Annotated in this window: 50 protein-coding genes, 1 tRNA gene and 1 pseudogene (2 of these 52 running past the window's edge); 28 read left to right on the top strand and 24 right to left on the bottom strand. The window is 64.6% G+C overall.

All coding sequences use genetic code 11. The features are described 5' to 3' along the window. Positions 1–257, bottom strand: partial view of a Maf family protein gene (locus BJ122_RS11470; RefSeq protein ID WP_110781149.1) — the 5' end (the start) only. The gene continues 352 nt to the left of window position 1, outside the view; only the first 257 of its 609 coding nucleotides appear in the window; the start codon lies at positions 255–257; its stop codon lies beyond the left edge, outside the window. After that, complete coding sequence (locus BJ122_RS11465; protein ID WP_110781148.1) at positions 254–1,093, bottom strand: pyruvate, water dikinase regulatory protein; 840 nt, start codon at positions 1,091–1,093, stop codon at positions 254–256. Before BJ122_RS11465 ends, BJ122_RS11470 begins: the two co-directional genes overlap by 4 nt. Before the next feature lie 460 nt (positions 1,094–1,553). On the opposite strand from BJ122_RS11465, the gene hemJ reads away from it, so the two are divergent. From hemJ to BJ122_RS11430, 8 genes are all read left to right on the top strand, one after another. Then, complete coding sequence (gene hemJ / locus BJ122_RS11460; RefSeq protein ID WP_110781147.1) at positions 1,554–1,988, top strand: protoporphyrinogen oxidase HemJ; 435 nt, start codon at positions 1,554–1,556, stop codon at positions 1,986–1,988. A 277-nt stretch (positions 1,989–2,265) separates the two neighbouring features. Then, positions 2,266–3,531, top strand: a complete 1,266-nt coding sequence (gene rho / locus BJ122_RS11455; RefSeq protein WP_027278898.1) for a transcription termination factor Rho — start codon at positions 2,266–2,268, stop codon at positions 3,529–3,531. 116 nt (positions 3,532–3,647) lie between these two features. Then, the gene (gene mnmE, locus BJ122_RS11450) at positions 3,648–4,994 is read left to right on the top strand and encodes a tRNA uridine-5-carboxymethylaminomethyl(34) synthesis GTPase MnmE (RefSeq protein ID WP_110781164.1); all 1,347 of its coding nucleotides are present in this window, start codon (positions 3,648–3,650) and stop codon (positions 4,992–4,994) included. 173 nt (positions 4,995–5,167) lie between these two features. Further along, the gene (gene mnmG / locus BJ122_RS11445) at positions 5,168–7,045 is read left to right on the top strand and encodes a tRNA uridine-5-carboxymethylaminomethyl(34) synthesis enzyme MnmG (protein ID WP_110781146.1); all 1,878 of its coding nucleotides are present in this window, start codon (positions 5,168–5,170) and stop codon (positions 7,043–7,045) included. A 528-nt stretch (positions 7,046–7,573) separates the two neighbouring features. Further along, positions 7,574–8,305, top strand: a complete 732-nt coding sequence (gene rsmG, locus BJ122_RS11440) for a 16S rRNA (guanine(527)-N(7))-methyltransferase RsmG (protein ID WP_110781145.1) — start codon at positions 7,574–7,576, stop codon at positions 8,303–8,305. Next, positions 8,302–9,156, top strand: a complete 855-nt coding sequence (locus tag BJ122_RS11435; protein ID WP_027278902.1) for a ParA family protein — start codon at positions 8,302–8,304, stop codon at positions 9,154–9,156. The genes rsmG and BJ122_RS11435 overlap by 4 nt, the downstream gene beginning before the upstream one ends. 26 nt (positions 9,157–9,182) lie before the next feature. Further along, complete coding sequence (locus tag BJ122_RS19270; protein ID WP_181418933.1) at positions 9,183–9,356, top strand: hypothetical protein; 174 nt, start codon at positions 9,183–9,185, stop codon at positions 9,354–9,356. Positions 9,357–9,381: 25 nt separating this feature from the next. Beyond that, positions 9,382–10,260, top strand: coding sequence for a ParB/RepB/Spo0J family partition protein (locus tag BJ122_RS11430; RefSeq protein ID WP_110781144.1), 879 nt, complete (start codon positions 9,382–9,384; stop codon positions 10,258–10,260). 365 nt (positions 10,261–10,625) lie between these two features. Here the strand turns inward: BJ122_RS11430 and holA are convergent, their stop codons facing one another. The 4 genes from holA to BJ122_RS11410 form a co-directional block, all read right to left on the bottom strand. Then, positions 10,626–11,654, bottom strand: a complete 1,029-nt coding sequence (holA, locus tag BJ122_RS11425; protein WP_110781143.1) for a DNA polymerase III subunit delta — start codon at positions 11,652–11,654, stop codon at positions 10,626–10,628. Between the two features lies 1 nt (position 11,655). Further along, on the bottom strand, positions 11,656–12,207 hold the full coding sequence (lptE, locus tag BJ122_RS11420) for an LPS assembly lipoprotein LptE (protein WP_110781142.1): 552 nt from the start codon (positions 12,205–12,207) through the stop codon (positions 11,656–11,658). After that, the gene (gene leuS, locus BJ122_RS11415) at positions 12,194–14,836 is read right to left on the bottom strand and encodes a leucine--tRNA ligase (RefSeq protein ID WP_110781141.1); all 2,643 of its coding nucleotides are present in this window, start codon (positions 14,834–14,836) and stop codon (positions 12,194–12,196) included. Before leuS ends, lptE begins: the two co-directional genes overlap by 14 nt. Positions 14,837–15,068: 232 nt before the next feature. Then, on the bottom strand, positions 15,069–16,751 hold the full coding sequence (locus tag BJ122_RS11410; RefSeq protein WP_110781140.1) for a sensor domain-containing diguanylate cyclase: 1,683 nt from the start codon (positions 16,749–16,751) through the stop codon (positions 15,069–15,071). Positions 16,752–16,934: 183 nt separating this feature from the next. Here BJ122_RS11410 and BJ122_RS11405 point away from each other — a divergent pair, with 183 nt between their 5' ends. Then, the gene (locus BJ122_RS11405; RefSeq protein WP_110781139.1) at positions 16,935–17,636 is read left to right on the top strand and encodes a YggS family pyridoxal phosphate-dependent enzyme; all 702 of its coding nucleotides are present in this window, start codon (positions 16,935–16,937) and stop codon (positions 17,634–17,636) included. Positions 17,637–17,642: 6 nt separating this feature from the next. Here the strand turns inward: BJ122_RS11405 and BJ122_RS11400 are convergent, their stop codons facing one another. Further along, entirely contained in the window at positions 17,643–18,203 is a 561-nt protein-coding gene (locus BJ122_RS11400) for a L,D-transpeptidase family protein (protein ID WP_181418937.1), read from the bottom strand. A 188-nt stretch (positions 18,204–18,391) separates the two neighbouring features. On the opposite strand from BJ122_RS11400, the gene BJ122_RS11395 reads away from it, so the two are divergent. Beyond that, positions 18,392–19,075, top strand: coding sequence for a response regulator transcription factor (locus BJ122_RS11395; RefSeq protein WP_027278909.1), 684 nt, complete (start codon positions 18,392–18,394; stop codon positions 19,073–19,075). A 66-nt stretch (positions 19,076–19,141) separates the two neighbouring features. Continuing rightward, entirely contained in the window at positions 19,142–19,588 is a 447-nt protein-coding gene (locus BJ122_RS11390; protein WP_110781138.1) for a cyclic nucleotide-binding domain-containing protein, read from the top strand. A gap of 197 nt (positions 19,589–19,785) precedes the next feature. Here the strand turns inward: BJ122_RS11390 and BJ122_RS11385 are convergent, their stop codons facing one another. The 7 genes from BJ122_RS11385 to tesB all read right to left on the bottom strand — a co-directional run bounded on the left by BJ122_RS11385 (position 19,786) and on the right by tesB (position 29,083). Then, positions 19,786–20,598, bottom strand: a complete 813-nt coding sequence (locus BJ122_RS11385; protein WP_110781137.1) for an exodeoxyribonuclease III — start codon at positions 20,596–20,598, stop codon at positions 19,786–19,788. 99 nt (positions 20,599–20,697) lie between these two features. Next, positions 20,698–21,459, bottom strand: coding sequence for an outer membrane lipoprotein carrier protein LolA (locus tag BJ122_RS11380; RefSeq protein WP_110781162.1), 762 nt, complete (start codon positions 21,457–21,459; stop codon positions 20,698–20,700). Between the two features lie 238 nt (positions 21,460–21,697). Then, positions 21,698–24,169 carry a DNA translocase FtsK gene (locus tag BJ122_RS11375; RefSeq protein WP_430694778.1) on the bottom strand — a complete coding sequence of 824 codons (2,472 nt, stop codon included), beginning with the start codon at positions 24,167–24,169 and terminating at the stop codon, positions 21,698–21,700. Positions 24,170–24,171: 2 nt separating this feature from the next. Next, complete coding sequence (locus BJ122_RS11370; RefSeq protein ID WP_110781135.1) at positions 24,172–25,404, bottom strand: aminotransferase class I/II-fold pyridoxal phosphate-dependent enzyme; 1,233 nt, start codon at positions 25,402–25,404, stop codon at positions 24,172–24,174. A 291-nt stretch (positions 25,405–25,695) separates the two neighbouring features. After that, positions 25,696–27,138 (bottom strand): ammonium transporter, encoded by a 1,443-nt coding sequence (locus BJ122_RS11365; protein WP_181418932.1) that lies wholly within the window; start codon positions 27,136–27,138, stop codon positions 25,696–25,698. 34 nt (positions 27,139–27,172) lie between these two features. Continuing rightward, positions 27,173–27,511, bottom strand: coding sequence for a P-II family nitrogen regulator (locus tag BJ122_RS11360; RefSeq protein ID WP_027278916.1), 339 nt, complete (start codon positions 27,509–27,511; stop codon positions 27,173–27,175). 696 nt (positions 27,512–28,207) lie between these two features. Then, the gene (tesB, locus tag BJ122_RS11355; RefSeq protein WP_110781161.1) at positions 28,208–29,083 is read right to left on the bottom strand and encodes an acyl-CoA thioesterase II; all 876 of its coding nucleotides are present in this window, start codon (positions 29,081–29,083) and stop codon (positions 28,208–28,210) included. 166 nt (positions 29,084–29,249) lie between these two features. Between tesB and BJ122_RS11350 the strand changes: the two genes are divergently transcribed. Beyond that, positions 29,250–30,470, top strand: coding sequence for a ubiquinone biosynthesis hydroxylase (locus BJ122_RS11350; protein WP_110781133.1), 1,221 nt, complete (start codon positions 29,250–29,252; stop codon positions 30,468–30,470). Between the two features lie 20 nt (positions 30,471–30,490). On the opposite strand, the gene BJ122_RS11345 is transcribed toward BJ122_RS11350, so the two are convergent. From BJ122_RS11345 to trxA, 4 genes are all read right to left on the bottom strand, one after another. Continuing rightward, positions 30,491–31,477 carry an alpha/beta hydrolase gene (locus tag BJ122_RS11345; RefSeq protein ID WP_245407702.1) on the bottom strand — a complete coding sequence of 329 codons (987 nt, stop codon included), beginning with the start codon at positions 31,475–31,477 and terminating at the stop codon, positions 30,491–30,493. Further along, entirely contained in the window at positions 31,478–31,678 is a 201-nt protein-coding gene (locus BJ122_RS11340) for a Trm112 family protein (RefSeq protein ID WP_110781131.1), read from the bottom strand. Positions 31,679–31,857: 179 nt separating this feature from the next. After that, positions 31,858–32,532 (bottom strand): LON peptidase substrate-binding domain-containing protein, encoded by a 675-nt coding sequence (locus BJ122_RS11335; RefSeq protein WP_110781130.1) that lies wholly within the window; start codon positions 32,530–32,532, stop codon positions 31,858–31,860. A gap of 17 nt (positions 32,533–32,549) precedes the next feature. Further along, the gene (gene trxA / locus BJ122_RS11330) at positions 32,550–33,473 is read right to left on the bottom strand and encodes a thioredoxin (protein ID WP_110781129.1); all 924 of its coding nucleotides are present in this window, start codon (positions 33,471–33,473) and stop codon (positions 32,550–32,552) included. 328 nt (positions 33,474–33,801) lie between these two features. Here trxA and BJ122_RS11325 point away from each other — a divergent pair. Then, a tRNA-Gly gene (locus tag BJ122_RS11325) sits at positions 33,802–33,876 on the top strand. Positions 33,877–33,989: 113 nt separating this feature from the next. On the opposite strand, the gene BJ122_RS19020 is transcribed toward BJ122_RS11325, so the two are convergent. After that, on the bottom strand, positions 33,990–34,337 hold the full coding sequence (locus BJ122_RS19020; protein WP_146227182.1) for a hypothetical protein: 348 nt from the start codon (positions 34,335–34,337) through the stop codon (positions 33,990–33,992). A gap of 614 nt (positions 34,338–34,951) precedes the next feature. Beyond that, on the bottom strand, positions 34,952–35,725 hold the full coding sequence (locus BJ122_RS11320; protein WP_103011879.1) for a HAMP domain-containing protein: 774 nt from the start codon (positions 35,723–35,725) through the stop codon (positions 34,952–34,954). A 724-nt stretch (positions 35,726–36,449) separates the two neighbouring features. Here BJ122_RS11320 and BJ122_RS11315 point away from each other — a divergent pair. After that, positions 36,450–37,232, top strand: a complete 783-nt coding sequence (locus BJ122_RS11315; RefSeq protein ID WP_245407701.1) for a cobalamin B12-binding domain-containing protein — start codon at positions 36,450–36,452, stop codon at positions 37,230–37,232. Positions 37,233–37,545: 313 nt separating this feature from the next. Next, on the top strand, positions 37,546–38,637 hold the full coding sequence (locus BJ122_RS11310) for a phytanoyl-CoA dioxygenase family protein (RefSeq protein WP_110781127.1): 1,092 nt from the start codon (positions 37,546–37,548) through the stop codon (positions 38,635–38,637). A gap of 194 nt (positions 38,638–38,831) precedes the next feature. On the opposite strand, the gene BJ122_RS11305 is transcribed toward BJ122_RS11310, so the two are convergent. Then, the gene (locus BJ122_RS11305; RefSeq protein WP_110781160.1) at positions 38,832–40,085 is read right to left on the bottom strand and encodes an Hsp70 family protein; all 1,254 of its coding nucleotides are present in this window, start codon (positions 40,083–40,085) and stop codon (positions 38,832–38,834) included. Between the two features lie 241 nt (positions 40,086–40,326). Between BJ122_RS11305 and BJ122_RS11300 the strand changes: the two genes are divergently transcribed. The 7 genes from BJ122_RS11300 to BJ122_RS11270 all read left to right on the top strand — a co-directional run bounded on the left by BJ122_RS11300 (position 40,327) and on the right by BJ122_RS11270 (position 48,732). Beyond that, positions 40,327–42,663 (top strand): Tex family protein, encoded by a 2,337-nt coding sequence (locus BJ122_RS11300; RefSeq protein WP_110781126.1) that lies wholly within the window; start codon positions 40,327–40,329, stop codon positions 42,661–42,663. A gap of 90 nt (positions 42,664–42,753) precedes the next feature. Next, a complete protein-coding gene (locus BJ122_RS11295) occupies positions 42,754–43,389 on the top strand; it encodes an HAD-IA family hydrolase (protein ID WP_110781159.1) in 636 nt (211 codons plus the stop codon). 305 nt (positions 43,390–43,694) lie between these two features. Beyond that, the gene (locus tag BJ122_RS11290; RefSeq protein ID WP_110781125.1) at positions 43,695–44,672 is read left to right on the top strand and encodes an alpha/beta fold hydrolase; all 978 of its coding nucleotides are present in this window, start codon (positions 43,695–43,697) and stop codon (positions 44,670–44,672) included. Between the two features lie 88 nt (positions 44,673–44,760). Further along, a complete protein-coding gene (locus BJ122_RS11285) occupies positions 44,761–45,852 on the top strand; it encodes a hypothetical protein (RefSeq protein ID WP_110781124.1) in 1,092 nt (363 codons plus the stop codon). Next, a complete protein-coding gene (locus BJ122_RS11280; protein ID WP_110781123.1) occupies positions 45,852–46,958 on the top strand; it encodes an AAA family ATPase in 1,107 nt (368 codons plus the stop codon). Before BJ122_RS11285 ends, BJ122_RS11280 begins: the two co-directional genes overlap by 1 nt. Next, positions 46,951–48,312: a vWA domain-containing protein gene (locus tag BJ122_RS11275; protein ID WP_110781122.1), complete on the top strand. Its 1,362-nt coding sequence runs from the start codon at positions 46,951–46,953 to the stop codon at positions 48,310–48,312. Before BJ122_RS11280 ends, BJ122_RS11275 begins: the two co-directional genes overlap by 8 nt. A 111-nt stretch (positions 48,313–48,423) precedes the next feature. Next, entirely contained in the window at positions 48,424–48,732 is a 309-nt protein-coding gene (locus BJ122_RS11270) for a hypothetical protein (RefSeq protein ID WP_027278933.1), read from the top strand. Between the two features lie 134 nt (positions 48,733–48,866). Here the strand turns inward: BJ122_RS11270 and BJ122_RS11265 are convergent, their stop codons facing one another. Next, positions 48,867–50,162, bottom strand: a complete 1,296-nt coding sequence (locus tag BJ122_RS11265; RefSeq protein ID WP_110781121.1) for a RuBisCO large subunit C-terminal-like domain-containing protein — start codon at positions 50,160–50,162, stop codon at positions 48,867–48,869. A gap of 4 nt (positions 50,163–50,166) precedes the next feature. Beyond that, positions 50,167–50,595, bottom strand: a complete 429-nt coding sequence (locus BJ122_RS11260; RefSeq protein WP_110781120.1) for a secondary thiamine-phosphate synthase enzyme YjbQ — start codon at positions 50,593–50,595, stop codon at positions 50,167–50,169. A gap of 293 nt (positions 50,596–50,888) precedes the next feature. Here BJ122_RS11260 and BJ122_RS11255 point away from each other — a divergent pair, with 293 nt between their 5' ends. Then, a complete protein-coding gene (locus BJ122_RS11255; protein WP_110781119.1) occupies positions 50,889–51,278 on the top strand; it encodes a YchJ family protein in 390 nt (129 codons plus the stop codon). 103 nt (positions 51,279–51,381) lie between these two features. Then, entirely contained in the window at positions 51,382–53,004 is a 1,623-nt protein-coding gene (locus BJ122_RS11250) for an ABC-F family ATP-binding cassette domain-containing protein (protein ID WP_110781118.1), read from the top strand. Between the two features lie 284 nt (positions 53,005–53,288). Here BJ122_RS11250 and BJ122_RS11245 read toward each other — a convergent pair whose 3' ends face one another. Beyond that, on the bottom strand, positions 53,289–53,957 hold the full coding sequence (locus tag BJ122_RS11245; protein ID WP_181418931.1) for a TetR/AcrR family transcriptional regulator: 669 nt from the start codon (positions 53,955–53,957) through the stop codon (positions 53,289–53,291). Between the two features lie 146 nt (positions 53,958–54,103). Here BJ122_RS11245 and BJ122_RS11240 point away from each other — a divergent pair, with 146 nt between their 5' ends. From BJ122_RS11240 to BJ122_RS11225, 4 genes and pseudogenes are all read left to right on the top strand, one after another. After that, positions 54,104–55,294, top strand: a complete 1,191-nt coding sequence (locus BJ122_RS11240) for an ABC transporter permease (RefSeq protein WP_110781116.1) — start codon at positions 54,104–54,106, stop codon at positions 55,292–55,294. Between the two features lie 107 nt (positions 55,295–55,401). Continuing rightward, a pseudogene (locus BJ122_RS11235) lies at positions 55,402–56,049 on the top strand (ABC transporter ATP-binding protein); the annotation flags it as partial. Next, complete coding sequence (locus BJ122_RS11230; RefSeq protein WP_110781114.1) at positions 56,049–56,957, top strand: HlyD family secretion protein; 909 nt, start codon at positions 56,049–56,051, stop codon at positions 56,955–56,957. The pseudogene BJ122_RS11235 and the gene BJ122_RS11230, both read left to right, overlap by 1 nt. A 124-nt stretch (positions 56,958–57,081) precedes the next feature. Further along, positions 57,082–57,410 carry the 5' portion of a ribonuclease D gene (locus BJ122_RS11225; protein WP_110781113.1) on the top strand. Its footprint extends 286 nt past the window's final position, so only the first 329 of its 615 coding nucleotides appear in the window; it begins with the start codon at positions 57,082–57,084; its stop codon lies off the right edge, out of view.

Genomic DNA, 57,410 nt, shown 5'->3' with positions numbered 1-57,410 from the left:
TCGCCCAGCGCCAGCGTCTGATCGGCGCCGAGCACCAGCCGGCCGGGATGGCGCGCCGACACGGCGGCGGCTTTTTCTTCGGCGAGCCGCACCGCGATTTCGCCGGGCGTGGTCAGGCCACTGGCGTGCTGCACCGCCCGTTCATCGATGGCAGCGGGGAAAGCATCAAAGGGAATCCCGGCATTGAGCAGCAACGCTTGGCGCGCCAGGCTCTGTGATGCCAGGACCAGCGGTTGGGATCCGAGCCAAACTGTCATTCCAAGGGCCGTTGCCGTTGCCGATCGGCGAGCAGTTTCATCACCGCCGCCGCGGTCTCTTCAATCGAGCGTCGCGTCACTTCCAGAAGGGCCCAACCATATTTGGCGCTGAGGCGTCTTGCATAGGACACTTCGTCGCTCACCGATTGCCGGTCAGTATAGTCGTCATTGCCGACCGGGGCGCCCAGGCTCAACAAACGGTTCTGGCGCACCTGAATCAGCCGTTCCGGCGACGCGTGCAGACTGACTACCAGCGGCTTGGTCAGGGTTTCAAGCTGATGCGGAATCGGAATGCCCGGCACCAGCGGCACATTGGCGGTGCGGATGCCGCGATTGGCGAGATAGATCGAGGTCGGCGTTTTCGAGGTGCGCGACACCCCGACCAGCACGACATCGGCCTCTTCCAGCCCTTCGACGTGCTGACCATCGTCATGCATCATCGAATAATTGAGCGCGTCGATCCGCTTAAAATATTCGGCGTTGAGCGTGTGCTGCGCACCGACCCGGCCGGTGGTCGAAGAGCCGAGATAGGCCTGAAACAGCTGCATCACCGGCCCGATGATCGACAGGCTGGGGATGTTGATGTCCTGGCACTTTTGTTCGAGCCGCTCGACCAGCTCCTGTTCGAGCAGGGTGAACAGCACGATGCCGGGCGCTTCCTCGATTTCGGCCAGCACCCGATCGAGCTGCTTCTGGCTGCGCACCAAGGGATAGACATGCTCGACCGGCGTGACATTGGCGTATTGCGCCGACACCGCGCGCGACACGGTGATCAGGGTTTCGCCGGTGGAGTCCGAGACCAGATGAAGGTGGAAATAGCTGCCGTCGGTAGGCATGCGGACGCCTGTATATCCTGTGAATCGCTGTGGGTTCTTGTGCCGGACGTGCCGGTCGGCTTGTCCGCGCCGGGACAAGTCCAAGAATTCTGCACAGGGCTCCTCGTGTGAATCAATCAGGCAGCCGCCGCCAGGATAGCGGGGTTAGTCGCCCTTGTCTTTGGATAAGGGCGTGCCAGACGTCGGCAAGTGCTTTCGCTGCCGACGATTTTTCCCGCTGTGGAGAAGCGGGACAGCGCCGCGCGCAATGTGGAAGACACGCGGATCGGCGCAGGACGAATCCTGATCCGGGCAATCCACGTTCAATAAGACTCAAACCTTAAGAATCTATAACTATTGGTTTAGGAAAGGATCGCTTGCGGAGAACCGCGACTTCGCGCATTCCCTAGGGGGCCTTGGCAGCCGAGTGGTTCCGGGAAGTCTGGAACGCCATGCCTCCGAGAGCGCAACGAGAGTTCGGATGTTCGACACGATCTATCTTTGGTTGAAGGCGCTGCATGTCATCGCGGTACTCTCGTGGATGGCGGGTATGCTCTACATGCCGCGGTTGTTCGTCTATCACTGCGATGCCCCGGTCGGCTCCAAGCAGTCCGAGACTTTCAAGATCATGGAACGGCGCCTGTACAAGGCGATCATGAATCCGGCGATGATGGTCGCCTGGGTGGTCGGGCTCTACATCGCCTACGAGCAGAACTATTTCACCGACGGCTGGTTCCACGCCAAGCTCGCCGCCGTGGTGCTGATGACCGTGATCCACCTGATGCTCGGCCGCTATGTGCGGGCCTTTGCCGCCGACCAGAACCGGCACACCCATAAATTCTATCGCGTTATCAATGAGATTCCGACGCTGCTGATGATCGGCGCGGTGATTTTCGTGGTCGTGAAGCCGTTCTGAACGAAACTTCCGTGACGCTCGGAAATTCTTGCGTCACGGCTTTCGATTTTCTATAGTTCGCCCATTCCCACCCACGCAGGCGGACTGTGCGCGCATTTCGGTTTCAGCCGAATCGGTTGCCGCAGCGGGTTTGAAGCCTACTGACCGGTCCTATCTGAGCGAGACTCTCCGGGTCAGCACTTCAGCCTGAAGACCTGCGGACCTTCCTGACCGTACCAGCGTCCGCTTGTTCGATCCCCTCGCAACTGCTCCCCCGTTTTTCGACAGGACTCTCCCAATGCGGGAAATAAAGCTTCAAGACCTCAAGGCAAAAACCCCAGCCGAGCTGGTGTCGTTTGCGGAAGAACTCGGGGTCGAAAACGCCAGCACGATGCGCAAGCAGGAACTGATGTTCGCCTGTTTGAAGCAGCTGTCGGCGAAGGAAACCGACATCATCGGTGAAGGCGTGGTGGAAGTGTTGCCGGACGGGTTCGGCTTCCTGCGCTCGCCCGACGCCAATTACCTGCCGGGTCCGGACGATATTTACGTCTCGCCCTCGCAGATCCGCCGCTTCGGCCTGCGCACCGGCGACACCATCGAAGGCCATATCCGCAGCCCGAAGGAAGGCGAACGCTATTTCGCGCTGCTCAAGGTCAACACGCTGAACTTCGAGGATCCCGAGAAGTCCAAGCACAAGGTCAATTTCGACAATCTGACGCCGCTGTTCCCGGATGAGCGGTTCCGGCTCGAGCTGGAAGACTCGACCCGCAAGGATCTGTCGGCGCGGGTGATCGACATCGTGGCGCCGATCGGCAAGGGCCAGCGCGCTCTGATCGTGGCGCCGCCGCGCACCGGCAAGACCGTGCTGATGCAGAACATCGCGCACTCGATCACCGCCAACCATCCGGAATGCTATCTGATCGTGCTGCTGATCGACGAGCGGCCGGAAGAAGTCACCGACATGCAGCGTTCGGTGAAGGGCGAGGTGATCTCCTCGACCTTCGACGAGCCGGCGGCCCGTCACGTCCAAGTCGCCGAAATGGTGATCGAAAAGGCCAAGCGCCTGGTCGAACACGGCCGCGACGTGGTGATCCTGCTCGACTCGATCACCCGTTTGGGCCGCGCCTACAACACGGTGGTGCCGTCATCGGGCAAGGTGCTGACCGGCGGTGTCGATGCCAACGCACTGCAGCGCCCGAAGCGGTTCTTTGGTGCGGCGCGCAATATCGAAGAAGGCGGCTCGCTGACCATCATCGCGACCGCGCTGGTTGATACCGGCAGCCGCATGGACGAAGTGATCTTCGAAGAGTTCAAGGGCACCGGCAACTCCGAACTGATCCTCGACCGCAAGGTGTCCGACAAGCGCACCTTCCCGGCGATCGACATTTCGCGCTCCGGCACCCGTAAGGAAGAGCTGATCACCGATCCGCAGCTCCTCAAGAAGATGTATGTGCTGCGCCGCATCCTCAATCCGATGGGCACCATGGATGCGATCGACTTCCTGCTCGACAAGCTGCGCAACACCAAGAACAACGCCGAGTTCTTCGAGTCGATGAACACCTGATCGGCGGAATCGACAACGCAATCAGCAAGGGCGCCGCGCTGCCAGCCGGCGCCTTTGTTTTATCAGTACGATGGCTCCGAATCGGCATGGCCGTGATCAGCTCGCAAGAGAAAGCGATGCATCCAAGCGAACAGACTATCTTCGCGCTGTCGTCGGGACGATTGCCGGCGGCGATTGCGATCGTGCGCATCTCGGGACCACAGTCGAGTGCCGTGCTGAGCGCGCTATGCGGCCGCGTACCTTCGCCGCGACTGGCGACGCGGTGCCTGCTCAAGAGCCAGGCCGGCGAGCCGATCGATGACGCCATGGTGCTGTGGTTTCCGGGACCGGCAAGCGCAACCGGCGAAGACGTCGCTGAATTGCACATCCATGGCAGCCGCGCGGTGCTGGCAGCACTGATCGGCGAACTATCAACATTTGAACAGTTGCGGCCGGCCGAGCCCGGCGAATTCACGCGCCGCGCGTTTGAAAACGGCAAGATCGATCTGACCGGCGCCGAAGCGCTCGATGATCTGATCCATGCCGATACTGATCAGCAGCGCCGCCAAGCATTGCGGCAGTTGCAAGGATTACTCGGCGATCGCGCCCGCGCGTGGCGGCAGCAGATCATCGAAGCGGCGGCGCTGATCGAAGCTTCGATTGATTTCTCCGATGAAGGCGATGTACCCGATGAGTTGCAAGCGCCGGCCTTTGCCAAGATCGCGGCGCTTGCGGCCGAGATCGGCGAGGTACTCACGGCGCAGCATCATGGCGAGCGACTACGCGATGGTTTGGTGGTGGCGATCGTGGGCCGGCCCAATGTCGGCAAGTCGACGCTGATCAATCAGCTGGCGCGGCGCGAGGTCGCGATCGTGTCGCCCCACGCCGGCACCACGCGCGACGTGATCGAAGTGCATCTTGATCTTGGCGGCTATCCGGTGACGGTGATCGACACCGCCGGCATTCGCGACACGCTCGATGCGGTCGAGCAAGAGGGTGTGCGACGCGCACAGGCCCGGGCCGCGGATGCCGATCTTGTGCTGTGGCTCGCCGATGACGATGATGAGATGCCACCAGCGATCGGTAGCGACCAGGTGGTGGTCTGGCGGGTGCGCAACAAGATCGACTTGCAGTCGGAAGCCGGTGCTCGCGCCGACGGGAATCTTTCGGCAGCCAGCCAGAGCTTCGCGATCTCGGCCAAGCAGGGCGAGGGCGTTGCCGCCTTGGTTGGAGCGATCGGCGAATTCGCCGGGAACTATTTTGGCGCGGGCGAAACGACGCTGATTTCGCGGCAGCGGCATCGCGATTTGCTGCAGCAAACGGTCCAAATGCTGCAGTGCAGCATAGCGGACCGCGACCGGGGCGAAGAGTTGGTGGCGGAGGATTTGCGCTCGGCGTCGCGAGCGCTCGGTCGGCTGCTCGGCCAGATCGATGTCGAGGATCTGCTCGACGTGATCTTCAGCGAATTTTGTATTGGCAAATAGCGGTGCGTCTGATCATCACAAGCGATCGCAGGAAACCGTTGTCGGGGCTGGATTGTTTCACGTGAAACAAAACTCAGCCTCCAGATCGCCAACCCATTGTTTCACGTGAAACATCGCCCCGGATCATTCCGGCTTTGCGAAACCCGCGCATCGCGCTAGAAGCCGCCCTCATCATGACCCTTAAGTTTGACGTCATCGTCATTGGAGGCGGACACGCCGGCTGCGAAGCGGCCGCGGCCGCCGCGCGACTCGGCGCGCGCACCGCGCTGGTCACTCATCGGTTCGACACCATCGGCGCGATGTCGTGCAATCCGGCGATTGGCGGATTGGGCAAGGGCCATCTGGTGCGCGAGGTTGATGCGCTCGACGGCCTGATGGGCCGGGTGATCGATGCTGGCGGCATTCAGTTTCGAATGCTCAATCGTCGCAAGGGGCCGGCGGTGCGCGGGCCGCGCGCCCAGGCCGACCGCAAGCTTTATGCCCGCGCGATGCAGCAGGCGATCCGCGACACCAACAATCTGACCGTGATCGAAGGCGAGGCCGACGATCTGTTGTGTCACGGCGAACGGGTCAGCGGCGTGCGGCTGGGTGACGGCCGCGAATTGTCGGCCGGGGCGGTGGTGATCACCACCGGCACCTTTTTGCGCGGCTTGATTCACCTGGGCGAACAGAGTTGGCCGGCCGGCCGGATCGACGAGCCGCCGGCGCTCGGCCTGTCGAAAGCGTTTGAACGGATCGGCTTCCAACTCGGCCGGCTGAAAACCGGCACCCCGGCGCGGCTCGATGGCCGCACCATCGACTGGGCGGCGGTCGAGATGCAGCCCGGCGACGACCCGGCCGAGCCGTTTTCGGTGCTGACCGAGCGGATCACCACGCCGCAGGTCGAATGCGGCATTACCCGGACCACGCCGGCCACCCATGCCGTGATCCGCGATAATGTCCATCGCTCGCCGATGTATTCCGGGCAGATTCAGAGTTCTGGGCCGCGCTATTGTCCGTCGATCGAGGACAAGATCGTCAAATTCGGCGATCGCGACGGCCATCAGATCTTTCTGGAGCCCGAAGGGCTCGATGATCCGACCGTGTACCCGAACGGCATCTCGACCTCGCTGCCGGAAGAAGTGCAGCGCGCGATCCTGACCACCATTCCGGGGCTGGAGCGCACCGTGATGCTGCGCCCCGGCTACGCCATTGAATATGATCATATCGATCCGCGCGAATTGCAGCCGACCCTGGAAGCCAAGCGGTTGCGCGGGCTGTTCATGGCCGGGCAGATCAACGGCACCACCGGCTATGAAGAAGCCGCGGCGCAGGGGCTGGTTGCCGGCCTCAACGCCGCGCTGATCGCGGGTGGCGGCGTGGGCGTGCTGTTCGACCGTGCCGAGGGCTATCTCGGGGTGATGATCGACGATCTGGTGACGCGCGGCGTCACTGAGCCGTATCGGATGTTTACCTCACGCGCCGAATACCGCCTGACGCTGCGCGCCGACAATGCCGATCAGCGGCTGACCGCCAAGGGCATTGCGCTGGGGTGTGTTGGATCAGAACGGTCGGTATTCCATCATAACAAGATGGCGGCGCTGGCGGCGGCAAAATCGCTGGCGCAAAGCCTGACCATCACCCCGAACCAGGCCGGCAAGCACGGTCTGGCTCTCAATCGCGACGGTCAGCGCCGCTCGGCGTTTGAATTGCTGGCCTATCCTGAGGTCGGCTGGCCGGAAGTGCGGGCGATCTGGCCGGAACTGGCGACGATTACCTCGCAGATTGCGTTCCACCTTGAGATCGACGCGAAATATGACGTCTATCTGCAGCGTCAGCTCGCCGATGTCGCCGCTTTCCGTCGCGACGAGGGCCTGCTGCTGACCGATGTCGATTATGCGGTGGTGCCGGGTCTGTCCAATGAGGTCCGCGGCCGGTTGGAACGGGCGCGGCCGCGCACCGTCGGCCAGGCGGGCCGGCTCGATGGCGTGACGCCGGCGGCACTCGGCATTTTGGCGGCCTATCTGCGCCGCGAAGCCCGCAAACAGCCGGTTTCGGGCAAGGGCAACTGACCGGCGCTGACCCTTGTTTCACGTGAAACGAGGGGAGGGACCGCGCCGTTTCACGTGAAACAGAGCCGCCGAGGCTGGTTGTTTCACGTGAAACAGCGGCGCCAGGACACCCTCTTGGGCCGAAGCACAGCAAAAGCCCTTCCGACTCGCTCACCGGGGTGCCTATCCGGCCTCCCGACGTTCATTGGCTCAACATCGTCGGCGCAACGGGCGTTTTTCCCTCCGCCTTGTGGGGAGGGTGGCCGGCCGTAAGCCCGGACGGGTGGGGGTGAAGTGGTGAAGTATGCTGCGACCCCACCCCGGCGCTTCGCGCCGACCCTCCCCGCAAGGGGAGGGAAAGCCGGCGTCTCTCCGGCACCAAATCGCACCAACCAATCGATCGCGGAGGCCGAGAGGCAGTTCGTCCGGGTAGGGACCCCTCCAAACCTGCCCGATCTCCCTAAATCACCGCCGAGCGCTCGAATTCGATGGATGAATCCCGAGCGCGGGGCTATCACCACCCGATAACGGCTCATGGACTCATGCCGGATGGCTTCCCGATCACAAATGGACTCTTTGGCGCCCGCTCTGGCGGCCGATAAGGCTGCCGCGCTGCGCCTCACCCCTGTTTCACGTGAAACAGAGGCACGGCTCGACGCCTATGTCGAACTGCTGTTGCAGTGGCAGGCTAAAACCAATCTGGTGGCGCCCTCGACGCTGCCGCAGCTCTGGACCCGGCACATCGCCGACTCGCTGCAGCTGGCGGCGCTGGCGCCGACCGCCCGGACCTGGCTCGATATCGGCTCTGGCGGCGGCTTCCCGGGCGTGGTGCTGGCTTGTGTGCTGGCCGAGCGGGGCGGAACGGTGCTGCTGGTCGAGCGGATCGCCAAAAAAGCCGCGTTTTTGCGCGAGGCCTTGCGCGTTTCCGGCGGCGCCGGCCAAGTTATCCTCGCGGACATCGGGGATTGTGTGGATAGTTTGCCGCAGCCGCTCGATTGTATCACCGCGCGTGCGGTTGCTCCGTTACATCAGCTGATCGGGTTCGCGGAACCCCTGCTGCGGCCCGGCGCCAAGGCCTTGTTTCTCAAGGGCCAGGATGTCGACGCCGAATTGACCGAGGCAGCCCGTTATTGGAAACTGCAACCTCGGTTGCACGCCAGCCTGACCGGCGGACAGGGCTGGATCGTTGAAATCGACCGCATCGAGCGGCTGGAACAGTCCGCATCGGCTTCTGTCGCGCCGAAATCTGCCGCGACCGGCTCTGTTGGAACTGGCGAATGACCGTGATCGATCAAATCTATCAAGGCGATAAGGATGACAAGCGCGCTGGGCAGCCGCGCATCATCGCGCTCGCCAACCAGAAGGGCGGCGTCGGCAAGACCACCACCGCGATCAATCTCGGCACCGCGCTGGCCGCGATTGGTGAGCGGGTGCTGATCATCGACCTCGATCCGCAAGGCAACGCCTCGACTGGGCTCGGCATCGACCGCCGCAACCGCAATTATTCCACCTATGACGTGCTGATCGGCGAAGTCGGGCTGCGCGAGGCGGTGATCGCCACCGCGGTGCCGCGGCTGTCGATCGCGCCGTCGACCATGGACCTGTCCGGCCTGGAATTGGAACTCGGCAATGCCCGCGACCGCGCCTTCCGCCTGCGCGACGCCATTGCCGGTCTCAATCACAATGCCCAGCCGCCGGCCGACTATACCTATGTGCTGATCGACTGCCCGCCGTCGCTGAATTTGCTGACCGTGAATGCGATGGCGGCGTCGGACGCGATCCTGGTGCCGCTGCAGTGCGAGTTTTTCGCGCTGGAAGGTCTGTCGCAGCTGCTGCAGACCGTGGAACAGGTGCGCTCGACCCTGAACCCGGATCTCACCATCCATGGCATCGTGCTGACCATGTTCGACAGCCGTAACAATCTGTCGAACCAGGTGGTCGCCGATGTCCGGCAGTTCATGGGCAAGAAGGTGTACGACACCATGATCCCGCGCAACGTGCGGATCTCGGAAGCGCCGAGCTATGGCAAGCCCGTGCTGGTCTATGACCTGAAATGCACCGGCAGCGAAGCCTATCTGCGGCTGGCGACCGAAGTGATCCAGCGCGAGCGCGAATTGCGCACCACCCACTGATCCAATCTTTAGCACAGCGAGGCCCCATGGACCGCACCGCCAAGTGTTCGCCGTTGCGCGCGCAGCGCGCCACCACGGACCGACCGGACCTCGATTGTTTTGTGCTGTCGCTGCTGGCGCTGACGCCGTCGGTCCGGGGCATGGCCGGCAAGGCGCCGAGTTCGTCCAGCCCGTGCGATGATCGCCGAGCAGCGGAGTAGCGCCGTGAATCCAAGGGAGTTGGCAATGGCCGATGAGCAACGTTCGCGGCTGGGCCGCGGCCTGGCGAGCCTGATTGGCGATGTCGGCGGCGAGGCGGCGCATACCGAGCGGCCGCGCGCGCAGCGCAAGGTGCCGATCGAGTTTCTAAAACCCAATCCGCGCAATCCGCGTCGCACTTTTGCCGATGCTGAGCTCGCCGAGCTGTCGGACTCGATCAAGCAGCATGGCATCATTCAGCCGATCGTGGTGCGGCCGGTGAAGGGCTCGCAGGATCGCTACGAGATCATCGCCGGCGAACGGCGCTGGCGCGCGGCGCAGCGCGCCGGTCTGCATGAAGTGCCGATCGTGCCGGTGGAAGTGTCCGACGCCCATGCGCTCGAGATCGCGATCATCGAGAACGTGCAGCGCGAAGACCTCAACCCAATGGAAGAGGCGCTCGGCTATCACGCGCTCGCCGAGGATTTCAAACACAGCCAGGAAGAGATCGCAAAAATCGTCGGCAAGAGCCGCAGCCACGTCGCCAATATGATGCGGCTGACCAAGCTGCCCGACGACGTGCAGGCGCTGATTGCGTCCGGCGAACTGAGCGCCGGTCACGCCCGCGCGCTGATCGGCGTGCCCGATCCGTCGGCGGCGGCCAAGCGCATCATCGCCGAAGGTCTCAATGTTCGTCAGACCGAGGCGCTCGCCCATGAGCAGGGCGTGCCGGAGCGGGCGCCGCAAAAGCCGCGCGCCGCCAAGGTCGCCAAGGACCCCGATACGCTGGCGCTGGAAAAGCGCGTCAGCGACGCGCTCGGCATGAAGGTCACGGTTGATGATCGCGACGGCGCCGGCACGGTTCAGATCCGCTACGCCGATCTCGATCAGCTCGATGAGATCGTGCGCCGGCTCGGCGAGGGCTGATCGCTCGGCGCTGCGACGATTCTGAAACGTCGTTGTAAAACAATAGCTTAATAAAATGCCCGCGCCGGTCGCGGGCATTGTCGTTTGGGCAGGCATTGTCGTTTCGAACCAATGGCGATTACCACATTTGGCCGGGCTTGGTCCCGTCTGTCCATGTCTCTGATCTTGCTGCACTTTCAAGACGTGGATGCCCGCGACAAAGCGCGGGCATGACGGGTCAGTGGTAGGCGCTGGTAAAAGCGCGACTCAGTATTCGAGACGTCATGGCCGGGCTCGTCCCGGCCATCTACGTCTTTGTTTCTGAACGACTTTTACGACGTGAACATCCAAACGCGGGTCTGACGGTCATTGGTACGACCGGACGGTCAGCCGCGACGCCGTGCATTGACCGCGATCGACAGCATGGCGCGCTGCGCGATCACCGCGGCGAGCGCCGATTGCTTGCGGCTCTCCAGCGTGGCGCTGGCGAGCTGATCGATCACCTGCACTAGCCGGGCCGCGGTCCAGGCGCGCAGCGCCGTCTCCACTTGTGCCTTGCGTGAAAAATGCAGGCGCGGAAAACCACTCTCAATTGCAACTGACGGCGGCGTCCCTTGATCAACGGCCAGCGCGGCCTTGTGCAGCAAGGTCGCTTGCCGCAGCGCCGCCGACAGGATCAGCCCCGGATAGGTGCCGGCATTGAGCGCCTTGGTGAATTCGGTTTCGACCTGCGGCGGTTTGCCGGCAAACGCGAAATCGACCACCGGATCGAGTTTGAGATCGGAGGCATCGGAGACGCAGGCGATCACGTCATCGAGCGTGATCTCGCCCTGGCCATGGGCATAGAGCGTCAGCTTGCGCAGTTCATTGCGCGAGCTTTGCCGGTCGCCGCCGAGCAGCGAGGTCAGAATCGCGCGGGCATCCGAGGCGATCCGCAGATTGGCGATCCGCAATTCCTCGTCGATCAATTGGCCGAGCGCGCGCGCATCATCGAGATAACAGCCGATCGCGACCGCGGTTTTGGCGCGCTCGCAGGTTTTGCGTAGCGCGGCGTCGGGGCGCAGATCGCCGGCCTCGATCACGATCCGGCAATCCTTGATGGCGGCTTCCGTCAGCGCTTCGACGCTGGCGACAAAACTGCGCGAACCGGCACGGACTCTGATCGCGCGCCGGCCGCCGAACATCGGAATGGTCAGCGCTTCATCGACCAGACGCGACGGCTCGGCGGCGATGTCATCGCCGTCCAGTCGCACCAAGGAAAATGGATCATCGGGATTGTCGACCGCCGAGCGAATCAGCGCTTCGGCACGTTCGCGCACCAAGCCGGCATCGGCGCCGTACAGCAGAATGATCGGCCGGGCAGCGTCCGGCCGGGCAAGATAGGCGTCGACTTCTTTTCCGCGCAGCGCGACCAAGTCACATGCCGGCGTAGAAGAACGACGCCATCCGGGTCTGGATGTTTTCGGCGATCTCCTGCGCGGCGCGGTCTTCGGCGTCGCGGAACGCACGTGAGCGCGCGAAGCGTTGGGTCTGACCGGGCACGTCATAGGAGACGCGGGCAAACGTGTTGCCGGACATCACCACCTTGTCGGTCGCCGAATCCTTCAGCACGTAGCTGGCATCGATACCGTAGTTCTCGATGGTCGGCAGCGCGGTGTTGGGATCGACGATCAGCGACGACCGGGTTTGGGTCAGCCGAATTTCCAGCCGATGGGTCGGCGCCATACCGGTGGCGCTGCCATACAGCTTGAACATCAGCGCGTTGCGCACTTCCTGGCCGACCCGCGCGATACGGGCCGCGTTCGGCGCGGCGATCGGTGCCACTTCAACGCCCTGCAGCTTTTCGCGCAACGCCGGCTGGCCGTCGGTGCGCGTCGCATACATCGGTTGGAAGCAGCCGCCGGTCAGCGCCGCCAGGGTCATCACCGCAAAGAGCCGGGCGGCGATGCGGCCTTTAGCCCACGACATTCACGATCCTTTGCGGAACGACGATGATTTTGCGAACGGGTTTGCCGTCCAGCGCCTGTTTTACTGCATCAAGGGCCAAAACGGCAGCCTCAATTTGCGGATTATCCGCATCCCGCGGCACCGTGACCTCTGCACGCTTCTTACCGTTGACCTGCACCGGCAGCGTGATGCTGTCCTTGACCAGCAGCGCCGGTTCGACCGCAGGCCAGGGCGCTTCCGATACCAGACCGGGCTGGCCAAGCGCTTCCCAGCACTCTTCGGCCAGATGCGGCATCATCGGCGACACCAGCTGCACCAGGACGATCGCGGCTTCGCGAATCGCCCAGGCCAGATCGGGCGTCGGGGTGCTGGCCTTGCCGAGCGTGTCGGTCAGGTTGTTGGCGAATTCGCGGATATGAGCGAGGCAGACATTGAAATGCAGCCGCTCGATGCCGCTCGTCACCTTGTCGAGCGCGCCATGGGCCGATTTGCGCAAGGCGAGAGCCTCGGCGCCGAATTCAGCCGGACGGTCGGCCGGAGCCGAGCCGGCGATCGCCACTGATTCGTTGACCAAGCGCCACAGCCGCTGCACGAAGCGCGAGGCGCCCTTGACGCCTTCCTCGCTCCAGATCACGTCGCGGTCCGGCGGCGAATCCGACAGCATGAACCAGCGTGCGGTGTCGGCGCCGTAGGTGCCGATGATGTCGTCGGGGTCGACCGTGTTGCGCTTCGACTTCGACATCTTCTCGATCGGGCCGATCTCGACCGGGGTCTGGCCATCGAGCAGCACGGCGCGGCGGCGGTCGCCGTCGGCGGTGATCATCACCTCGGCCGGCGAGACAAAGCCGCCATCGGGCTTGCGATAGGTCTCGTGCACCACCATGCCCTGGGTGAACATGCCGGCGAACGGCTCGGGCATGCTGACATGGCCGGTGGCCTGCATCGCGCGCATGAAGAACCGGCTGTACAGCAGGTGCAAAATCGCGTGCTCGACGCCGCCGATATATTGGTCGACCGGCATCATGCGGTTGGCGACCTCCGGGGTGGTCGGCGCGTCTTCGTTCCACGGATCGGTGAAGCGGGCGAAATACCAGGACGAATCGACAAAAGTGTCCATGGTGTCGGTTTCGCGCTGCGCCTTGCCGCCGCATTGCGGGCAGCTGACGTGCTTCCAGCTCGGATGGTGGTCGAGCGCGTTGCCCGGCTTGTCGAAAGTCACATCCTCGGGCAGCGTCACCGGCAGGTCGGTGGCCGGCACCGGCACCACGCCGCAGCTCGGGCAATGGATGATCGGGATCGGGCAGCCCCAATAGCGCTGCCGGGAGATGCCCCAGTCACGCAGCCGGAAATTCACCTTGCGCTCGCCAACCGGCGCTTGCTCGCCGCTACCCGGCAGCGCGCGCAGCTCGGCTTCGAGGCGCTTGGCGACTTCTTCCTTGGCCTCGGCGATGGTCATGCCGTCCAGGAAGCGTGAATTGATCATGCGGCCATCGCCATCAAAGGCGGTGTCGGTGATCACGAAGCTCGCCGGGTCCTGGCCCTCGGGGCAGACCACCGGCGTGTTGCCGAGATTGTATTTGTTGACGAAATCGAGGTCGCGCTGGTCATGCGCCGGGCAGCCGAAGATCGCGCCGGTGCCATATTCCATGAGAACGAAGTTCGCCACATAGACCGGCAGCTGCCATTCCGGATCGAACGGATGCACCGCGCGGATGCCGGTATCGACGCCGAGCTTTTCGGCGGTGTCGATATCGGCCTGGGCGGTGCCGCGCCGTTTGCACTCGTCGACGAACGCCTTGACCTTGGGGTCCTTGGCGGCCGCGGCCTGCGCCAGCGGATGGTCGGCGGCGATCGCCATGAATTTCGCGCCGAACAACGTGTCCGGGCGGGTGGTGAAGATCTTCAGCTCGGTCTCGCCCTGCGGCGTGGTGGCGCTATCGAGCGCAAAGCGGATCAACAGGCCTTCCGAACGGCCGATCCAATTGCGCTGCATCAGCCGCACCTTGTCGGGCCAGCGGTCGAGCGTATCGAGCGCGTCGAGCAGGTCCTGGGCGTATTTGGTGATCTTGAGCACCCACTGGCTCATCTCGCGCTGTTCGACCACCGCGCCGGAGCGCCAGCCGCGGCCGTCGATCACCTGCTCATTGGCGAGCACGGTCATATCGACCGGGTCCCAATTGACCTTGCGCTTTTCCCGCTCGACCAGACCGGCGCGCAGGAAGTCCAAGAACATCTTCTGCTGATGCTTGTAATACGACGGGTCGCAGGTCGCGAATTCGCGCGCCCAATCCAGCGACAGACCCATGGTCTGCAGCTGCTTTTTCATCGCCGCGATATTGTCGTAGGTCCACGCCTTCGGCGCCACCTTGCGTTCGATCGCGGCGTTTTCCGCCGGCAGGCCGAACGCATCCCAGCCCATCGGGTGCAGCACATTAAAGCCGCGCGCGCGCATGGCCCGCGCCACCACGTCGCCCATGGTGTAGTTGCGGACGTGGCCCATATGGATGCGCCCCGACGGATAGGGGAACATCTCGAGCACGTAATATTTCGGCCGCGGGTCGTCGTTCCTGGTGGCGAAAATCTTCAGTTCGTCCCAACGGCGCTGCCATTTCGGCTCGGATTCGCGGGCGTTGTAGCGTTCGGAGGTCATTTGCGATTCAGGGGACGGCCGGCCGGTTCGGGCTCGTGATCTGATGGCACAGGGCGCGCGAAAGAGGTCGCAAACCGGTGCTCGCTCTGTCTTCGCTTCGCGCGTGAGGTCGGGGACTAGGCCACAAAAGCTGGTGGCCGGTCAATGGCTTGGAACAAGTCCGGCGGCTTTCTTGGGTCAGCCGGTTCCAATCGGCCGCAAGGCGGCCGGTCGGCGGCCTAGCACGTCAGCTTCAGCTCGCGAGCGCGACGCCGGTTTGCTCGAATGACGGCGGCAGGCCGTGTTCGGCGACCGCGTTACGGCCGCGGTGTTTGGCGGTGTAGAGCGCGGCGTCGGCCGCTTCGAGCAGGTCGCGCGGCGAGCCGGAACTGCTCGGATAAGCACCGGCGACGCCGATACTGATGGTGACGTGCTGGAACGGGCTGGTGCGGTGGGGAATCGCCAGTTCCTCGATCGCGGCGCGCAGCCGGTTGCCGACCTCAAGGCCACGGTCGATCTCGGTATGCGGCAGCAGCAGACAGAACTCCTCGCCGCCGTAGCGGGCCGCGAAGCCATTGGCATCATTGGCGATCATCGCCAGGGTGGCGCCGATCTGGCTGATGCAGGCATCGCCTTCCGGATGACCATAAGTGTCATTGAACGGCTTGAAATGATCGACGTCGATCATCAGCAGCACCAAAGCGGTCTCGGTCTGCTCGGCCTTCATCCATTCGAAATCGAGCCGGCTTTGGAAGCCGCGGCGGTTGGCGAGCCCCGACAGCACGTCGATCGAGGCCATCACCGTGAGGCGGTTGTTGATCGCCACCAGGCCGCGCTCGCGCTCGGCGAGCCGCGCCGCCATGGCGTTGAAGGCGCGCGCCAGCGGCACGAATTCAGCCGGCAGCCGCTTGTGTTCCACCCGGGCCGACCAATTGCCGTGCCCGAATTTGCCGGCTACGTCGGTGAGCATGTTGATGGGCCGCACGATCAGCCGTTCGGCGGCGAACAGCGCGCCGATCAGCGCGATCAAACACACCAGCGCCAATTGCAGATAGGCGTTGCGGATCGCGCCGTTGATCTGCGCCGACACTTCGCTTTCGTCGATGCTGACCACCAGCCGCGCCGTGGTGCCGCTGATCGGCGCGTACAGCACCGCACGGCTGCTGCCACGCTGATTGATCTCCAATGGCGGCAGTTCGGAGCTGGAATAGTCGCCTTCCGCCACGCCGTTCGGCGTTTCCGAAAACCGTTTGCCGACCCATTCCACCTTGTCGGGTGTCGAGGCCAGTACAATGCCGTGCCGGTCGACCAATGCCGCGGTGACGCCGGGGCGGCCGCCGAGGTTCGACATCACCCCCGACATCCAGTCGAGGTTGAGGCCGGCGATAATCACGGTCTCATCGCCCGGCGAGATCGCCGACACCGGATAGGCGGCCAGGATCGTGCCCTTGTTGGAGCGCTGGCCGACCATGAAGTCGCTCACGACGAAGTCGTTGGTTTCCTTCGCCTTCTGGAAATAGGGCCGGTCGCGGATCACGGTGCCGAGGAAGCTCGACGAGGTTGAGCAGCGCACCACGCCGTCTTTGTCGGCGGCCATCAGCATCCGGATCGAGGGCAGATCAACGCGCAGACTGGCGCGCATCGTCGCGCAGCTACGGCCGATCTCGGCCGCCGAGGCATGGATATAGGCCGATGATTTCAGCACCGCCTCGACCGAGGAGATGATCTCGCGCTGCGCGGCGGCGGAATGCTGCGCCAGACTCTGCAGCTCGCTCGATGCCGAAGCAATTTCCTTGGCGCGCTCGCCTTCAAGCGAACGCACCCGCTCCAACATCAAAGGCACAACCAGAATCATGGTGAGCAGCACCAGGCGAGCCTTGATGCCGTAAATACCCTTGAGTCTTGCGCGTTGCCGGTGGAAACCGATGCGTGACATCCGTTCGTCCCTCTCCCCGTAGTCACGCTAAGGGAAGAGGGCTCAAGAAGGCTTTCTGGAATTCGCTAAAATGCGATCGATCCAGTACAATTACCAAGGTCATGAACGATTGGTCGCGATCGCGCGTCGTCGGCAAGGCCAGCTTCACCATGTTCGTCATCACAATTCTGGAGCGATCGCGCGATGATCGATGATTCTGCCTGTGGGCTTGCTGCCGTCGAGCAAGAGATCGCCAGAGCCTGTGCCGACGCGAGGCGCGAGCGCAGCGAAGTGACGCTGATTGCGGTATCCAAGACGTTTTTCGCCGACGCCATCACGCCGGTGCTGGCCGCCGGGCAGCGTCATTTCGGCGAGAACCGGGTGCAGGAGGCCAAGTCGAAATGGCCGGCGCTGCGTCAGTCCCATCCGGAAACCACGCTGCATCTGATCGGGCCGCTGCAATCCAATAAGGCCAAGGATGCGGTGGCGCTGTTCGACGCCATCCATTCGGTCGATCGCGACAGCCTGTGTCAGGCACTCGCCAAGGAACTGCCGCAGCAGGACCGGCTGATCGAGTTGTTCGTGCAGCTCAACACCGGCGAGGAGCCGCAAAAGGCCGGCATCGCTCCGGCCGAGGCCGACGATTTCATCCGGCGCTGCCGCGAGCAGTATGGCCTTGTGATCTCCGGGCTGATGTGTATCCCGCCGGTCGATCAGGCGCCGGCGCCGCATTTCGCGCTGACCGCGAAGATCGCCAAGCGTAATGGCCTGACCAAGCTGTCGATGGGCATGAGCGCGGATTTCGCGATCGCGATCCAGTTCGGCGCCACCCATGTCCGGGTCGGCTCGGCGATCTTCGGCCATCGCCCGGCCGCTGCGGCGCCGACGGCGACGCCTGCGGCCTGACCCGGCTCAGCCGATCACGATCTGGGTGCGCGGGCCGATCCGCCGCAGCAATTGCTGCATCGCGCTTTTGCGCATCGCGATGCAGCCGGCGGTCGGCCCGAAATTGTCACGCGCCAGATGCACGAACACCGCGCTGCCGCGGCCGGCGACCCGCGGCCGCTGGTTGTGGTCGATTTCGATAATATAATCATAGAGATGATCATCGCGGCGCAGCCGGTCGCCGCTCTGGCCGGGCTGCAGCGTGATCGGCTGATTATAATGTCGGTCGGCGGGGTCCTCGCACCAGCCATCGCGGGGCGTGATGGCGCGCACCGGCAGCTTGGTGGCGGGCCGCGGCGCCCGGTCCGCTCGCCACCACAGCCGCAGCGGCCGGAACCGACCGAGCGGGGTGCCGCCGTCGCCCTCGCGCTTATTGGCGCGGATACCGCCGCGGCCAAGCGCCACCGGAATCGTCAGCGTTCCGCAGCTCAGCCAGCCGCGGCTGCGGTTACCGGCCGCCGCCCGCACCACAATCTGCGGCGTCGCCGCCGCGCGCCGCCGGGGTTTGGCGCGGGTTTGCAGTTTCATCATCATTCACCGGTCCGAAAGCTGTTCCGAACGCTCACAGGGACGTAAATTTCGTCGCAGCACAGTTCACTTCTGCGGTAACTGTTCCTATCTGCATTCGATAACCCAGCGCTTTCCAGCTTGGGAGCGCATTCATGGCCGGTCAGCCGTCATGGGTGCGTCTCCAGGCCCCGCCTAGAGGACCGACAATGCCGAACGCACGCAAGATCCTGATCGTGGATGACGACACTGATCTGCGCGAGGCGCTGGTCGAGCAATTGTCTCTGCATGAAGAGTTCAAGGCGTCGGCGGTCGACACCGGCGCCAAGGGCGTGCATGCCGCCAAGTCGGAAGCGCCCGACCTGGTGCTGATGGATGTCGGCCTGCCCGACACCGATGGCCGCGAAGTGGTGCGCAGCCTGCGCAAGGGCGGCTTCAAGGCGCCGATCATCATGCTGACCGGCCACGACACCGAATCCGACACCATTTTGGGGCTGGAATCCGGCGCCAATGACTATGTGGTCAAGCCGTTCCGGTTCGCGGTGCTGCTGGCGCGGATTCGCGCGCAGCTGCGCCAGCACGAAGCCAGCGAGGACGCGGTGTTCACCGTCGGGCCGTACAGCTTCCGCCCCGGCTCCAAGATGCTGACCACCAACACCAAGAAGGTGCGGCTGACCGAGAAGGAAACCGCGATCCTGCGATTCCTGTATCGCTCGGGGCTGATGCCGGTGTCGCGTGAGACCCTGCTGCAGGAGGTGTGGGGCTACAATTCCGGCGTCACCACCCACACGCTGGAGACCCACATCTATCGCCTCCGCCAAAAGATTGAGCGCGATGCCGCCAATCCGGAGATCCTGGTCACCGAAGCCGGTGGATACAAGTTGGTGCCGTGATACGATTCGGCCGACGATTCGTTACTGTGTGGCGAATTCTGAAAGGGTACGACCAGCCGGTCTTGCATGTCGATTGAAGAAGATGTTGCGCTGTTGGAGCGCGTCCCGACGCTGCAATTGTTGGGCGAGGCTTCGCTGCGCATGCTTGCGATCGGCTCGGAGCAAAAAGTGCTGGCGCGCGGCGACGTGCTGTTCAAAGCCGGCGATCCGTCCGACGCCGGCTATGTGGTGCAGCGCGGCCTGGTGCGGATCAGCGATGATGACGGCAGCCATGTCATTCTCGCCGAACCGGGCACCCTGATCGGCGAACTGGCACTCTTGGTGCCGTTGCCGCGGCCCGCGACCGCGATCGCCGAGGAATATTCCGTGGTGGTGCGGATCGGACGCAGCCTGTTTCAGCGGGTGCTGGAAGCCGACCCGGCGGCGGCCCGGCGGCTGCGTGACGCCTTTGCCGATCGCACCAGCCAGATCGCCAGCGAAATCCTCACCGCCGGCGCCAAGCTCGGCTCGTAGCAGCGGCCATCAACGGCTCTCACGTGTCATGGCCGGGCTCGTCCCGGCCATCCACGTCTTTGAACTTGCTCTGCTTTTAAGGCGTGGATACCCGCGACAAGCGCGGGCATGCCAGGTCATCGCGGCGTAGCACGGCAAGTAGCCCCGCGATCCGCAGTCGTTTGAGACTTCCGCCGAAGCATCGCTGACGTTGTGTCTTACAGCTCAAGCACCGTGGTCACCGGCACGTGGTCGCTCGGCCGCTCCCAGCTACGGGCATCGCGCAAAATCGAAAAATCCTGCACGCTGCCGCGCAGCGCCGGTGACACCCAGATGTGGTCGAGCCGACGGCCGCGATTGCCGACCGTCCAGTCGGCGGCGCGATAGCTCCACCACGTATAGACCTTCTGATCGAGCGGGATGCGGTCGCGCGCGACGTCGATCCAGTTGCCGTGCTGCTGCGCGGCCAGCAGCTTTTCGCATTCGATCGGAGTATGCGACACCACCTTGAGCAGTTGCTTGTGTGACCAGACGTCGTGCTCATGCGGCGCGACGTTGAGATCGCCGACCAGAATGTGCCGTTGATCACCTTGCGGATGCAGCGGCGCGCACTCGCGGATCTCATCGAGAAATGACAGCTTGTGCGCGAATTTCGGATTGAGCTCGGGATCGGGCACATCGCCGCCGGCCGGCACATAGAAATTGTGTAGCAGCAGCGGCGCCTTGGTCGATTCCGCGGCGAACGACACCGAGATGTGCCGCGAATCGAGATTGTCGCAGAACGATCGGATTTCCGTGCTGGCAAAGGGCAGCTTCGAGATCACCGCGACGCCGTGATAACCCTTCTGGCCGTTGAGCGCGATGTGCTCATAGCCGAGCCGGCGAAACTGTTTGAGCGGAAAGGCATCGTCGGGGCATTTGGTTTCCTGCAGGCACAGCACGTCGGGCTGTTGAACCTTCAGAAACTTCGCCACCAGGTCGATGCGCAGCCGCACCGAGTTGATATTCCAGGTCGAGAGCGTGAAGCGCATGACAATCTGCAGGAGACGGCGCGCGGCAAGCACGCTGAGCGGCGCAAAAACGTTTGCGCGGCTCGGATCGGTCTCGAGGGTGTGAGGACCGAAGCGGTGCTAGCCAGGCGGCGTCGCGTAGTTGGTGAAGTCGATCTTGAACATCGACGGGTCGGGCTTTCTGGTGGTGTCGAGATTATAGACCGCCACGGTGGTGTCGTAACCCTGCGGGTCGGTGACGGTCCACTGTTTGAGCTGGCCGTCCTTGGTGCCGATCATCAAGAGTAAGCGACTGGTGCCGACCATCACCTGCTTCTCTTCGATCACCACCGAGATGTACAGCTCATCGGCGGTGACGCTGACCACATTGGTGTCGCGCAAAAGATCGATGCGGTCGGACAAAAGATAGCGCAGCGGCGTCTGCGACAGCGGATAGATGTCCTGGGTCGCGAGCTTGCGATCGCGCACCGCGACTGAGGAGCCGTCGGCGACGATCGCGATCGGCGAGGGCTCGTCATATTCGAAACGCACCTTGCCGGGCTTCTGAATATAGAAGTCGCCTTTGGTGCGGCTACCATCCGGGCCGACCTGCACGAAATTGCCGACCAGGGTCTGCAGCGACGACAGATAGGCGCTGACGCGCGCGGCCTGCGCCTTCTGGGTGCTGTCGAAAGTGGTGAACAGGCTGGAGGGCGAGTGCCGCCGCGGATCGGGAATCACCGGCTCCGGCGGCACGGCGCTGCTGCTTCCGGTCACGGCCGGTGCGGCGCGCGGCGCCGGCGCGGCATGGGCGGCGCCAGCGGTCGAAAATTGCAGATCGTCGCGTGCTTTCGGCGCCGGCTTGGGCACCGGCACGTTTTCGGCCGCGGCCGGCGCCAGCATCAGCCCGAGCGTCAGCCCCGCGGCCAGCGTCAAACGCCAGGCGCCGCCGGTTCGGGCCGGCACGGCGCGGCCCGCGCCGCAATCGCTGATGGTCAGATCGCTGTTCAAAATCCGGTCCTGTTCAACGGCGACGCATGCTGCGCCAGAGATCTCCCGCCGAGCCGCTACGGCAATGCTGTGGCGATTTCGGGACTGCGCCCCCGGAGGAGATATCGACGCCATCACTGAACCCGCCTTGTCAGAACCCGCCGTCGTCTTCAGCGATCAAGATTTCACGTTTGCCGGCATGGTTGGCTTGGCCGACGATGCCCTCTTGTTCCATGCGTTCCATCAACGACGCGGCGCGGTTATAGCCGATCTGCAGCCGGCGCTGAATATAACTGGTGGAGGCTTTGCGGTCGCGTTTCACAATCGCGACAGCCTGGCTGAACAGGTCGCCATCGCCGCCGCCGCCCATGCCGGTGGAATCGAACACCGCGCCGTCTTCCTCGCCCGGTTCTTCGGCGGTGACCGCCTCGAGATATTCCGGCGAGCCTTGCGACTTCAGGTGTTTGACGACCTTCTCGACTTCCTCGTCCGACACGAACGGGCCGTGCACGCGCGAGATCCGACCGCCGCCGGCCATATAGAGCATGTCGCCCTGGCCGAGCAGCTGTTCGGCGCCCATCTCGCCCAAAATGGTGCGGCTGTCGATCTTCGAGGTCACCTGGAAGGAGATGCGGGTCGGGAAGTTGGCCTTGATGGTGCCGGTGATGACGTCGACCGACGGCCGCTGCGTTGCCAGGATCACGTGCAGACCGGCGGCGCGCGCCATCTGCGCGAGCCGCTGCACCGCGCCTTCGATGTCTTTGCCGGCGACCATCATCAGGTCGGCCATTTCGTCGACGATGATGACGATATAGGGCAGCGGCTCCAGATCGAGCTTTTCTTCCTCGTAGATCGCCTTGCCGGTCTCCTTGTCGAAGCCGGTATGCACGGTGCGGGTCAGTTCCTCGCCGCGCGCTTTGGCTTCGCCGAGCCGGTTGTTGTAGCCGTCGATGTTGCGCACGCCGAGCTTGGCCATCTTCTTGTAGCGCTCTTCCATCTCGCGCACGGCCCATTTCAGCGCGACGACGGCCTTCTTCGGATCGGTGACCACCGGGGTTAGCAGATGCGGAATGCCGTCATAGACCGACAATTCCAGCATCTTCGGATCGACCATGATCAGCCGGCACTGATCGGGGCGCAGCCGATAGACCAGGCTGAGAATCATGGTGTTGATCGCCACCGATTTACCGGAGCCGGTGGTACCGGCGATCAGCAGATGCGGCATGCGCGCCAGATCGACGATGATCGATTCGCCGCCGATGTTCTTGCCGAGGCACAGCGGCAGCTTGTGCACCGTCTCATTGCTGTCCTTCATGCTCAGCAATTCGCGCAGGTACACTTTTTCGCGATGCGGATTGGGCAGCTCGATGCCGATCGCGTTGCGACCCGGCACCACCGCGACGCGCGCCGACAGCGCGCTCATCGAACGGGCGATGTCGTCGGCGAGGCCGATCACGCGCGATGATTTGATGCCCGGTGCGGGCTCGAGTTCGTACAGCGTCACCACCGGGCCGGGATGCGCCTTGATGATTTCGCCGCGCACGCCGAAATCCTGCAGCACGCCTTCCAGCGCGCGCGAATTGGTCTCGAGCTCGGTCTTGCTGAGCGGCTGGCGATCGGCGGCGCGCGGCGCAGTCAGCACCGACACCGGCGGCAGCTCGAACCGGCTGGCCGGCTTGCGGGCCGGCTGGCGCGAGCTGGCCTTCTTGCGCGGCGCCCGCACCACCGGCGGCTCGTCGTCCTCTTCGTCCTCCGGCTCGAAATCGGGCTCGTCCGGCTCCTCGTCCAGGCCGCGCGGATCGTCGGCCTGCGGCGCGATCGACGGGCTCGGGCGCATGCCCAGCACCGGCTCCTGGCGCTCGAAGCTGGCGGCGCGGCCGGTCGGCGCGCTCGACACCAGCGCGCGGTACCCAAGTGTTGCCAATCGAGTCACCCGCGCCTTCAGGCTCATCGCGGCATGGACCACCCAGCCGAGCAGCGCCGAGCCGCCGTCGCGGTCGTCGTCGAGCTCGAGCGGCGCGTCGTCGGTCTCGATCGGGGTCGGTTCCGGCTCGCGGGCGCCAAAACCGCAGGCGACCAGGAAGCAGCCGACCATGGCGACGGCGAAAATGCTGCCGAGCACGACCCGGTACAAAAAGCCCGGCGGGCCGAACACCACCGCCGGCGCGCGCACCAACGCATCGCCAACCACGCCGCCGATGCCGGTCGGCAGCGGCCAGGTTCCGACCGTCGGGAAGCAGCTTGCGAGGCCAGAGGCGATCGCAGTGCCGAGAATCCAGGCCGCGATCCGCAGTGCCTCGCGGTCGAACGGCCGGTGCATCATCATGCGCCAGCCCCACACCGCCACGGTCAGCACGGTCATGATCGCGCCGAGCCCGAGGATCTGCATGGCGAGATCGGCGCCGATCGCGCCGGGATAGCCGAGGAAATTGTTGATCTTGCGCGAGGTGGCGTGGCTGAGGCTGGGGTCCTGCACTGACCAGCTCATCAGTGCGGCCGCGGCGGCGATCGCCGCCCCGATCAGGCCAAGGCCCGCCAGTTCGCGCAGCCGGCGCGCCAGCATCTCGCGAATGCTGTGCGGCAGGTGGGCGACCAGTGGAATGACCCGCTCCATCGTGGCCATCCTCACCGCGCTTCCGTGCGATCGAGCACTTGCACCATGCGCAGCAGCGCTTGCTCGGTGGTGGCGGGGTCCTGGACCATCGCCACCCGGATATAGCCGGCGCCGGGATTGCGGCCGTCGGCCTGGGCGCGCGCCAGATAGCTGCCCGGCACCACGCGCACGCCGCCTTCCTTGAACAGCCGCACGGTGGCGACCTCATCACCGCCTTGCGCTGACACATCGAGCCACAGGCAGAAGCCGCCGGCCGGCCGGCGATAGCCGTAGCGCGTGCCGAGGATCTGATCGGCGAGGTCGAATTTCTGCCGGTACAGACGGCGGTTCTCTTCGACATGGCTCTCGTCGCCATAGGCGGCGATCGCGACATGCTGCAGCGGCATCGGCACCTGCGGCGCCGCGACGTTCCGCAACTCGTGAAAAACGCTAAGAAATTTGCGATCGCCCGCGGCAAAGCCGACCCGCAGGCCGGGCAGGTTGGAGCGCTTGGACAGCGACTGGAACGCGACCACCTGGGCGAAATCGGGCCCGGCGACTTCCAGCATGCTGCCCGGCGGCTCGCCGGTATAGATTTCCGAATAGCATTCGTCGGCCAGCACCATGAAGCCGTGGCGGTCGGCGAGCGCCTTCAGCCGCACGAAATAGTCCCGCGAGGCGACCGCGCCCTGCGGATTGGCCGGCGAGGCCAGATAGAGCGCCACCGTGCGCTCCAGCGTCGCGGCGTCGAGCGCGGCGAGGTCGGGCAGAAAACCGGAGGCGGCAGTGGTCGGCATGAACACCGGCTCGCAGCCGGCGGCACGGGCGCCGGCGCCATAGGCCGGATAGAACGGATTGGGCAGCAGGATCGCGGGCGGGCCATTGCGCGGCGGCACGTAGCGCACCGCGGCCAGCGCCGCCAGAAACAGCCCTTCGCGGCTGCCATTGAGCACCAGCACTTCGCTGTCCGGGTCAACGGGCCGCGGCAGGGCGAAGCGGCGGCCAAGCCAGGCCGCTGCGGTCTGGCGGAACGGCTCGATGCCCTTGGCCATCGGATAGCGGCCGAATTCGGCAATGTGCCGCGCCAGCACCTCGCCGACGAATGGCGGCAGCGCATGCTGCGGCTCGCCGAGCGACAGGTTGATCAGCGGCAGGCCGGGCTGATGCGGCGCCAACAGCTCGGTGAGCCGAGCGAAGGGTGAGCGTTCGTCGCCGGATGGGCTGCCGGCCCCCTGCGCAACGCGGGATGAAGCGATCATAACCATCAGGAAGCGCCAGCACTTTTCACGGGCGTCGATCGCTCGCGGATCGAGCGGAAACGGATCAGATCACCATAGATAGGGCGAGGTTAAGACGCGATTAACCATCGGTGCCCAGCTGCGCACCGAACCGTTGCGGCAGTCCCGGGGGCGGGCCCTCAAGTCGCATCGAAAAAGTGCCGGACAAAGAACCGGACAAGAAAAAGGGCCCCAGCTTGCGCTGGAGCCCTGCTCCGGGTTGGACGTTTGCCGGGTCGTTGTCCGATCCGGAGCTACCGGCGGAGGCCGGTAAGCTGGTTACATGTTGTAGGCACGCTCGGTGTGCTCGACGAGGTCGAGGCCTTCGCGCTCCACTTCGACGGTCGCCCGCAGGCCGACGATCAGATCGACAACCTTGTAGATGATCGCCGAACCGATGCCCGACAGCAGCAGCGTCACACCGACGCCCCAGGACTGCGAGATCAGCTGAGTCACCATGTCGTACTCAGCGATCTTGCCGGTGGCGTAGTCCATGACGCCGGTACCACCGAGCGCCGGGTTGACCACGATGCCGGTGCCGATCGCGCCGACGATGCCGCCGATGCAGTGCACGCCGAACACGTCGAGCGAGTCGTCATACTTCAGCGCATTCTTCACGACCGTACAGAAGAACAGGCAGACCACGCCGGCGATCAGGCCGAGCACGATCGCGCCCATCGGACCGGAGAAGCCTGCGGCCGGGGTCACTGCGACCAGACCAGCGACCGCACCCGACAGCACGCCGAGCACCGAGGGATGACCCTTGATGATCCATTCGGCGAACATCCAGGACAGCGCCGCGGCGGCGGTGGCAACGAACGAGTTGGTCATGGCCAGCGCCGCACCACCCGAAGCTTCGAGGTTCGAACCGGCGTTGAAACCGAACCAACCAATCCACAGCAGCGAGGTGCCGATCATGGTCATGGTCAGCGAGTGCGGTGCCATCAGCTCACGGCCGTAGCCGAGACGCTTACCAACCAACAGCGCGCCCATCAGGCCGGCGATACCAGCGTTGATGTGCACCACGGTGCCGCCTGCGAAGTCGAGCGCGCCCTTCTTGAACAGGAAGCCGGCGTCGGCGTTGATCGCGTCAAGCGCAGCCTGGGCCTGAGCCTTGGCGGCTTCGTCGGTCGCAGCGGCGAGTGCCTTGGCAGCGGCGTCGATCGCATCCGGGCCCGGCCAGTACCAGACCATGTGCGCCATCGGCAGGTAGATCAGCGTGATCCACAGCGGCATGAACAAAGCCACCGCGGCAAAGCGGGTGCGTTCGGCGAAGGCGCCGACGATCAGCGACGCGGTAATGGCGCAGAACGTCGCCTGGAAGCAGATGTAAATCAGCTCCGAGATGTTGGCGTCGACGCTGAAGGTCGCGACCTTCGAGTCGGTGGTGACGCCCATCAGGAACGCCTTGGAGAAGCCGCCGATGAAGTCGGAACCGCCGGTGAAGGCGAGACTGTAGCCGTACAGCACCCAGATCAGGATCGCGACGCAGACCGTGTAGAAAATCTGCGCCAGCACCGACAGCATGTTCTTGGAACGAACCAGGCCGCCATAGAACAGCGCCAGGCCGGGGATGATCATCAGCAGGACCAGGATGGTCGAGGTCATCATCCAGGCGTTGTCGCCCTTGTTGACGGTTGGCTCGGCGTAGGCGGCGGTCGCTGCAAACAGGCTGCCTGCAAGCACAGCTAATCCCGCGCCGTTGGGACGTGTGAACGTCATGTGTAATACTCCTGAGTGATTGGTGAGCGCGAAATCACAGGGCTGCCGTATCGGACTCGCCGGTGCGGATGCGCACGGCATGGTCGAGGCCGATCACGAAGATCTTGCCGTCGCCGATCTGGCCGGTTTTCGCTGCGGAAGTGATGGCTTCGATGGTCTTGTCGACTTGATTGGAAGCGACCGCGACCTCGATCTTGATCTTGGGCAGGAAGCTCACCGCATATTCGGCGCCGCGGTAAATTTCCGTGTGGCCCTTCTGTCGGCCATAACCCTTGACTTCAGTGACAGTCAGGCCGTGCACGCCGATCGCGGTCAACGCATCACGGACTTCTTCCAACTTGAATGGCTTGATGATCGCCATAACTATCTTCATGGGTCTATCCCCGCTTGGGCCCGGCCGATACATGACCGGGCGATCTCGACTGAGGTTCACCACGCGGAGTCTCACTACGCGGGCCAGCCATCGCCCCTAGAATCAAATGGCGTGCCAGACCGGCGAAAATGCCTAACGATTTATGATTGCGGGTTTTTTCGGGCTTGAGGGGCGGTTGCGTGCCAGGGGGGCAACAACTCCGCCTAGTTATTAGTCATCCGTGCCCGCGCAGTGGGCGGCAATGCGTTCATCATCGCTAACTGCCTAGCAAGCGAGCAGAGACATCCTTGCTACTTCGCTACCATCGCAGTGCAGGTGCGCCGGCTTGGCGTGGTGATCAGCGCATTTGCCTTGCTGCTGGGCTGAGATCGCGCACCGATTGGCCGATCAGTGTTGGCAGTCACCACTTGATCGCGGCGCATCTTGCGACAGCGCAACTAACCGTGCGATCCGCGCCGCGGAACGCGAGCCGGGACTCACTTCGCTCGACAACGCTATATCCACGCGTCTTGGCCGGGCTCGTCCCGGCCATCCACGTCTTTGATGCTGCACGGCTTGCAATTTGGGGCTGCCCGCCTCGCGCCAAGCGCGGGCAGCACGGGGTCTGTCGCCGCGATTGCCCGAGCGGGGCAGATCGTCATGGCAATGGGAAGCGCCCGCGATCGTGCGCGGGCGTGGGTCCGTGACAGCCGCAGCTTAGCCCGCGGGTTGTTCCTTGCGCTCGCGCAGCGAGCCTTCCTGCGCCACCGAAGCGACCAGCGTGCCGTCGGCCCGGAAGATCTGACCGCGGGTCAGGCCACGGCCGCCCTGCGCGCTCGGCGAGTCCTGCGCGTACAGCAGCCATTCGTCGGCGCGGAACGGCCGGTGGAACCACATGGCGTGGTCGAGGCTGGCCGGCATCATGCGCTTGTCGAACAGCGTGCGGCCATAGCGCGCCATCGCGGCGTCGAGCAGCGAGAAGTCGGAGGCATAGGCCAGCGCGCACATGTGCAGCGCCGGATCATCGGGCAGCCGCGCCGCGGTGCGGATCCAGACATGCATGCGGCCGTCCGGAATTTTCTGGCCGAAGTAACGGCTGAGCTCGACCGGGCGCAGTTCGATCGGCCGGTCGGATTCGTAATAGCGCCGGATGAAGTCCGGCATTTCCTTGAAGAACGGCTGCTTGATGATCTCTTCGCCGCTCAATTTTTCGGGCGGCGGCACATCCGGCATCTTGTCTTGATGGTCGAACGCGGTGTCTTCCTCGACGTGGAACGACATCATCAGCGTGAAAATCGCCTGACCATGCTGAATGGCGGTGACGCGGCGGGTGGTGTAGCTGCGGCCGTCGCGAAGCCGTTCGACCTGATAGATGATCGGGATCTGCGGGTCGCCCGGCAGGATGAAATAACAATGTAGCGAATGCGGCAGCCGGGCTTCGACGGTGCGGCAGCCTGCGACCATGGCTTGACCGATCACCTGGCCGCCGAAAACGCGCTGCCACGAGGTTTTCGGGCTGGTTCCGCGAAATAAATTCTCCTCGAGCGGCTCGAGATCGAGGATCGAAATCAGGTCAATAAGGCTTTTCGACATCGGCATCCGTGGGCCTTCTGCTCAATTGGCGCACCCGGCGCGCGCGCGGGGAGGGCGGTTTCACAGGACCGTCGATGTCTGATAGAAGCGAACCAAGCACCGCCCCGCGCCTTAGGTGCTTGTTTCGCCCAGCTCCGTGCAACAGGCAAGAGTGAGACATATCAATATGACAGCATCGCGTGGCATTGTCATCGGAGGCGGCGCGTTCGCCGGCTTGGCGCTGGCGCTGGCGCTACGCCAGGGGCTTGGCCGAGAGGTCCCGGTGATCGTCGCCGATCCGGCCTTCGCGACGCGGCCGAGCCGCGACCCGCGCGCCACCGCAATTGTGGCGGCCTGCCGCCGGCTGTTCGAGGCGCTCGAGGTCTGGCCGCAAGTGGCGGAATCGGCGCAGCCGATCGTCGATATGGTGGTCACCGACAGTCAGCTCGAAGACGTCACCCGCCCGGTGTTTCTGACCTTCGCCGGTCCGGTGGTGCCCGGCGAGCCGTTCGCGCACATGGTCGAGAACCGCCATCTGATCGACGCCTTGATGCAGCGCGCCGAAGCCGAAGGCATCGATCTGCGCGCCACTGCGGTGACGTCCTACGACACAAGGCCGGAAGCGATTGCGGTGACGCTCGGCGATGGCAGCGTGATCGATGCCGCGCTGCTGGTCGCGGCCGACGGCGCCCGCTCCAAACTGCGCGAGCGCGCCGGCATTCCGACCTATGGCTGGGACTACGACCAATCCGGCATCGTGGTCACGGTCGGCCATGAGCGCGAGCACAATGGCTGCGCGGAAGAACATTTTCTGCCCGCCGGGCCGTTCGCGATCCTGCCGCTCACCGGCAAGCGCTCCTCCTTGGTGTGGACCGAAAGCCGCGCTGACGCGGCGCGCATCGCCGCGTTGCCGGAGCGCGAATTCCATCAGGAGCTGGAGCGGCGCTTTGGGCTGCGGCTCGGCGAATTGAAGGCGCTCGATCAGCCGCGCGCGTTTCCGCTCGGCTATTTCGTGGCGCGTGATTTCATCGCGCCGCGGCTGGCGCTGGTCGGCGATGCCGCCCACGTCATCCACCCGATCGCCGGGCAGGGCCTCAATCTCGGCCTCAAGGATGTCGCGGCGCTCGCCGAATGCGTGGTCGATGCCGCGCGGCTCGGGGTCGATTTCGGTCAGTTCAACGTGCTGGAGCGCTATCAGCGCTGGCGGCGGTTCGACACCATGGCGATGGGCGTGGCCACCAATTCGCTGAACCTGCTGTTCTCGAACCAGTCGCAGCTGCTGCGCAGCGTGCGCGACATCGGACTCGGCCTGGTCGACCGGCTGCCGCCGCTGAAAGAGCTGTTTATCCGTCAGGCCGCCGGGCTGACCGGCGAAGTGCCGCGGCTCTTGAAGGGCGAAGCGCTGTAGCAGACCGTCGCCGGCCGTCGTCATTGCCGGTCGGCGGTGATGAATGCCGCAATGGCGTCGACCAGCCCGTCCGCCAGCTCGCGCTCCGGCTGGGTGTACGAGGCGAGGTCGTCGTCATCGTCTCCGACCTCGACCAGCACGTGATTCATGCGCGGCAGCCATAATTGGCGCGCCGACGGCCGTGCAGCGGTCAGCTTCTCAAAATCCTGGCGATCGACCTGGCGGTCACGGCCACCGCCGACGATCAAGACAGGCTGTCCAAGCTCGGTCAGCGGCTTGATCGGATCCTCGGCAAACGCTGAAGCGAAAGCCGGCTGCATCGCAGCTGGAATCGACAGCCCCGGGGGTGGCGGATCCACGATGCGCCCGGCCATGATTGCGTCGATCGCTGCGGCGATGGGCGCGTAGGCGGGCGGTGCGAGCTGGCGTTGCAATTGCGCCTTTAAGAGATCTCCCTGGCGACGCCCGGCGGTGGTCAGCAGCACCACTCGAGCGACCGCGACGCGCTGCGCCGCAAGCATCGCCACCAGACCGCCTTCGCTGTGACCGATCACGGCGATCGATCCAAAGCGGCCGTCCTCGGTCACGAACCGCAGCAACGCCGCGGCGTCATCGACAAAATGGCTGAAGCGAAAACCCTCGAGCCGTCCGAATTCGCTTTTCCAGGGGCCGGCGCCGCGCTTGTCGTAGCGCAGGCTGGCGATCCCGCGCGCCGCCAATGCCGCGGCGAGCTTTTTCAGGGTTGCCGGTGACAGGCGCGGCCCGTTGCCGTCGCGATCGGTGGGGCCGGATCCGGCGATCAGCAGCGCAATCGGCTGCCGCGCGCCCTCGGGAAGGTGCAGCACCGCGTCGATGGCCCCAATCCGGACCACGCTCTCGCGCGCCTCAGCCACCGCAAGGGACGCGGACAGTGCAGCCATCAGCAGCGCGCCCCGCCAAAAGCGACTCGGCCTCGAGCAAAAGGACCAAGAGCAACTTGGCCAAGAGCGACCGGGCCAAGAACGCACTCAATCGAGCCTGCGCGCTTCTTCCGGCAGCATGATCGGAATGCCGTCGCGGATCGGATAAGCAAGCTTGGCGCGACGGGAAATCAGTTCCTGGCGCGCGGCGTCGAATTCGAGCGGGCCCTTGGTGATCGGGCAAACCAGGATATCGAGAAGCTTGCGATCGACGGCACCGGCGGCGCCATCGGAAGAGGTCGGGCTCATCACAACAGTCCAATAATTCCTTTGGGGTGAAACACTCTATAGCGATTTCGAGCAAAATGGCTGCCGGTCGGCGTCAAGAAAATGCGTCGGAAAGCCATTTTGGGCGCCGCTGCTATAGCACGGGCGCGCCGCCCGCCGCGGGGCGCTGCGTCAAATTCGTCATGGTCATTGCTGCGGTGTCATTGCAGCGGTGGATCGCCGCTGGTGCGCTTCTTGGCCAGCTCCATCTCGGTGACCGCCACCAGGATTTCGGCGCGGGTTTTGAGGTCCGGGGCTTCCAGCAGCGCCTGCTTCTCGGCCGAGCCGTAGGGCGACATCATCGCCAAAGCATTGACCAGCGCTTCGTTGGGCGCGTTCTCGATGCCGTCCCAATCGACCTTGAGGTGATTGGCCTTGAGGAACCCGCGCAGCGCTTCGAGCAGCGCGTCGCGGTCGACGTCGTCCTCGCCCTTGCGAGCCTCGAAATCGTCGACAAAGGCAAAAAAATCGACCCGGCACTGCCGATAGGGGGTCTTCACGGTCAGTTCCTCGACCACCTTGAAGCGCGAAACCCCTGTCAGTTCCAACAGATAGCGGCCATCGCCGGTTTCGGCGAACTGCGTGATGCGGCCGACGCAGCCGACTTCGAACAGCTTCGGCTTGCTGTCGCCGCCGGAATGGCTGGCGTCCGGCTGGATCATGCCGATCAAGCGATGGCCGTCGCGCAGCGCGTCGTCGATCATCGCCAGATAGCGCGGCTCGAAAATGTTGAGCGGCATCTGGCCGCGCGGCAACAGCAGCGCGCCCGGCAGCGGGAACACCGGGATCACCTCGGGCAAATCGCCGGGTCCGCGATAGTCGGCATTGATCGGCATGGCGGCCCGGCCCTTTGCTAGGAGAACAGGATGGTCGACAGCCGCTTGCGGCCCTCGATGGTGGCTTGGTCGGTGGCGCCCCAGGCTTCAAACAGCTGGACGAGCTGCTTGCGGGCGCCGTCTTCGTTCCATTTGCGGTCGCGCTTGACGATTTCCAGCAGCTGGGTGGTGGCGTCTTCCCGCTTGCCGGCGGCATTGAGCGCCAGCGCCAGGTCAAAACGCGCCTGAAAATCACGCGGATCGGCGGCGACCTTCTGCTCCAGCTCCGCCAGCGGGCCGAGCGAGCTGGCCTGTTCGGCAAGCTCGATCGCGGCTTGCACCGCTTTCACCGCGCCGTCTTCGCGCTTGGCTTCCGGCACCATCTCCAGGGTCTGCTTGGCCTGCTCAATCGCGCCGCCTTCGAGATAGCAGCGCGCCAGCCCGGCGATCGCTGGAATATTGGCGGCGTCGGCGGTCAGCACCTCGGCATAGATCGATGCGGCGGTCGCGGTATCGCCGGCGGCGAGCGCCGCCTCGGCTTCGTCGATCAGCTCGGCGACCTGGGGCGAGCCATTGCCGGGCAGATTGGCGGTCAGCCGGTCGATGAAGGCTTTGACCTCGCTCTCCGGCACCGCGCCCATAAAGGCGTCGACCGGACGGCCACCCACAAACGCCACCACGGCGGGAATCGATTGAATGCCCATCTGTTGCGGGATCGAGGGGTGCTCGTCGGTGTTCATCTTAACGAGCTTGACCCGGCCACCGGCGGCGCGAACCACCCGCTCGATGATCGGGGTCAGCTGCTTGCAGGGACCACACCACGGCGCCCAGAAATCGACCAGCACCGGCTGCCGCTTGGACTCTTCCAGCACGTCTTTGACGAAAGCCGGGGTGCTGGTGTCCTTGATCAAATCGGCCGTCGCCTGCGGCCCTGCCGCGTTGCCCTCGTCTAGGATCGTCACGTCGTCCTCGCCCTATTGCAATGATGGAACCCCTTTAACACGGCTCGGCGGCCGGCGCATGGGGGTCCGAGAATGGTGGCCGCGCCAAAATCCCCTCGTCATTTCCGCGCATTAGCATTGCGAAGCCGGATGTGCGGGAAGATCGGGCGCGTTTCAACGGATAGGTGGCGCTTGCGCGGCCGGTTTTCAATCGCGATCCGGCCGGGTTGTTGGCCCACCATCAACATGACGAAGATATTCTTCAGATGCGGTGTTGCATTCGGCGGCGGGTTTTGGCATAGGTCTGTTCGTCGCTGGCGGCCAAGCCGCCGCCTAGCGCTTCTCGGATGCGGGTGTAGCTCAGGGGTAGAGCACAACCTTGCCAAGGTTGGGGTCGAGGGTTCGAATCCCTTCGCCCGCTCCAGAATTTCTAACGACATTGTTGGTTCAACGATCGCCGGTTGGCGCCGCTTGCTGCGGCCCTGCGCGGCGTTTCGCGTTGTGCTGGTGCTGATCGCTGAGGCTGGCGATCATCGATCACCCCCTCTCCTCGCTGTTTTCTCTTCGGGCTGAATCACGTCGTGCATCAATTTGATGCCGCACACCTTGTTGTTCGGGCGGCGTGGCTACGACGGCCTTTTGCCGATGCGCGATGCTGAACCGGGATTTGTCGAAGCAATCGCTGAACTCGCAATCTGATGCGCGGCTGAGACCGAGCTTGTCATCGCTGGTGGTCCGGCAGCCCGAGGGCTGCGGTGCTCTGACAGGCTCGGCGGTCTGCAAACGCGCAGAAATTTGAGGGCCGCCGATTCGCCCCGCGTCCTGCGCCGCGAGCCGCACAAACGCACGCCTCTGATTTATTACCGACATCTCACGCCAGGGCATGGACTTGGCCTCCAACCGCCAAATCCAGCCACTATGCCGCTAGGATGTGTCGGCTATGTCCCCGAACACCCGTCGGTCATGTCTCCGGGCTGAACAACGTGCCCGGCCATGACGCGCGGATCAGGCGGCGCCGACGACGGCGGGTGCCACTGGCGCCGGGCGGGCGGACAGCGCCATCGGGCTAGCCGCGGCGCTCTGAGACGGTGGCGACCGAGGCGGCGCGATCAAAAAATAGCCTGGCGCGGCTGCCCCTCTCGGCTTGGCAGCGACCGTGCGCGGCTTGATCTGATCGCTATAGGCCTCGCTCGCGAGCGTAGACCGGCCATGACCCGGTGACCGGGAGAAGTGTGCGGCGAAAAGGATGGCTGCGCGAGAGCGGGCGGTGGCCGGAGCGGCGGGCGCGGTAACCGCTTGATCGAGCCGGGCCCGCGTCGATCGAGCAAAGCCGCGGTCTGCGGCGGCGGGTGTGCGCCCTGCGGCCCAAATGGACCGGACAATAAAAAAGCCCGCGAAGATCGCGGGCTTTTGTTGCTGTGGCTTAAGCCGAAATCTGAGCTTTGTGTCCCGGGCGCGCTTTCCGCTGCAGTCGGTCAGCGCGCCGTGCGACACCGACCTCAGGCGCGCTTCGGAATGCCGAGGCCGTTGTGAATCCAGTTCGACCAGGACTTCTGCATATACTGTCCGACCATATTGCCGTCCGCCGAGATCAGTTCACGGGCGTTGCGGGCTGCTGACTTCAAGCCTTCCCAGAAGTCTTTCAGGCTGTTCATCAGGGTCGGCGCGGCAGCGGTGAAGCGCTGGGTCTTGATGCGAGCCAGTTCAACCAGCGATTCCTGGATCTTGGCCATCGAGCGAGCGATGCGGCCGATTTCGTCGGTGCGGTTCAGGGCATGCAGGCGAACCTGGGTGTTGCCACGAGCCAGTTCGTCGATGTCCTTCTCAAGCTGGCCGAGCGGCTCGAGCAGACCGCGGGAGATCCGGGTACCCACAAAACCAACCACCGCAAACACGGCCAGACCGGCGAGCACCAGCAGGGTCTTGGCATTCGGGCCAGCCGGGGTGTTCGACACCACAACCGAGTCCGAGGTCTGGATCGCCATGCTGCCGTCAAACGACGCCGGCATCACCGCGGGTCCAGCATCCTTGCTCATCACGAGCATGCCGACGACCCTTCCATCGGAATTGGTCACCGGCGACAAAACGGCTCCACCCTGATCGACGAGCCGGCCGAGCGAGGCAACGCTCGCGTTGTTAGCATTCTGAGCGCTGACCTTCTGCAGCGCCATCTGTCCAGCGCCCCCGATCGCGACGGTGACGAACAGGGTGATACCCAAAACCAGGATCGAGATCTTCTGGGCAAGGTTGCGATTCGAGAGATCGAAATTCATCGTCTTTCTCCAACTTTCTTTGATTTGGCGGGCAGCTTGCCCCTCTAAGGTGACAGGCGTGACTGACGCATAGCCCTCATGGTTAATAGAAAGGTTAATTCCAGCGCTAATTTTTCGTTAATCGCACCGGATACGCATCACGCCACGTGGCGAACTCGACGCATGTGAGCAAGCAGAACTCGTCACCGAATCACCCCCTGGTCGAACTACGAACTAAGTTCTTCTTAAACCTAGCTTATTCGTCCCCGGGGAATTGGTCCGCCGATTCAATCTTGCGCTGATTCGCACAACAGTAAATATACGTTACGAATTAACCTCTCATTTGATCCAAAACAAAGACAAAAGAAGCGCTTACGCCGGCCTCACCGGTAGCAGGGCACGCATCCGCCAGGCGAGCGCATCGCGGCGGCCGCCAAGGCTGTCAAACGGACCGCGGTAACATACTAGTTACCAAGCCGCCGAGCGCTGGCGGCAGGTCCGGCGGCGCGCCCATTCGCGGCGCCGAGGCTGGCCGGAATCGGATACCGCCGCCCGATGACGTTTGATCCAGAGCAAAGACACCTCCCTTGTTCGCGGCTTCCCTGACTGCCGCTACTGGACCCATTTCGAGCGGCCTGCGAGAGGCCGAGACGGACGTTCCGGCTGATCACCTTCGGCGGCTGCGGGTCGGCATTTTCCGGCAACCAGCATTTGTGCGCGAAGGCAAACTGAGCGTGTGCGAACCGTGAGCATCGAAAACATCGTTCCAAGCATTTTGCCGCAACTGTTTGCGAAGCCGGTTGCCGCCAGCCCGAGCCTGCCGCGCGAGAGCGATGCGCGCGCCATCGAACTGGCACGCCGCCTGATGACGCTCGACCAGGACGGCGCGGCCGAGCTGATCCAGCAGCGCCTCGCCCGCGAAAAATCGCCGCCCGCGCTGTTCACCGGGTTGTTCGAGCCGACCGCCCGGGCGCTTGGCGATCTGTGGAGCGATGACGAGTGCAGCGAACTCGAGGTCACCGTCGGGCTGTGCCATCTGCAGAGCGCGATGCGCCGCATCAGTTTTGACCGGCTGGCGCCCGCCATGACCAACGCCGCGCAGCGCAACGTGCTGGTGGTGCCGGAGCCCGGCGAGCCGCATCTGTTCTGTGCCGCGCTCAATGCCGAGCTGCTGCGTCAGGCCGGCTGGAATACCCATAGCGAGTTTCCGGAGACCGATCGCGATTTGAAGGATCTGGTCGCCGATCTGTGGTTCGACGCGGTTGATCTGTCGCTGAGCCCGGCGCTGCGCCGCGCGCATTGGCTGCCGCGCGTCACCGAAACAGTGCGCATGATCCGCCGCGCGTCGCGCAATCCCGCCATTACTGTGGTGGTCAGTGGCCGGATGTTCGCCGAACGGCCGGACATCGCCGAGCAGATCGGCGCCGATGCCGGCTGCGAGTCCGCGCTGCAGATCGACGCTTTGATTCAGCGGCTGCTGCTGGCGCGTTATACGCCGCGTCGCCCGGCGAATTACGCCTGGAGCTGATCTCTTCTTAAACGCGCCGCTGCGATCCGCCGTACTGTTATGATGTGGCTCATCCTGCGCGTTTCAGCGTTCAACGGTAACACTGTGGCCGGTGACACGGTCATCAACAACCTGCTGTTGCCCGATTGATACACGTCAATGCGACGAATCACTTAAAGACCTCGCATCGCGCCAACCGTGGCGCCGATCTTGCGGCAGCCGAGGTCTTTCAACTGCTGATGGCGCCGCGCCATGAGCGACGTGACATAGCCCCACCATATTGATGTGTGCGTTTATGGCACCCGCTTGAAGCACAGAATTAAAGGGGCGACGAATGCGATCCGACGGTAAATCCTATCAGAACGACGCGCTGCCGGCGATCGACTACGACAAGCATCCGGCCTATGGCCGCGTGCTGCCGATGGCGATGCTCGGCGCGCGACTGAAGGCGATGGTGTATTTCGGCTATGGCCTGACGCAGGCTTCGTCGCGTCGCGTGGTGGACATTGAACATCTGCCGCAACCGGGTGAAGGCGATCAGAAGATCAGCGCGGTGGCGCGGCTGCTGCCGACCTATCTGCGGCTGATCCTGTTGCAGCGTCTCAGCCGTCTGGTCGCCGGCAACTCGTTCAAGCCGAAGACCGCGCGCGGCACCGAACTGCTCGAGCCGTTGCAGCGCGATGGCGTGGCGCCGTTCCGCATCACCGCCGACAAGATTGCCGAACTGCGCAATCTGCTCGCGCCGCAGATCAAGACGCTGGAACAGCAGCTCTCGGCCAAGCCGGCCGCCAATCCCTATGCCGATGAGACCCGCCTGGTGCTCGATCCGGCCAGCGCGGCTGACATCTATCAGGCGCTCAATCAGCTCGCCGGCGATAGCGGCGTGCTGGAAGCGGCCAGCGCTTATCTGAAGCGTCCGGTCGGCGTCGGTCAGGTCGCGCTGCAGATCAACGATCAGACCTCGGGTCCGAGCGAATTCGCCGATGTCGGCGTCGAAGCCTCGCCGTGCAATCACTTCCACGTCGATACCAGCTTCAACATTCTGCGCGCGGTGATCTATCTCAGCGACACCAGCGCTTCCAACGGCCCGCTCACTTATGTGGTCGGCAGCCAGCGTGCCGCCAAGGGCGTGTGGGATGGTCTGGTGCGCAGCGCCAATGATTACTCCGGCCTGTCGGCGACCTGGCCGAGCGCGCGCGAATTGTTCTTCGCGCTGCCGGAAGGTCTGCGTCGCAAGGCGACCTTCGGTGTCGACCTCGCCGCTGAAACGGATCAGGCCAATGCCGTGATCAACAATCAGTGGGCGGTGACCAGCGATATCGGCAATGCCGCGCTCTATGATCCGGCCGGCATCCATCGTGACGGCGTCGTCAGCCAGGGCCGGCGCATCGCCGTCACCCTCAAGCTCACCGAGCTGGCGCGCTAACTGATACTAATCAACTTGTGCGCGATGGCCGGGCTCGTCCCGGCCATTGCCGTTTCTGATCCGGCGTTTTCAAGACGTCGATGCCCGCGACAAGCGCGGGCATGACGGGTCTTGGTCCGATTGAAACGGCAAAACCCCGGCGGCACGAATGATGATCGGGCCGCCGGGGTTTGTTATTTGCGGCGAAGCCGAATTCAGGCTGGGCCGTAGCGACGCGCCGCTTCCAGCGCCAAGCCCTTGCCGACCGCGCCAAAGATGTCGCCCTCGACAACGCGCGCATTGGGCAGCGCCTGCGTGATCGCCTTGCGCAGATGGGTAAGCCGGATCGAGCCGCCGGTCAGCATCACCGCATCGATCGCTTCGGCCTGCAATTGCGCATGGCGCAGACACAGCTTGATCCGTCCGGCGACGCGATCAGCCAGCAGCCTTGTGTGTTTGGCAAGCTCAGCGCCGCTGACCTTGACCGCCAGATCAGGCTCGATCCATGACATCGGCACCGCTGAGCGCGGCTTCTCGGTCAGCGCGATCTTGGCGGCTTCGACATCCATCGCCAGGGTATGACCGCGCTGCTCATCGATCACCCGGATCAGCCGGTCGAGTAGTTCGGGATGCGCGGCCTCGCGCCGCACCTGGCGCAATTCGCCAAGCACCTTGGCGTCATACAGCCGGTTGATTTCCGACCAGGTGGCGAGCTCGTGATAATAACGCGACGGCACGTCGAGCCCGGCGCGCAGCATCGGGCTGCGATAGCCGAGCAGCGGCATCACCGCGCACAGGCTGAGCTGGCGATCGAAATCAGTGCCGCCGATCCGGATGCCGTCATTGGCGAGAATATCGTCCTCGCGGTCGGCGCGGTTCTGCCGGCCGGCGCCCAGCCGCACGATCGAAAAGTCCGAAGTGCCGCCGCCGATATCGGCGATCAGTGCGATCTGTTCGCTGGTCACGTCGCGTTCGTAATCGAGCGCCGCGGCGATCGGCTCGAACTGAAAGGTCACGTCGGTGAAGCCGAGTTCGCTGGCGATCTCGCGCAGCGTGGTTTCGGCGCGGCGATTGGCTTCCGGCGAGCCATCGACAAAATGCACGGGGCGGCCATGGACCAGCTTGGTGAATTCGCGGCCGGTGGCCGCTTCGGCGCGGCGCTTGATGGCGCTGAGATAAGCGGCGATCACATCGCGAAAGCCGCGGCGCTCGCGGCCGACCCTTGTGGTCTCGTCGATCAAGGCGGTGCCGAGCACCGACTTCAGGCTGCGCATCAGCCGGCCGGGTACGCCCTCGACATAGGCTTGCATGGCGTTGCGACCGATAACGACATGGCCATCCGCGCCGAAAAAGATCGCGCTCGGAATGGTGCGATGCTCGCCTTCCAGCGTGACCAGCACGGGTGTTCCACCCTCGCCCGTGCCGAGCGTGGTGTTGGATGTTCCAAAATCAAGTCCGCAAGCTGTCATCATCGCCCCAAGAAAAAAGAGCGCCGGTTTAGCACTTCATCCGCGATGATCCAGCGTTATCGTGCCCACCCGTGCGCATGGCGTGTGTCGGGACGGTGACCCACCAGATGTTGCGGTGTGCACCGGGTCGTCCACAGTGCGGCTTGTGGTGCCGCGTTGGGCTTGATGCCATTGGCGCCCTCGGTCCATAAGCGTCTCCCCCTATTCGCAGCCAACGGCAACCAGTCGAGGAAAGGCATCCATGGCCAACATCAATCAACGGATTGCTGAGGAACTCGGCGTACGCGAGCAGCAGGTCGCGGCGGCGGTCGAGCTGCTGGACGGCGGCGCCACCGTGCCGTTCGTGGCGCGCTATCGTAAGGAAGCGACCGGAGCGCTCGACGACGCGCAGCTGCGCACGCTGCAGGAGCGGCTGACCTATCTGCGCGAATTGGAAGACCGCCGCGCCGCGGTGCTGAATTCGATCCGCGAGCAAGGCAAGCTCGACGATGCGCTCGAAGCCGCCATTCTCGCCGCCGACAGCAAGGGCCGGCTCGAAGACATCTATCTGCCCTATAAGCCGAAGCGCCGCACCAAGGCCGAGATCGCGCGCGAAGCCGGCCTTGAGCCGCTCGCCAATCTGTTGCTCGGCGATCCGCAGCAGGACCCGCAGGCGGCAGCCGCGTCCTACATCAATCCCGACAAGCAGGTCGCCGATGCTGCGGCCGCGCTCGACGGCGCCCGCGCCATTCTGGTGGAGCGCTTCGCCGAAGACGCCGACCTGATCGGCGCGCTGCGTGAGCGCATGTGGTCGAGCGGCGTGATGACCGCGAAACTACGCGACGGCAAGAAGGACCAGGGCGCGAAGTTTGCTGATTACTTCGATTTCAGCGAACCGCTCACCAAGCTGCCGTCGCATCGCATCCTGGCGATGTTCCGCGGCGAAAAGGAAGAAATACTCGATCTGCAGATCCAGCCCGAGCCGGTGGTGCCCGGCGTCGTGCCGGCGCCGCTCGGCTCATTCGAATTGCAGATCATGAACCGTTTCTCGGTTGCTGATCATGGCCGCCCTGCTGATCGCTGGCTGATCGACACCGTGCGCTGGGCATGGCGTACCAAGATCCAGGTGCATCTCAATATCGACCTGCGCATGCGGCTGTGGGCCGCGGCCGAGCAGGAAGCGGTGCAGGTGTTCGCCGCCAATCTGCGCGACCTGCTACTTGCTGCCCCGGCCGGCACCCGCGCCACCATGGGGCTCGATCCCGGCTATCGCACCGGCGTCAAGGTCGCGGTGGTTGATGCCACCGGCAAGGTGGTCGCCACCACGGCGATCTATCCGCACGAGCCGCAGCGCCGCTGGGACGAAGCGCTCGCCATTCTCGGCAAGCTGGCGCGCGAGCACCGCGTCGAACTGATCGCGATCGGCAACGGCACCGCTTCGCGCGAGACCGACAAGCTTGCGACCGAACTCGTCAAGCTGCTACCCGAATTGAAGATGACCAAGATCGTGGTGTCGGAAGCCGGCGCGTCGGTGTACTCGGCCTCGGCGTTCGCGTCGGAAGAATTGCCCGATCTCGACGTCACGCTGCGCGGCGCAGTGTCGATCGCGCGGCGCCTGCAGGACCCGCTCGCCGAGCTGGTGAAGATCGATCCGAAATCGATCGGCGTTGGTCAGTATCAGCACGATCTCAGCGAAGCCAAGCTGTCGCGCTCGCTCGATGCGGTGGTGGAAGACTGCGTGAACGCGGTCGGCGTCGATGCCAACACCGCGTCCGCGCCGCTGCTGGCGCGGGTGTCGGGCATCGGTCCAGGGCTGGCGCAGAGCATCGTGCAGCATCGCGATGCCAATGGTCCGTTTGAAACCCGCGCCGAACTGAAGAAGGTGCCGCGGCTTGGCCCGAAGGCGTTCGAGCAGTGCGCCGGCTTTTTGCGCATTCCCAATGGCAAGGACCCGCTCGATGCCTCGGGCGTGCATCCGGAAGCCTATCCGGTGGTGCGGCGGATTCTGGAAGCGACCAAGAGCGACATCAAGGCGCTGATCGGCAATGGCGAGGCGCTGCGCCAGGTCAAGCCGAAGGATTTTGTCGATGACCATTTCGGTCTGCCGACCGTCACCGACATTTTGCGCGAATTGGAAAAGCCGGGCCGCGACCCGCGTCCGGCGTTCAAGGCCGCGGTGTTCAAGGAAGGCGTCGAGACCCTGAACGACCTCAAGGTCGGCATGGTGCTGGAAGGCACGGTCACCAACGTCGCCGCGTTCGGTGCGTTCGTCGATATCGGCGTGCATCAGGACGGTCTGGTGCACATCTCGGCGATGTCGCGCAGCTTCATCAAGGACCCGCGCGAGGTGGTGAAGCCGGGCGACATCGTCAAGGTCAAGGTGCTGGAGGTCGACGTGCCGCGCAAGCGCATCGGCCTGACGCTGCGGCTCGATGACGAAGTCGGCAAGAGCGAGCGCAAGCCTGATCGCAGCGCGCAGGCGCCGCGCGGCCCGATGCGCTCGGCGGCGCCGAAAAGCCAATCCAAGCCGAGCAGCAACGCCTTTGCGGAAGCGTTCGCCCGCGCCGCGGAAAAAGGCCCCGGCAAGCCGGCGCGCTGATCCCGTCGCGGCGCTGGCCGCGCGCCGGTCGTCATGTTAGCGCTGGTCGACAACGACCAGTGCCGTGACGGCCTGCGATATGGGGAAGCGATGCTCGAGGCGGTGATCTTCGATTTCGGCGGCGTGCTGACCAGCTCGCCGTTCGAGGCGTTCGCGCGGTTCGAGGCCGAGCGCGGCCTGCCCGCCGACATCATCCGCCGCACCAACGCCGCCAATCATCTCGACAATGCCTGGGCGAAGTTCGAGCGCGCCGAGATCGATCTCGACACGTTCGACGAATTGTTCGCCAAGGAGTCGGCGGCGCTCGGCGCCGCGGTGCGCGGCCGCGACGTGCTGCCGCTGATCGCCGGTGATCTGCGGCCCGAGATGGTGGAAGCGCTGAAGCGGGTCGCGCAGGTGTTCAAGACCGGCTGCATCACCAACAATCTGCCGTCCAACGCCACCGGTAGCATCGCCGGGCGCACCTTCTACGTCGCCGAGGTGATGGCGCTGTTCGATCATGTGATCGAGTCCGCCAAGATCGGGCTGCGCAAACCGGACCCGCGCATCTACCAGTTGATGGTGGAAGCGCTCGGCGTTGACCCTGCGGCTTGCGTCTATCTCGACGACATCGGCGTCAACCTCAAGCCGGCGCGCGCCATGGGCATGACCACCATCAAGGTGACCGGTGCCGCCCAGGCGATCACCGAGCTGGAAGCCGCAACCGGTCTTGCGCTGCGCGGCTAAAGTCCGCGGTAATTTGCTACGATCTCATTCGTCATGAACGGGTGACGTGCCGGCCATCCACGTCTTCGATTTAGCTCAGTCTTCAACACGAGCGGCCATCAACGAGCTGATGTCCATTGCCGTTGACGGCTCGATGCGGTGATTGTCGTGCCGTGCTGACACTGTGCGACCATTGCGCGCGGCGGCGCGCTACGCCGATACCAAAAGCGCGAATAGCAAAAATTCTTCTCACACTCATCGGGAACCGTTAGCCGGCTGCATGATTGCTTTGGGAAGCAATTAGTTTCGGCTGGAGAGGTGAGACGATGGTGACTGCAAGTGCGAAAACTCTGGGCCATGCCGGGTCGCGCAGTGAGCGTTCCCGCGCCGTGCTGGCCAATCCGGTCGGTGGCCAACGCACCGACATCATCAGCGTGGCGGGCCGGATCGCGATCTATGCCGCGGGCCCTGAGCAGAGTGGCCCGCCGCTGCTGTTGGTTCATAGCGTCAATGCCGCGGCCTCGGCGTTCGAGGTCAAGCCGCTCTATGATCACTATGCGCGCTCGCGCCGGGTCTATGCTGTCGATCTGCCGGGCTTCGGCCAGTCGGAGCGCGGCAGTCAGAACTATACCGCCCGGATGATGACCGACGCGCTGCACGAGGTGATCGAGCGGATTCGCGAATTACACGATGGCGCGCCGGTCGATGTGGTGGCGCTGTCGCTGGCCAGCGAATTTGCGGCACGCGCCGCGAACGAACGGCCGGAGGTATTCCGCACGCTCGGCTTCATCAGCCCGACCGGCTTTGAAGGCAAGCCGCGCGATGCACGCACGCCGGGCACGCTCGGCCGCGGCTGGCTGCTCGATGCCCTGTATTTCCCGCTGTGGGATCGGCAGCTGTTCGGGCTGCTCACCACGCGGCCGGTGATGCGCAAGTTCCTGGAGAAGGCCTGGGGCGCCAAGCAGATCGACGAGCCGTTGCTCGACTACTGCTACCAGACCACCCATCAGCACGGCGCGCGTCATGCGCCCTATCACTTCGTCGCCGGCTATCTGTTCAGCACGGATATACTGCGGCTTTATGAAGGGCTGACGTTGCCGGTGTGGATGGTCCATGGCGTGCGCGGTGACTTCATCGATTATCGCCACAAGAGCCGGGTCGCGTCGCGGCCGAACTGGCAGATCAGCGTGCTCAAGTCCGGCGCGTTCCCGCATTTTGAAATGCTGGAGGTTGTGACTCGTTCCTACGACCAGTTCCAGGCGGGGCTGGCCGCGCCGGAGGTGACGGTGAGCGCGGCGGAATGACGCAAATGTGAGCCAGACACGAACGCGCCGCGCGCCAGGCGGCGTAAACTGCGGACCGCGCTCGAACAACGGAGGGTGTTGATTCGGAATGCCGGACCATCTCGCAGCCTACTTTGCCGGATCGTCACGCGATGCCGCGGTGCACCCGTTGACGCATCATGAAATCCTCAGCCTGATTGCCCCGTTCACCCGCCGTGGCCGTCAGGCTGATCTTGAAGCCAGCAATCGCAGCGAACGGCGGCTGTGTTTCAAGCCGGTCGAGCACAGCACGCTCGGTGTTACATCGGGCAGCGCTCAGGAAGTGCTGACCCTCGAAAATACACGTGGCAAGCAATTTCGCCTGATCAGAACGGTGACGCTCGACCATGGCCTCGCCGCGACGCTGCAGGTCGATGGCGACGACCCCGATGCGCTACTCACCAAGATCGAGAGCATCGCGCCGCAGCGGCAATTCCGATCGATCGAGGGCGTCGATGTCGCGTTCAGCTATCAGCTCACCAATCCGGACAGTCGCGAGCCGCCGATGCTGGAGTTGACCCGCGGCGTCGCGACTGTGGCCGGCATCCAGGTGGTGCTCAAGGCCGATACCGTGAAGGGCTATCCGGTCGCGATCGAACTAACACCCGACGTGGCCGGGCCGGTCGATCTGCCAGACGATCTGCTCGCGGTGATCGGCTGGGGTTGGTCGCCGCTGCGCAAGAGCCGCGGCGGCTGGAACGGGACGCTCAAGGCGCGTGGCCGCGAGCCGCAGCGCAGCCGCGAACTCGAAATGAAGATGGAGAAGGCGGTCGGCCATATGGCGCGCACGCTGGCGCAGCCGCCGTCCCAGTTCCACGAAACGTTGCGGCGCGCGCGTTGGGCGGTGACGTTCCGGCGCGGCATTCCGCTGCTGTTCTTTATCGGGCTGATGGCGCTGGCTGGCGGCCTGACCATGATCGAGATGCCGCAGGATTCGATCTGGAATTTGCTGCTGATGGGGGCGCCGCCGCTGTTGCTGTTCGCGGCATTCAGCATGCGCGACACGCCGCCGCTGGAAATCCCGCCCTTGCCGCGTCGCTTCAAGACCGACGCCTGGCAATTGGGATCGCCGGCGGCGCCGGCGATGGCTGCCGTGCCGGTTGCGACCGGCCGTGACCCGACCTCCCCTGCGTCCACCCCTGTCAGCGAGCGCGATGCCTGATGTCCAGCAATCCGATGAACATCCCTCCGATTTCGATCGCCGCCGTGAAAAGCGCGCTGATCGAACAGTATAGCGACCCGGTGCTGCGCCGCCGCGCCTCGATGCTGTGGGGCACGCGCGGCGTCGGCAAGTCTTCGATCGTGCGTCAGGTCGCCAATCATTTCGAGGTGCCGCTGGTCGATCTGCGGCTGACCACCATTGAGCCGGTCGATATTCGCGGCGCGATCTATGCCGACGAGGCGCTGGCCAAAACCGTCTGGTTCCCGCCGGAATTTCTGCCCTCGCCCGATCAGCCGAACGGCATCCTGTTCCTCGATGAGCTGACCGCGGCCGATCAGCGGCTGCAGATTTCGGCCTATTCGCTGATCCTTGATCGCCGGGTTGGTAACTACCAGCTGCCTGATGGCTGGCAGGTGATCGCGGCCGGCAATGCCTCGTTCCACGGCGCCATCAGTCACGACATGGGCACCGCGCTCGCCGACCGCATGTTCCACTTCAATGTGCAGACCGTGGTCGATGCCTTCCTGAGTTACGCGCTCGCCCATGACTTCGCGCCAGAAGTGATGGCTTACTTGAAAGTGCGGCCCGACAAACTCGACGACACCCAGGCGCAGCTCGCCGCCGAACATCTGATCGGCGCCAGTCCGCGCGGCTGGGAAGACATCTCCAATGTGCTGAAATCCGGCCTGTCCGACAGCGCCAAGCGGGTGTTCGTGCAAGGCCGGATCGGCGCCGCCAATGCCGCGGAGTTCTTTGGCGTGCTGCGCGAATTGCAGGCCGGCGCCGACGTGGTGCGGCTCCTCGCGGCGCGGCCGGGGCCGGACACCGCGGCGCTGCTGCCAAAAACGCTCGATGGTCTCTATGGCATGACTTATGGCCTGCTCGCGGCCTGCGTTGATCACACCACGGTGGCGCGCGCGCTCGAGATCATCGAGCAACTGCCTGATATTCGCGGCGCGACGCCGCTGCCGATCAAGGAGACCCAGACGCTGGCGATGGAGCTGTTGATGCAACGCGCGCTGTCGAATGGCCTGGAAGCGGCGATCCTCGACAGCCCGTCCTATCATCGCTACGACGCCGCGCGCCGGGAGCTGGCCAATGCTTGAGCGCCGCGCGCTGTATGAGCACCGCGGCACGCGGGCGATCCAGCGCATGGTGGAATGCGCGCCGTCCACTGGTGGACTGGCGCTGTGGGTCAATCATCACGATCTGCCTGCGGACCGCGAGGCGCCGGCGGTGATGACCGACGGCCATACTCTGTACTACGGCGCGGCCTTCGAGCAGCTATCGCTCGAGCAGCAGGTCGGGCTGGTGGCGCATGAAGTGCTGCACATCGCGCTGCGTCATCCGCAGCGCTATCTCGATCTGCGCCGCCTGATCGGCGACGTCGATCTCAAACTGTTCAACGTCTGCGCCGACGCCATCATCAATTCCACCATCGGTCATTTGAGCTGGCTGGCGCTGCCGCAATCGGCGGTGCAGCTCGATCAGCTGTTGGCGCGCGCGCTCAATCTGCAGCAGGACGTTGAAACCGCGCTGCTGAGCTGGGACGTCGAACGGCTGTACCGGGCGATCGATGATCGTCAGGACAACAACCAGCACGGCAAGCAGGACAGCGGCCGCAGCGGTCAGTCCGGCGAGGCCAGTGCCGATGGCGCACAGGGCGGTGCGGCGCCGCAAGCGGCCGGCGACCAGAGCCAGGCGCCCGCGCGCCAGGATGGGCCGCGCGCCGCGCAGGTGCGCGAGCTTGGCGCGCAAACCCCGGTCGATCTGGTGCCGGACGAGGAAGCCCAAGGCGCTCCCGAGCAGGAGGCCGAGCAGGCGCGCGAATGGAGCGAGCGCATTTTGCGCGGCCATGCCGGCGACGGTGATTTTTCGATGCTGCGCTCGCTGATCGCCGATCTGCCGCGCAGCCGAACGCCCTGGGAGCAGGTGCTGCGCACCCGGCTGGCGCGTGATCTGGCGCGTAAGCCCGATGTGTCCTGGTCGCGGCCGACCCGGTCCTACATCGCCAATCAGGGCCGGATCGGCTCGCATCGGCTGCCCTTCGAGCCGGGCTTTTCGCCGAGCAAGGCGGTGCCACGGCTGGCGGTGATCGTCGATGTCTCCGGCTCGGTCGATGATCGCCTGATGGAGCGCTTTGCCACTGAGATCGAAGCGATCACGCGGCGCCAGGAGGCGGCACTGGTGTTGGTGATCGGCGATGACCGGGTGCGGAAGGTGACGCTGTTCGAGCCCGGCAAGGCCAATTTACGGTCGATCGAATTTTCAGGCGGTGGTGGCACCGACTTCGCGCCGCTGCTGCGCGAGGCTGACAGGCATCGTCCCGATATCGGCGTGGTGCTGACCGACCTTGAAGGCCCGGCCGAGTTTCGGCCGCGCTGGCCGGTGATCTGGGCGGTACCGGAGGCCTACGCGCTCAATGTGCAGCCGTTCGGGCGCAAGCTGACCTTGAGCTGAGAGCGGCCTCATGCCGCGGCGGCGATCTGTGGTCGACAAATTGCCGCAACCGGAGCGCTTTGATGCTGCTATGCTGTGGTCATTACAGTTCACGCGATGCAAAGGCGCGAGATGAGCGACGACAATTTTAGAAGGGCCGACCCGCCGCGCGCCGAGCCGGAGATCATTCCGCCCGGCCAGAGCTATGATCCTGAGCGCGGCCAGTCCTATATCGATCCGCTCACCGGCCAGCGGGTCTATGTCGCCAAGATCGGCCCGTTCGGCATGTTCTTGCTGGCGCTGATCCTCGGCCTGGTGATCATCGCCGTGCTGGTGTTCATGGTCGGCGCGTTCCTGCTGTGGATTCCGGTGGTCGGGCTGCTGCTCGCTGCCGGCCTGGTCGCCGGTGTGCTGCGGCCTTATTTGCAGAAGCGCGGCTGACCGGCGCTATCCCCACCCGTGACCCGTCATGGCCGGGCTCGACCCGGCCATCCACGAACCCAAGCGCAGCGATGCGTTAAGACGTAGATGCCCGGGACAAGCCCGGGCATGACGCCGAATATTGGATCGCGCGATCAGCGCTTGCCAAAAGCCTCGAACGCCGCGCGCAGCTCCGGATGGTCTTTGGCGTAGTCGGCGACCGGAATGCCTTTTGAGATCGCGTCCCAGGCCTGGCGGATGCTGGCCGCGCCGCCAGCCGGTCCCATCGGATGGCTGAACACGCCGCGCCCCGGCACGAAGCCGAAATCGGCGCTGCCGACCTTGCGATACACCCCTTCCAGCGTCAGCGCGTTGTCGCTGCCGCCCGGCACCGGCAGACAGGGCTTGATCGGCCCCATCGGCTCGAGGCAAGCGCGCACGCAGTCCAGCACCTCCTGCTCCGGGGTCATCATGCGCGGGCCGAAGCCGGGCATGATCACCACGTCGTAGCCGGCCATCCGCTGCAAGCGGGTGATCACCCGCGAGTGGATGCCATAGCCGGCGAGCCGGCTGAACGAGGCGATGAACGGGAAATGCGCGATCAGCGGCACGGTCGCGTGCTTGCGCAGCATGCGCACGCCCGACAGCCCGACCGGCATGGTGTTGATCATCAGCGCGTTGGCGCCCTTGGCGACTGCCATATCGTGCAGCTCGACCAGGCGATCGACCTCGTCGGTGATATTGGCGAGGTAGATTTTCGGCACGCCGGTTTCCTGTTCGGCGCGGCGCCGCGCCTCGCCGAGCGCGGCGGCGCGCTCCTCAAGCGGGCACCAGGGAATATCGGCGAGCATCTCGTCGTCCTTGGCGATGTCGAGCCCGCCCAGCCAGCTCTGATAGCCCAGTTCGGCAAACGGCGCCGCCGGCAGGCCGATATTGGGCTTGATGACGCCAAAGAAGATCGGCCGGTCAAAGGCCTGTAACCGCTGCCGCAGCCCGGCGATGCCGAATTGCGGGCCGGGGAATGCGGCCAGAAAACTGTCCGGAAAGCGGATATCCTGCAGCCGGATCAACGGGATGCCCGGCGCGAAGAACACGCCCTCGCCGCACACCGCCGACAACAGATTGGGAAAGCGCGGGCCGAAATTGCCATGCGGATGGGCGATGGTCGCCCGGCAGGCATGGACCTGGCCGCGCACCGCGCATTCCACCGCAATGCTGAAACCGGAACGCGGCTCGGCCGACAATTCCAGCACCTTGGCGGCAAAGCGCGGCCTAAAATCTTCGTCGATGCCGACGCGGTGCCACTGCGCGGTGGATTGCTCGCTGCACAGATGCGCCGCCGCCTCGCGCGGATCGCCGACGCATTCGAACTCGAAATCGAGCTCGATATAGTCCTCAAGATTGAGATCGGCGCGTTTGGCGTAAAAGCCGTCGATATCGTCCGGTGTCATGACTTCAGTCGTTTCCCAAAAGCTGCAGTTCAATGCCGCGCTTTGGGCGCGGTCCATCGAGTTCGATGAAGAAGATCGATTGCCATTCGCCGAGCACCAGCGCGCCGCCCGCCACCGGAATGGTTTCCGAGGAGTTCATCAACAGCCCGATCAGATGCGAATGGGCGTTGTCGCGGCCGTCGATCGGCTCAAGATTGTGCAAATAGTCGCCGTCGCGCGGCACGAAACGCTTCAAGAAGGTGATGATGTCGCGTTCGAGCTGGGTCTCGCGCTCATTGACATTGATGCGCGCGGTGGTGTGCAGCGAGATCAGCGTCAACAGCCCGTCCTTGACGCCGGTCGCGGCCAGCCAGTCGCGCACCTGCGCGGTGACGTCGATGATCTGGATCGGCGCGGTGGTGGCAAACTCAAGGCGGTGGCGCAGGATTTTCATGAGCAAACTCGGCGGCTGGGGCGTGCTGGGTGGTCGCGTGCGCGAGGTATAGCCGGCAGCGGAAACCAGTTCTATCCGGCAAGCGCCGGAAAGCGTGCCGCGCTCGACCATTGATCAGCGTGACGTGGTCGGCTGCGGAGGTTAAAGCGTTTTCAAGCGAAGTGGCTATCGGTTCGCGTCAAGAAAATGCGTCAAAACAATAGACTACAGCTTTGGTTCGTTCGCAGAACCGAAGCTGTAGGGAAACAATGCGGTTTTGCGCCGCATCTGCAGATGAGGCGAGGTTTTTGGCGATGGAATGCCCCTGCTGCTCCGGTAAACCCTATGAGCAATGCTGCGAGCCGCTGCTCGCCGGGCGGGCGGCTGCCGCCTCGCCGGAAGCGCTGATGCGCTCGCGCTACACCGCGTTTGCCACCAGCAATTTCGACTATGTCTGGGACACCACCGACCCGAAATACCGCGACGAATTCTCCCACGCCGCCAATTGCGACTGGATGAGCTCCAGCCTGTTCACCGGGCTGCAGGTGCTCGCCGCCTCCGACAATGGCAAAGAGGGCACCGTGGAATTCATCGCGCGGTTTCGGCGCGGTCCCAACCCGGAGGCGCGCCACCACGAGCGCTCCAGGTTCCGGATGCGCAAGGGCCGCTGGCTGTTCTGCGAAGGCGATGTGATCAGCGGTTGAGCTTTTTGCCCGCTCACGGGTGCGGATTGCGCGTCCGCCCCTTCCCTGCCACCGGCAAACCGGCTAAGGCCGCGCCTTCCTTCTTTAATTCCTCGCCGGTGCCATGATCCGTCTCGACAACATCTCCAAGCAGAACGGCCATCAGATCCTGTTCATTGAGGCCTCGGCCGTGCTGCTGCGCGGCGAAAAGATCGGGCTGGTCGGCCCGAACGGCGCCGGCAAAACCACTTTGTTCCGGCTGATCACCGGCGGCGAACAGCCCGACGAGGGCCAGGTCTCGATCGATCGCGGCATTTCAATCGGCTATTTCAACCAGGATGTCGGCGAGATGTCCGGCCGCAGCGCGGTCGCCGAGGTGATGAATGGCGCCGGCCCGGTCAGCGAAGTCGCCGCCGAGCTGCGCGAACTCGAACAGGCGATGGCCGATCCCGACCGCGCCGACGAGATGGACCAGATCATCGAGCGCTATGGCGAGGTGCAGCACCGTTTTGAGGAGCTCGACGGTTACGCGCTCGAAGGCCGCGCCCGCGAGGTGCTGGCCGGCCTCAGCTTTAGCCAGGAAATGATGGACGGCGACGTCGGCAAATTGTCCGGCGGCTGGAAGATGCGCGTGGCGCTGGCCCGCATTCTGTTGATGCGGCCCGACGTGATGCTGCTCGACGAACCGTCGAACCACCTCGACATCGAAAGCCTGATCTGGCTCGAACAGTTCTTGAAGGGCTATGACGGCGCGCTGCTGATGACCTCGCATGACCGCGAGTTCATGAACCGCATCGTCACCAAGATCATCGAGATCGACGGCGGCACGCTCACCTCCTATTCCGGCGACTACGAGTTCTATGCTCAGCAGCGCGCGCTCGCCGACAAGCAGCAGCAGGCGCAGTTCGAGCGCCAGCAGGCGATGCTGGCCAAGGAAATCAGCTTCATCGAGCGCTTCAAGGCGCGCGCCTCGCACGCCGCCCAGGTGCAGAGCCGGGTCAAGAAGCTGGAAAAGATCGAAAAGGTCGAGCCGCCGCGCCGCCGCCAGGTGATCGCGTTCGATTTCCCGCCGGCACCGCGCTGCGGTGAAGACGTGGTGACGCTGGCCGGCATCCATAAGCAATATGGTAGCCGCTGCATCTATGACGGGCTTGATTTCCAGGTGCGGCGCCGTGAGCGCTGGTGCGTGATGGGTGTCAACGGCGCCGGCAAATCGACGCTGCTCAAGCTGGTCGCGGGTAGTACCGAGCCGGATCAGGGCACGGTGACGATCGGCGCCAGCGTCAAGATGGGTTACTTCGCGCAGCACGCCATGGACCTGATCGACGGCGAACTCACCGTGTTCGAGTCGCTGGAAGAGTGGTTTCCGCAGGCTGGCCAGGGCTCGCTGCGCGCGCTCGCCGGCTGCTTCGGTTTCTCTGGCGACGACGTCGAGAAGAAATGCCGGGTGCTGTCGGGCGGCGAGAAGGCGCGGCTGGTGATGGCCAAGATGCTGTACGACCCGCCGAACTTCCTGGTGCTGGACGAACCGACCAACCATCTCGACATGGCGACCAAGGAAATGCTGATCACCGCGCTGGCGCAGTTTGAAGGCGCCATGCTGTTCGTGTCGCATGACCGTCACTTCCTGGCCGAACTATCGAACCGCGTGCTCGAACTGACGCCGGAAGGCGTGCACGCCTATGGCGGCGGCTACACCGAATATGTGTCGCGCACCGGCCATGAGGCGCCGGGATTGTTGAACTAACAGCGCTGCCGAACGAATAGTCTCGTAGCCTGGATGAAGCGCAGCGAAATCCAGGTTCTTATACCAGCGGCTCCTACCATTGACCGTCATGCCCGCGCTTGTCGCGGGTATCCACGTCTTGAAAGCGCTGCAAGATCAAAGACGTGGATGGCCGGGACGGAGCCCGGCCATGACGTGCGGAGTGGTTGGTGTCAATCGCCGTTGGTATTGCCTCGCGGACCTGACGGCCCCGGATTGCGCTGCGCGCCATCCGGGCTACATCGAGCCCGAACTAATCGCGGCCGTCAGCTTGAACCCGCGGTGGGTGGCCGGCGCAGTAGCGCCTGTGCCGCGCAGCGCGCCGCGGCGAGCAGCGCGTCGCAGCCTTCCGCCGGCTCGATCACCAGCCGGCCAATCAACCCGTCATAGATCGCCAGCATCGCCGTTGCCGCCGGCTCCGGCGGCAATGCCGGGTCAACGGTGCCGTTGGCCTGGGCGCGGCGGATCGCATCGGCGATCGCCTGGCGCAGATCGTCATCGACGCGGCAGAAAGCTTCGGCAATACGCGGGTTGCGGCTGGCCTCGGCCAGCACTTCGACCGCGAGCCGTGCTTCGGCGCGCTGCTCAGGGCCGGGCGCCTGGAACACCAGAGCGGAATAGTTGTCGACGGTGGCGGCGAGATCATCGGTGTCGAGCCAGCCGCGCAGCAGCTCCAGGATCGACTGCCGCTCGGCCTCGGCCATCGCCAGCACGATGTCGTCCTTGCTGTCGAAATATTGGTACAGATTGCCGGGGCTGATCTCCGCCTCGCGGCAGATGTCGCCGATCGAGGCCTTCCAAAATCCATCACGGGCAAAACAGCGCCGGGCCGCGGCCAGGATCGCCGCGATCCGCCGCTCCCGCGCGGCCGGGTCAACCGGCCGTCCCGGGCGTCGCCGCGCCGGGGCGGGCCCCGTTTTATGGGTTGAAGTCACTGATTTCTTATCGGTTTTTGTTTGGTCCATCACGTCGGCAGGCTGGTTCCTAAAATCTGAAAGTGCGTTGCGCCGGCCACTTTACTCGAAATTGCCGGCTGGATATATAAGAGCGATCGTTCGGTTATTTAATTCAGGTGGTCCGCTTGCGCCCTCTCGCCTCCCCTCCCGCCGCTGATCAGAACGTCAAAGAGCGCGCCGACACCGGCCGCGTGTCGCTGGCGCGGCGCACCTTGCTGTACGAATGGCGGCGCTATCTCGCCGCGCTGCTCGCGGTGGCGTTCTCCGGCCTGCTGGTGCTGGTGCAGATCGCGCTCTTGCTCGGCATGTTCCGCACCACCACCACGGTGGTAGAAAACGCCGCCGCCGATCTGTGGCTGGTGGAGCCGACGGTCGCGTCGTTTGATCTCGCGCGTGAGCTGTCGCCGCGGGCCGAGAACCGGGTCCGTGCCCATCCGGCGGTGCAGCGCACCGAGCGGCTGGCGCTGGCCTTCGCCGATTGGCGCGGCCCGCAGGGGGCCCGGGTGGCGATCACCCTGGTGGCGCTCGATGTCAGCCCCGGCAGCCTGGCGTTTCCGCGCTCGCTGCCGGATGAGCTGCGCGAGGCGTTGCAGCCGGCCGGCACCGTGCTGGTCGACCAAGCCGATCTCAACAAGCTCGGCGTGGAGTATGTCCGCGACGGCGCCGAGATCGACGGTCGGCGCGTACGGGTCGCCGGCGTCACCACCGGCTTTCGGGCGATCGGCGGCGCCATGGTGTTTGTCTCGGAGGCGACCTATCGCGAGATCCGCGGCGGTGCCAGCCGCGATACGCCGCATTACGTGCTGGCCGGCTTAGCGCCAGGCCAGGACGTCACTGCCGTGCGTCAGGAACTCCGCGAGATCGGCGGCAGCCTGTTCCGGGTGATGACGCCCGATGAGCTCGCCTCAATGTCTCAGCTCTATTGGCTGCTGGAATCCGGCACGGGTATCGGCTTTCTGTTCTCGACCGTGCTCGGTCTGCTGGTCGGCGTTGCGATTACCAGCCAGACGCTGCGCGCCGCGGTGCTGTCGTCGCTGCGCGAATACGCCACGCTGCGCGCGCTCGGCGTGCCACTGCCGGCGCTACGCGCGGTGGTGCTCGAACAAGCAACCTGGATCGGTGCCGCCGGCTTTGCGGTGACCGCGCTGGCGACGGTACTGGTGGTCGGTATCGCCATTTCCGCCGGCGTCGCGGTGGCGGTGACCTGGTGGGCGGTGCTCGGCACCGCGCTGTTCTCGATGCTGGTCAGTATCGTGTCAGGCTTGATGTCGCTCGGCCCGCTGCTACGCACGGAGCCTGCGGAGCTGCTGCGATGATCAAGCGCGCCGCGACACCTTCCGCGCCAGCGTCATTGCTCGCCAGCGCCGTCACCCGCAGCTTCACCAGCGGCAGTATCACCACGCGCGTGCTCGGCGGCGTTGATCTTGCGGTGCAGCCCGGCGAGATGACCTTGATCGTCGGCCCGTCGGGCTCCGGCAAAAGTACTTTGCTGGCGGTGATGAGCGGCTTGCTGCGGCCCGACGGCGGCACGGTCCATGCGCTCGGCTGTGATTTGTGGAATCAGCCGCTTGAGGCGATCGACCGGTTCCGGCTCGAACATTGCGGCTTTGTGTTTCAAGGCTTCAATCTGTTTCCGGCGCTGACCGCGGCCGAACAGGTGGTGTTGCCGCTGCAATATACCGGCCTGTCGATCGGCGCGGCGCGAACCCGCGCCGAAGAGGCGCTGGCCGCGGTCGGACTACGCGACAAGGCGGCGCTCTATCCGCTGGCGCTATCCGGCGGCGAAAAGCAGCGCGTCGCGGTGGCGCGCGCCATCGCCAAGAATCCGCAATTGCTGTTTGCCGACGAGCCGACCAGCGCGCTCGACAAAGAGAACGGCGCCAATGTCGCGCGGCTGCTGCACGCGATCGCGCATGCCCAAGGCGCCACGGTGCTGTGCGTCAGCCACGACCCGCGATTGATCGCCCATGCTGATCGCGTGGTACGGATCGAGGACGGCGTGCTGACCTCCGACGAACGCAACGCTGCTGTTACCAATCCCGACCCCCTTGTCGTGCCGGAGCTGACCTGATGATCACCCGTCCTGTCCTCATTGCCGGCGCGGCGCTGGCGGTGATCACCGCCGCTTTGCTGTCTTTGGCGTTCGCTAACAACGCATCAAGTTCAGAACCAGCGGCCGGGCAACAGCCGCTGGTGCCGGTCGGGCGCGGCATGATCGATGTCGAGGGCGGCCTCGTGCAGATCGCCGCGCCGCGCGACGGCGTGATCAGCACCGTGCTGGTGGAAGAAGGCCAGGCGGTGCGCGCGCAGGACCCGCTCGCGGTGCTCGACGATCGGCCGGCGGCGCATCAGCTCGATATTGCCCGCGCCCAGCTTGCCGATCGCCGTGCCGCGGTCGCAGTGCAGGAGGTCCGGCTCGCCGCCGCCCGCCGCGAGCGCGACCGGATCGCGCCGCTCGCCGGCCGCGCGGTCTCCACCAAGATCTATGATCAGGCGGTGTCGGAGCATGATCTGCAGGCCGCCGAGCTGGAAGTGCGCCGCGCCGAAGTGGTCACCGCCGAGGCGCAGGTGCGGTCGGCGGCCTATGAGCTGGCGCTTCGCACCGTGCGGGCGCCGGCCGACGGCGTGGTGGTGCGCCGCATGGTGCGGCCCGGCGACGGCGTCTCGACCCTCAATGTCACGCCGCTGTTTCTGTTTGCGCCGGGCACGCCGCGCATCGTGCGCGCCGAGATCGAAGAACTGTTTCTGCCGCGGCTGCGCACCGGCCAGCCGGTGGAAATCAGCTTTGAAAACGACCCAGGCACCCGGCTGACCGGCAAGCTGATCCGGATCGGACAGGCTTTCGGGCCGCGGCGCGCCACCCCTTATGAGCCGCGTGACCGGGTCGATGTCCGGGTGCTGGAGGTGGTGGTGGGGTTTGACGGTCCCGGCCCCTCGGTGCCGCTCGGCCAGCGGGTGGTGGTGCGTTTTGTGCGCTAAAATCGTGCCGACTTATCCACGGCCGGGCGCCGGCAGGGCTGCCAGCCGGGTCTGCCTCTCGTGCCGCGCGGATTTCGACGTTAGGTTGGCCGCGATTCGTTTGCCCGATCCTGAGGCTTGACCCATGACTGTTCGATTGCATCGCGGCGATTTGCCGGACCTTTCCCGCTATACTGACTCGGTTGCGATCGATACCGAGACCATGGGCCTCAATCCGCATCGCGACCGGCTGTGCGTGGTGCAATTGTCGAATGGCGACGGCACCGCCGACGTGGTGCAGATTCCGCTCGGTCATACCGAGGCGCCCAATCTGACCAAGCTGCTCGCCGATCCTTCGGTCACCAAGATCTTCCACTTCGCGCGCTTCGATCTCACCGCGCTGAACAAGACGTTTGGGGTGATGCCGCAGCCGGTGTACTGCACCAAGATCGCCTCGCGCCTGACCCGTACCTA

The organism is Rhodopseudomonas faecalis (assembly GCF_003217325.1).
Lineage (GTDB): Bacteria > Pseudomonadota > Alphaproteobacteria > Rhizobiales > Xanthobacteraceae > Rhodopseudomonas > Rhodopseudomonas faecalis.
The sequence above is the reverse complement of the archived record's forward strand: the minus strand, read 5'-3'. Positions and strand labels throughout refer to the sequence as shown.

Bases quoted from the DNA above. Each gene is read 5' to 3' on its own strand.
- BJ122_RS11265 (WP_110781121.1), bottom strand. From the start codon at position 50,162: ATGACACCGGACGATATCGACGGCTTTTACGCCAAACGCGCCGATCTC.
- BJ122_RS11400 (WP_181418937.1), bottom strand. From the start codon at position 18,203: ATGAAACTGCAAACCCGCGCCAAACCCCGGCGGCGCGCGGCGGCGACG.
- BJ122_RS11285 (WP_110781124.1), top strand. From the start codon at position 44,761: ATGCCGGACCATCTCGCAGCCTACTTTGCCGGATCGTCACGCGATGCC.
- BJ122_RS11395 (WP_027278909.1), top strand. From the start codon at position 18,392: ATGCCGAACGCACGCAAGATCCTGATCGTGGATGACGACACTGATCTG.
- rsmG (WP_110781145.1), top strand. From the start codon at position 7,574: ATGGCTTCCCGATCACAAATGGACTCTTTGGCGCCCGCTCTGGCGGCC.
- BJ122_RS11435 (WP_027278902.1), top strand. From the start codon at position 8,302: ATGACCGTGATCGATCAAATCTATCAAGGCGATAAGGATGACAAGCGC.
- BJ122_RS11250 (WP_110781118.1), top strand. From the start codon at position 51,382: ATGATCCGTCTCGACAACATCTCCAAGCAGAACGGCCATCAGATCCTG.
- BJ122_RS11260 (WP_110781120.1), bottom strand. From the start codon at position 50,595: ATGAAAATCCTGCGCCACCGCCTTGAGTTTGCCACCACCGCGCCGATC.
- rho (WP_027278898.1), top strand. From the start codon at position 2,266: ATGCGGGAAATAAAGCTTCAAGACCTCAAGGCAAAAACCCCAGCCGAG.
- BJ122_RS11370 (WP_110781135.1), bottom strand. From the start codon at position 25,404: ATGGTTATGATCGCTTCATCCCGCGTTGCGCAGGGGGCCGGCAGCCCA.
- lptE (WP_110781142.1), bottom strand. From the start codon at position 12,207: ATGTCGTGGGCTAAAGGCCGCATCGCCGCCCGGCTCTTTGCGGTGATG.
- BJ122_RS11385 (WP_110781137.1), bottom strand. From the start codon at position 20,598: ATGCGCTTCACGCTCTCGACCTGGAATATCAACTCGGTGCGGCTGCGC.
- BJ122_RS11305 (WP_110781160.1), bottom strand. From the start codon at position 40,085: ATGACAGCTTGCGGACTTGATTTTGGAACATCCAACACCACGCTCGGC.
- BJ122_RS11280 (WP_110781123.1), top strand. From the start codon at position 45,852: ATGTCCAGCAATCCGATGAACATCCCTCCGATTTCGATCGCCGCCGTG.
- hemJ (WP_110781147.1), top strand. From the start codon at position 1,554: ATGTTCGACACGATCTATCTTTGGTTGAAGGCGCTGCATGTCATCGCG.
- BJ122_RS11375 (WP_430694778.1), bottom strand. From the start codon at position 24,169: ATGGCCACGATGGAGCGGGTCATTCCACTGGTCGCCCACCTGCCGCAC.
- BJ122_RS19270 (WP_181418933.1), top strand. From the start codon at position 9,183: ATGGACCGCACCGCCAAGTGTTCGCCGTTGCGCGCGCAGCGCGCCACC.
- BJ122_RS11290 (WP_110781125.1), top strand. From the start codon at position 43,695: ATGGTGACTGCAAGTGCGAAAACTCTGGGCCATGCCGGGTCGCGCAGT.
- BJ122_RS11390 (WP_110781138.1), top strand. From the start codon at position 19,142: ATGTCGATTGAAGAAGATGTTGCGCTGTTGGAGCGCGTCCCGACGCTG.
- BJ122_RS11275 (WP_110781122.1), top strand. From the start codon at position 46,951: ATGCTTGAGCGCCGCGCGCTGTATGAGCACCGCGGCACGCGGGCGATC.
- BJ122_RS11340 (WP_110781131.1), bottom strand. From the start codon at position 31,678: ATGAGCCCGACCTCTTCCGATGGCGCCGCCGGTGCCGTCGATCGCAAG.
- BJ122_RS11360 (WP_027278916.1), bottom strand. From the start codon at position 27,511: ATGAAGATAGTTATGGCGATCATCAAGCCATTCAAGTTGGAAGAAGTC.
- BJ122_RS11365 (WP_181418932.1), bottom strand. From the start codon at position 27,138: ATGACGTTCACACGTCCCAACGGCGCGGGATTAGCTGTGCTTGCAGGC.
- mnmE (WP_110781164.1), top strand. From the start codon at position 3,648: ATGCATCCAAGCGAACAGACTATCTTCGCGCTGTCGTCGGGACGATTG.
- BJ122_RS11465 (WP_110781148.1), bottom strand. From the start codon at position 1,093: ATGCCTACCGACGGCAGCTATTTCCACCTTCATCTGGTCTCGGACTCC.
- BJ122_RS11350 (WP_110781133.1), top strand. From the start codon at position 29,250: ATGACAGCATCGCGTGGCATTGTCATCGGAGGCGGCGCGTTCGCCGGC.
- BJ122_RS11230 (WP_110781114.1), top strand. From the start codon at position 56,049: ATGATCACCCGTCCTGTCCTCATTGCCGGCGCGGCGCTGGCGGTGATC.
- BJ122_RS11295 (WP_110781159.1), top strand. From the start codon at position 42,754: ATGCTCGAGGCGGTGATCTTCGATTTCGGCGGCGTGCTGACCAGCTCG.
- BJ122_RS11430 (WP_110781144.1), top strand. From the start codon at position 9,382: ATGGCCGATGAGCAACGTTCGCGGCTGGGCCGCGGCCTGGCGAGCCTG.
- BJ122_RS11405 (WP_110781139.1), top strand. From the start codon at position 16,935: ATGATCGATGATTCTGCCTGTGGGCTTGCTGCCGTCGAGCAAGAGATC.
- mnmG (WP_110781146.1), top strand. From the start codon at position 5,168: ATGACCCTTAAGTTTGACGTCATCGTCATTGGAGGCGGACACGCCGGC.
- BJ122_RS11310 (WP_110781127.1), top strand. From the start codon at position 37,546: ATGCGATCCGACGGTAAATCCTATCAGAACGACGCGCTGCCGGCGATC.
- BJ122_RS11410 (WP_110781140.1), bottom strand. From the start codon at position 16,751: ATGTCACGCATCGGTTTCCACCGGCAACGCGCAAGACTCAAGGGTATT.
- BJ122_RS11255 (WP_110781119.1), top strand. From the start codon at position 50,889: ATGGAATGCCCCTGCTGCTCCGGTAAACCCTATGAGCAATGCTGCGAG.
- BJ122_RS11335 (WP_110781130.1), bottom strand. From the start codon at position 32,532: ATGCCGATCAATGCCGACTATCGCGGACCCGGCGATTTGCCCGAGGTG.
- leuS (WP_110781141.1), bottom strand. From the start codon at position 14,836: ATGACCTCCGAACGCTACAACGCCCGCGAATCCGAGCCGAAATGGCAG.
- BJ122_RS11270 (WP_027278933.1), top strand. From the start codon at position 48,424: ATGAGCGACGACAATTTTAGAAGGGCCGACCCGCCGCGCGCCGAGCCG.
- BJ122_RS19020 (WP_146227182.1), bottom strand. From the start codon at position 34,337: ATGCCCTGGCGTGAGATGTCGGTAATAAATCAGAGGCGTGCGTTTGTG.
- BJ122_RS11320 (WP_103011879.1), bottom strand. From the start codon at position 35,725: ATGAATTTCGATCTCTCGAATCGCAACCTTGCCCAGAAGATCTCGATC.
- BJ122_RS11380 (WP_110781162.1), bottom strand. From the start codon at position 21,459: ATGCTGGCGCCGGCCGCGGCCGAAAACGTGCCGGTGCCCAAGCCGGCG.
- BJ122_RS11300 (WP_110781126.1), top strand. From the start codon at position 40,327: ATGGCCAACATCAATCAACGGATTGCTGAGGAACTCGGCGTACGCGAG.
- tesB (WP_110781161.1), bottom strand. From the start codon at position 29,083: ATGTCGAAAAGCCTTATTGACCTGATTTCGATCCTCGATCTCGAGCCG.